The organism is Streptomyces sp. NPDC058985, assembly GCF_042740985.1.
GTDB lineage: Bacteria > Actinomycetota > Actinomycetes > Streptomycetales > Streptomycetaceae > Streptomyces.
This window is the reverse complement of the sequence record NZ_JBHYJX010000002.1, coordinates 206,179-263,849: the sequence shown is the minus strand read 5'-3', so window position 1 is coordinate 263,849 and position 57,671 is coordinate 206,179. Positions and strand designations below refer to the sequence as shown.

Genomic DNA, 57,671 nt, shown 5'->3' with positions numbered 1-57,671 from the left:
GGACCGCCGCTCCGCCGGCGCGGAGGAGCGCTTCTTCTCCTTCGCCGGTGTGCCCTCGGGCACGATGGGCGGGATGACCTGGGTGCCGGGGACGGCGACCATGCTCAGGTAGGTGTTGAGGTAGTCGCCCTTCACGCCGCGCAGCACCTCGTCGGTGAACGGGTAGGTGAGCAGCACCTGGAGCGAGTCGGGCAGGTCCGTGCCCGCGTCGGCGAGCGCCTTCAGCGTCGGCGCGACGGCCTTGAGGTCGGCGATCATGTCGTCCTTGCTCGCGTTGATCGTGGAGACGGCGACGCCGGAGAGCGTGTCGAGGGAGCGCAGCATGGTCAGCAGGGAGCCGCGCTGCTTCTCCAGCGTCTTCAGGCCGGGCGAGAGGCCGGTGAGGACGGTGCCGACGTCCTCCTTGCGGGTGGCGAGGGTGGAGGAGAGCCGGTTGACGGCGTCGAGGGCGTCGGTGATGTCGCCCCGGTGGTCGTCGAGGTCGCCGACCAGGGTGTTGACCCGCTTGAGCATGGAGCGGACCTCGGGTTCGCGGCCGCCGAGCGCCGCGCCCAGTTCCCGGGTGATGGTCTTGAGCTGGCTGACGCCGCCGCCGTTGAGCAGCAGGGACAGCGCGCCGAACACCTCCTCGACCTCGGTGTTGCGCCCGGTGCGGGCCAGCGGGATGACGCTTCCGTCCTTGAGCGGGCCGGCTCCGGTCTCCTTGGCGGGTGCGACGAGCTGGATGTACTTCTCTCCCAGCAGGCTGGACTGTTCGAGCCGCGCGGTGCTGTCGGCGGGCAGCCGCACCTCGCCGTTAATCTCCATGGTGACGCGGGCCGACCAGTCGTCCTCGCCGAGTTCGATGCCGGTGACCCGGCCGACGGCGACGTCGTTGACGCGCACCGCGGAGTGCGGGACCAGGCTGAGCACGTCCTGGAGTTCCGCGGTGACGGTGCGGGGGTGGTCGCCGAGGTCGGCGCCGCCGGGCAGCGGCAGGTCGTCGAGGCCGCCGAAGCCGCGGGGGACGACCGTGATCCCGCCGACCGCCAGGGCGAAGCCGAGGCCGAGGGCGATCAGGCCGCCCGCGGTCAGTCCGGCGGCCCGGCCGGCGGTGAGGGTGCCGCGCTTCATCGGCCGTCTCCCTTCGTCCCGTCGCTCTCCGGCTCACCGGTCGCGCCCGTCACGGGAAGCGGCAGCAGGGGGCCGCCGATGCTGATCTCGTTGAGGTTGGCGCGGCCGTCGAGGGTGCGGGTGTCGGGGTTGTAGGCGTTCACGACGTTGCCCGCGGCCAGGGGGGCCACGTCCAGCGCCTCGGCCAGCGAGGCCCGTTGCTCGACCAGGGTCCGGGTGAGGGGGACGAGCCGGTCGACGTTCTTCTTCAGCTCGCCCCGGTTGTCCTCGATGAAGGTCTTGACCTGGCCGAGGGCCTTGCCGAGTTCCTCCAGCGCGCCGGTGAGGTCGTCCTTGTTGTCGGCGAAGAAGCCGACGACCTCGTCCAGGCGTTCCTGGGCGGTGCGCACGTCGGTGTCCTTGTCCTTCAGCATGGTGGTGAAGGTCTGGAGACTGCTGAGCGTCTTGAACAGGTCGCCGCTGCTGCCGTCGAGGGTCTTGGCCGCCTTGCCGAACTCCTCGACGCCGGTGCCGATGGCCTCGCCGTTGCCGTCGAGGTTGGCGGCGCCGGTGCGCAGCAGGTCGGACAGGGCTCCCTCGGAGTTGGCGCCGTCCGGGCCGAGGGCGTCGCCGAGTTCGGTGATGGAGTCGTAGATCTGGTCGATCTCGACGGGGACGTGGTTGCGGGAGGCGGGCAGGACGGCGCCGTCGGCGAGGGCGGGGCCCGTGGCGTAGGCGGGGGTGAGCTGGACGTAGCGGTCGGAGACGACGCTCGGTGCGACGACGACGGCCCGCGCGCCCTTGGGGACCCGCACCCCCTCGTCCAGGCGGAGGCCGACACGGACCGTGGTGCCCTGCGGCCGCACCGACTCCACCTCGCCGACCCGGACGCCGAGGACGCGCAGGTCGGATCCGGCGTAGACGCCGATGGCGCGGTCGAAGTAGGCGGTGAGGCGGGTGCCGCCGGCTTCGAGGGCGCGGGCGGTGACCAGTCCGGCGGCCGCGAGCACCGCGAGGGCGAGCAGACCGGTGAGGATCTTCCGGCGTCGGTTCATCACTCACCGCTCCCCTGGGCCGCGGCCGGCTGTTTCGGCGGCAGGCATCCGGTCTCGGGCTGGGAGGTCTCGGGCAGGTAGGCGCGGGGCACCACGCCGCACAGGTAGCTGTCGAACCAGCGGCCGTTGCCGAGGGTGTTGCCGACCAGGCGGTAGTACGGACCGACCAGTGCGAGGGTCTTGCCGAGCTGGGTGTTGTTCTTCTCCAGGACAGCTGTGACGCGGCCGAGCGCCTTGAGGGTCGGGCCGAGCTGCTTCTCGTTGTCCTTGACGAGGCCGCCGAGTTCGATGCCGAGGTCCTGGCTGCCCTTGAGCAGGGCGCTGATGGCGGCGCGCCGGTCCCGCAGTTCGCCGAGGAGCGGGCCGCCGTCCTCGATGAGGGTCTCGAAGCTGGACTTCTTGTTCTCCAGGGTCTTGGTGAACTCGGCGCTGCCCTTGAGGAGTTCGGACAGTTCCGAGTCGCGCTTGGAGACGGAGCGGGACAGGTCGGACAGGCCGGTGGCGGCCTTGCGGACGTGGGGCGGGGAGTCGGCGAAGGTGTCGGAGATGGTCTCGAAGCTCTCCGCGAGCTTGCGGGTGTCGATGTCGTCGACGGTGCCGCTGAGGTCCTGGAACGCCTGGGTCACGTCGTACGGGGAGGTGGTGCGGGTCAGCGGGATGCGGCTGCCGGGGTCCTGGCGGGCGGCGCCGAGCGGGTCGAGCGCCAGGTACTTGTCGCCGAGGACGGTCTTGATGGCGATGGCGGCCGTGGTCCGGTCACCGAGCCAGGCGTCCTCGACGTCGAAGGTGACCTTCACCTTGGGCCCGTCGAGGGCGACGCCGGTGACCTTGCCGACCTTGACGCCGGCGATGCGCACCTCGTCGCCCTCGTCCAGGCCCGCGGCCTCGGAGAAGTCGGCGCTGTAGGAGGTGGAGCCGCCGAGCGGCAGCCGGTCCACGTGGTAGACGAGGACGGCGATCACGGCGAGGACGAGCAGTCCGACGATGCCGACGCCGACGGGGTCGCGTTCCTTGACGGGCTTGAGGTGCGGGCGTCTCATCCGCGGCACCTCGATTCGGTGATCGCGATACCGGTCGGCGGTTCGGAGCCGTCGGAGGTGGTCACTCCGCTCACGCGGGCCTCGCAGAGGTAGAGGTTGAACCACGATCCGTAGGAGGACAGGCGCGTCAGGGCGGTCATCTTGGCGGGGGTCCGTTCGAGGAAGTCCTCGATCTGCGGGGTGTGCTCGCCGAGGTTGGCCGAGAGCCGGCCGAGTTCGCGGATGTCCTTCTTGAGGGGTTCCCGGCCGTCCTCGAGGAGGCCGGCGGTGACCGTGGTGAGTTCGCCCATGGCCGTGACGGCCTTGCCCAGGGGTTTGCGGTCCTCGTTGAAGCCGGTGACGAGTTGCTGGAGGGTGACGACGAGGTCGTCGAAGCTGTCCTCGCGGTCGTTGAGGGTGTCCAGGACGGTGGTGAGGTTCGTGACGACCTGGCCGATCACCTTGTCCTTGGCGGCGACGGTCGTCCCGAGGGAGCCGATGTGGCGGATCAGGCTGTCGACGGTGGCGCCTTCGCCCTGGAGCACCTGCACGATCGACCCGGCGAGTTCGTTGACGTCCTTCGGGGAGAGCCCCTCGAACAGCGGCTTGAAGCCGTTGAAGAGCAGGGTCAGGTCGAGCGCGGGCGTGGTGCGGTCGAGCGGGACCGTGCCGCCCTCCGGGAGGGTGCCGGTGAGGTCGCCGCTGCCGCGGCCGAGGGCGACGTAGCGCTGGCCGACCATGTTGAGGTACTTCACGGCGGCGGTGGTCGAGCGGGGCAGCGCGCGGTCCTCGCGGACGGTGAAGGTGACCTGCGCGGTGCGCCGCTGCACGACGCGTACGTCGGTCACCTCGCCGACCGGCACGCCGGAGATACGCACGCTGTCGCCGTCCATGAGCCCGGTGACGTCGGTGAACAGGGCCTGGTAGGTCCGGGCGCCGGAGTCGGAGCCGGCCCCGCCGCCGGCGACGCCGAGGCCGAGCACGGTCGTGGCGAGGGCGGTGACCACCACGAAGACGAGGGACTTGAGCAGCGGCCCGGTCAGCGGGCGGCGCCGGGTGTGCGCGCTGTCGGCACCGGTCATCGGAGCGTCACCTCCGTACCGCGGTAGACGGGGCCGACGAGCAGGCTGCTCCAGTCGGGCAGGTCTTCGGGGCTCTCGCCGGCGGCGGGGGCGAGGAGTTCGTTGACGAGGTCGTTCTCGGACGGGGAGTTGGCGGGCCCGAGGTCCTGGTCCGCCGCGGTGGACGCGGTCCGCGCGGTGGGCCGGGGCAGTGCGCCGACGTACGGCACGGAGGGGCAGCGGGGGCCGCCGCCGGAGTCGTACACCGGGGTGTCGCGGCCGGGGCGGTAGGCGCCGCGCGAGGGGACGGTGGTGACGTCGACGTGGATGCCGGGCCGGTCCGTGCCCTTGCCGAGCGCCTTGTCCATGGCCGGGACGAACTCCGCGAGGGTGCGCAGGGTGCAGGGGAACGCCGAGGAGTACTCGGCGAGCAGTTCCAGGGTCGGCCTGCTCGTGGCGCTCAGCCGGATGATGTTGTCCTGGTTCTTGCGCAGGAAGGCGGTCACGTCCTCGGAGGTCCGGGTGGTGGCGCCGAGGGTGGCGGCGAGTTCGGCCTCCTGCTCGGCGAGGGTGCCGCTGGTGGTGGTGAAGTCGGTGAGCGCGGTGATGATGTCGGGCGCGGCGTCCGCGTAGACGTGGCTGACCTTCACGAGTTCCTTGAGGTCGCGGTTGAGCGCGGGCAGGTTGGGGTTGAACTCCGCCAGGTGGTCGTCCAGCAGGCTCAGCGTCTCGCCGAGCCGCTCGCCACGCCCTTCCAGGGCCTGGGAGACGGCCGACAGGGTGGCGGCGAGCTTCTGCGGCTGCACGGCGGTGAGCATCGGCAGGACGTCGTCGAGCACCTGCTGGAGCTCGATGGCGTTGGCGGAGCGGTCCTGGGGGACGACGGCTCCGGCGGCCAGTGGTTCGGGAGAGGGGTTCTGTGGCGGGACGAGGGCCACGAACCGCTCGCCGAACAGGGTGGTCGGCAGCATCTGCGCGCGCACGTCGGACGGTACGCGGTCCAGCGAGCCGGGTTTCATGGCGAGGGTGAGCCGGGCCCCGGCACCGTCGGCGTCGATGTCGCGGACCTCGCCGACGACGACGCCGCGCAGTTTCACCTCGGCGCCCGGGTGCATCTGGTTGCCCGCGCTGCCGGTCTCCACGACCACCGGGTCGGACTCGGTGAACTCCTTGTCGTAGACGGCGACGGCCAGCCAGATCAGCAGGGCGGGCACCAGCAGGAACACCACCCCGGCGAACCGGTGGCCCAGCGTCTTTCCCCGCGGTCCGCTCATCTCACCCCGCCACCTTCACGGTCGTGGTCGCGCCCCACAGGGCCAGCGACAGGAAGAAGTCGGTGACGCTGATCAGCACGATGGCGTTGCGCACGGACCGGCCGACGGCGACGCCGACGCCGGCCGGGCCGCCCGACGCGCGGTAGCCGTAGTAGCAGTGGGCGACGATCACCATCACGCTGAAGATCAGCACCTTCAGTACGGAGAGCAGCACGTCCGTCGGGGAGAGGAAGAGGTTGAAGTAGTGGTCGTACGTCCCGCGCGACTGCCCGTTGAAGAGGACGGTCACGTAGCGGGAGGCGAGGTAGGAGGAGAGCAGCCCGATCGCGTAGAGCGGGACGATGGCGACCACGCCGGCGATGATGCGGGTGGTGACCAGGTAGGGCATGGAGCGGATGCCCATGCCCTCCAGGGCGTCGACCTCCTCGTTGATGCGCATCGCGCCGAGCTGGGCGGTGAAGCCGGCCCCGACGGTCGCGGAGAGGGCGAGTCCGGCGACGAGGGGGGCGATCTCGCGGGTGTTGAAGTAGGCGGAGACGAAGCCGGTGAACGCGGCGGTGCCGATCTGGTCGAGGGCCGCGTAGCCCTGGAGTCCGACGACGGTCCCGGTGAAGAGCGTCATCGCGATCATCACGCCGATGGTGCCGCCGATGACGCCGAGGCCGCCGGAGCCGAAGGCCACCTCGGCGAGGAGGCGCTGCACCTCCTTGAGGTAGCGGCGCAGGGTCCGCGGTATCCACAGCAGGGCCCGTACGTAGAAGAGCAGTTGGTCGCCGGACCGGTCGAGCCAGACGAGCGGGGAGGCCATCGGTCAGCCTCCCTTCGGCGGGACGATCTGGAGGTAGACGGCCGTCATCACCATGTTGACGAAGAAGAGCAGGAGGAAGGTGATGACGACGGACTGGTTGACGGCGTCGCCGACGCCCTTGGGGCCGCCGCGCGGGTTGAGGCCGCGGTAGGCGGCGACGATGCCCGCGATGAACCCGAAGACCAGCGCCTTGAGTTCGCTGACGTACAGGTCGGGCAGCTGGGCGAGGGCGGAGAAGCTGGAGAGGTAGGCGCCGGGGGTGCCGCCCTGCATGACGACGTTGAAGAAGTAGCCGCCGAGGATGCCGACCACGGAGACCAGGCCGTTGAGCAGGACCGCCACGCCCATGGCGGCCAGGACCCGGGGCACCACGAGTCGCTGCACCGGCGAGACGCCCATGACCTCCATGGCGTCGAGTTCCTCGCGGATCTTGCGGGAGCCGAGGTCGGCGCAGATGGCCGAGCCGCCGGCGCCGGCGATCAGCAGGGCCACGATGAGCGGGCTCGCCTGCTGGACGACGGCGAGGACGCTGGCGCCCCCGGTGAACGACTGGGCTCCCAGCTGCTCGGTCAGTGAGCCGACCTGGAGGGCGATGACGGCGCCGAAGGGGATCGACACGAGGGCGGCGGGCAGGATGGTCACGCTCGCGACGAACCAGAACTGTTCGACGAACTCACGGAACTGGAAGGGCCGTCGGAAGACGGCCCGGACGACCTCGGCGGCGAGCGCGAAGAGCCGGCCGGTCTGCCGCAGCGCGCCGGTGATCACGCGCCGCTCCCGGCGGCGGGCATCGGCAGGGTGGCCGCCTCGGAGTCCTTCGCGTAGGTCTCCCGGATGGCGGACCGCGCGGCGGGCGGCAGCGTGTCGATCATGCCCATGACACGCTGACGTCGTCGGGCGACGGCCTTGCGCGGCGGCAGGCCGGGCGACGGTTCCAGCTGCGGGACGATCACCCGGGGCGCGGCGGGGACGGCGGAGGCGGCACCCGCCTCGGCGGCGAGCGTGGCCGCGTCCTTCTCCTCGGACATCCCGATGGGGCCCTCGCGCCGGCCGCCGAGGAACTGGGACACGACCGGCTCGTCGCTGGTGAGCAGCACCTCGCGCGGGCCGAAGGTGACCAGCTCGCGCAGGAAGAGCATCCCCATGTTGTCGGGGACGGTGGCGGCGATGTCGAGGTTGTGGGTGACGATCAGCATCGTCGCGTCGAGCTGCGCGTTCAGGTCGATCAGCAGCTGGGAGACGTAGGCGGTGCGGACCGGGTCGAGCCCGGAGTCCGGTTCGTCGCACAGGATGATCTGCGGGTCGAGGACGAGCGCGCGGGCCAGCCCGGCCCGCTTGCGCATGCCGCCGCTGATCTCGCCTGGGAGCTTTCCCTCCGCGCCCAGCAGCCCGACGACCTCGATCCGCTCCATGACGATGCGGCGGATCTCGGACTCCTTCTTCCGGGTGTGTTCCCGCAGCGGGAAGGCGATGTTGTCGAAAAGGGACATGGACCCGAAGAGGGCGCCGTCCTGGAACATGAGACCGAAGAGTTTCCGGGTCTCGTAGACGTCTCTTTCAGGACTGTTCACCATGTCCACTCCGTTGATGAGGACACGGCCCTTCTCGGGTTTGAGCAGCCCTATGAGCGACTTCAGGAAAACGGTCTTACCAGTTCCGGACGGGCCCAGCATCACACTGACCTCGCCGGCCGGAAGAGTGAGTGATACGTCCCGCCAGATGCTCTGCTTACCGAAGGACTTGGTCAGACCCTCGACCACTACTTCGATTCCCATATCACCTCCAGCGGACGTCAATCGGATACGCGCTGCGGGCGCACGTTAATTCGGCACGGAGCGCACTGACAACGGGTCGGCACCGGATCTCCGGCCGCCGGGGCGAACTTGTCACCGCGCAGACAACACGGCGGCCCCGCACTTGTCTCCGGGGAGACAGGGCAGGGTCGCGCGGTTCCGGGGGGTGTGGCCCCGCGGGACCCTGCCGACGGACACCCGGACCCGATGGAGGGAGGGCCGAAAAGAGTCCGTCATGGCTCCGGCCGACGGGGGCCACCGACCTGGAACCGAGCACCACACCGGCACGTTACGGCCGAGTAACCTCGGCGGGCAACACCGGAATCGGAGTTTTCCGGGATGCCGACTTCGGCCATCCGGAACCTGTCAGGCAGGACACAAAAACCGCTCGGAAACTTGTCGGCCGGTGAGCATCGGGGCCCGATGGGAGCGACACCGCTGTGAACAGTCCGGACGCCGTTCACATTTCCCCGACTTGGCGCCACGTGAGCATCGAGAAGCGCGGATCACTCACCCCCGAAACAGGTGGTCCCACTTTTAAAAGAATCATGGACTACCGCATTGTTCGGCTAAGTTTCCCGCGAGTAACGTCAGGCCCGTCTTCGCCGGTCAACCCTCAAGGAGAGTCCCGAGCCATGAAGAAGAACACGAGAAGGTCGGCCATCGTGGTCTGCGCGGCCGCGTCGGCGCTGGGCCTCGCCGTCGGCCCGTCCTCGGCGGTGCCCTCCACGGTGTGGACCGTCACCCCCTCGCCGGCCGCGTTCAAGGCCACGAACGTCGGCAACATCGTGCTGACCGCCACGATCCCGATGACCTGCACGGTCTCGGGGGCGGAGGGCTCGATGAACAGCACCACCGGCAACCCCGGGGACGTCGCCGACATCACCACCATGACCTTCGGCTCGTCCGGTGCGCCGTGTACCAGTGTCCTGGGCAACGTCACCACCACCTCGGTCACCCCGTGGGACGTCGTCGCGGTGGACTACAACGCCTCGACGGGCGTCACCAAGGGCCACGTCGGCAACGTCAAGGCACAGGTGACCGCCGGTGCCTGCAAGTTCACGGTGGTGGGCAAGGCCTCGGCCACCTACACCAACTCCACCGGCGTGCTCGCGGTCAACAGCGCCGTGGGCGACCTGTCGGTCAGCAGCAGCCCTGCGCCGGTCAACTGCGGCTCCGTGGTCACCACGGCCACCAAGCCGACCTTCAAGGGCAACTACGCCGTCAAGGTCAAGAGCACCAACGCCATCCCGACGATCGTCGGTTCCAACCCGTAGGCCGGCGCCGCCCCTCACGTCCGCCCGGCCGGCACCCCGGCCGGGCGTTCGCGGGCCCGAGCCATCCGCCACCGCCCGACCACGCCCGACCGCCCACGCTGCCCGAGCCATCCGAGCGGAGTCGCATGAAAGCCCAACGAGCCGCCGTACCCCGGCCGCCCCGGTTCCGTGCCCGGACCACGTCGATCGCCGCGTTCGTCGTGCTCGCCGCCCTGATCCCGACCACGGCCTCCGCCTCGGGCACCCAGGAGATCGAGGTCGCACTCCCCTATGTCTGCACCCTCCCGTCGGGGCAACTGCCCACGACCGTGCGGATCTCGGCGGAATTCCCGGAACGGGCCGACGCGGGCGAGACCTTCTCGCCGTCCGGCGTCACCACCACCGTCGAACTCCCGGCGGAGGCCGTCGCGGACCTCACCGGGCAGGGCGCGGCGCAGGTGCGGGCGGCGACCCGGCTCGAGGTGCGCGTGGCCCAGAACGAGGCGACGGCGAAGGCGACCTGGCGGGGCGGCGCCGAGCCCGTCGCGCTGCCCGGGTCGGGGCCGCTGACGCTGGTCTCGAAGGGCGACGTCCCCTCGGTGGCCGGCCGGGGCGACGGAGATCTGACGTTCACGGCGGGCACCCTCGCCGTCGACCTGGCCCTCGACGCGGCGGCGGGCGCGGCCTCCACCGACCCGGCCGCTGCGGACCCGACCGCCCCACGGTCCGCTGCCACCGGCCCCGACTCCGACTCCGGCTCCGACTCCGGACCCGACTCGCTCACCGTCGGCTGCGCCCTCGCGGAGGACGCGCCCGACCAGGGACTGCTGGCCACCGTGCGGGTCGGCGCGGACGGTTCTCCGAGCCCGGGCAGTTCACCGTCCGGGCCGGACGGGGCCTCCCGCAGCCCGGACCGGGAGGCGCAGGGGCACGGACGGGAGGAGCGGCAGGGGGACCGGTCGCCCGAGGTGCTTCAGACCCCGCCCGGCGCCGCCCCGGACCGCGACGACGTACCGCCGTGCCGCTACGACGAGCAGCACCCGCCCACGGACGTGTCGCTCAACGCCTACGTCACCGGCTACGCCAACGTGAACAAGATGAAGGGCGCCGCCTACCTCCCGCCCTCCTGCCTGCTGATCGAGCAGGGCATCCCCGTGGACGGTCCGCCCGACCCGGAGCACATCATCTTCGACACGGTGTCGTGGGCGAACTTCCACTACCAGGGGCGCAAGGAGACACCGCCGTTCCCGAGCACCTTCCTGTCCTTCGACTTCGCGCCGGTCAAGGCCACGATGGTGCTGAAACAGACCGGGCCCATCCGGATCGACTCGCGGATCAAGCTGCGACTGTCCGACTTCACCACGGTCACGGACACCTACGTCCGGGCGCCGCTCGTCGCGCACGTGACCGACCTGGAGGTCAACGGGACGCCCCTGGACGTCGGCCCCGACTGCCGGACCGAGACGTCCCTGACCTCCGCCGACCCGGATCCGGCCAACCACCCCGGTGACCACTTGGTGCTCTACGGCCGCGGCGAGCAGCTCATCGGCCAGGAGGCCACCGGCTACCTGCTGCTCAGCGGCGGCACGCTGTCCGGCGAGACGAGCATCCCGGCCTTCACCGGCTGCGGCACGGCGGACGGCGAGGACCTCGACCGTCTGCTGACCGCCTCCGTCTCCGGCCCCGGCAACCACATCAAGCAGGTCCAGGGCCAGACGTGCGCGATCGCCGCCCCCGTCTTCCCGACCCCCGAGACCCCCGGCCAGTGCACGGAGGACCTCCAGCCCTACGAGATCCCCGTCGCCGAGCGCTGAGCCCTCCCGCCCCGCCCACCTGCCCACTTCCAAGGAAGGCCACCACCATGCGTCCGACCTCCACCCGCACCCGGCTCGCCATCGTCTCCGCGCTGACCGCCCTCGGCGCCTTCGCCTCCCTGGGCACGGCGACGGCCGCCGACCCCTCGCTGAACGGCGAGTGGGCCCCCTTCACCCGCTGCCCCGTCGACGCCCCGGCGATGCTGACCGCCGACGGCGTCGAGAAGACCCCGCAGTGTGTGGTCTCCACCTCCGCCAGCGGCTCCATCAAACTGGGCAACACCACGGTGGTCACCGGCCGGACCAACCTGCAGATCGGCGTCGTGCAGAACGCGGACGGCACCAGCGCGGTCGTCGCCCCGGCCTCCGGCGCGCTCGTCGCCGAGCCCGCCTCCGTGCCCGGCGGGCTGCTCGGCCTGATGTGTCCGAGCGACATCTTCGTGATCACGGGCATCTGCGAGTCGCTGGAGAACTCCAGCCTCAACAAGATCACCGCGACCATGGAGTCCGTCGGCGCGCCCTACGCCTTCGACCAGACCGCGGGCGTCCTCACCGACATGCCGATCGTCGCCCTGCCGGTCCGCATCCACCTGGAGAACCCGCTCCTCGGCGACAAGTGCTACATCGGATCCGCCGCCAAGCCGATCGTCCTGCGGCCGGAGAACCGCAACTTCCCGGACTTCGGGATGTCCTTCTTCCAGGGTGACGGCACCCCGGACGAGGCCGGCGAGATGAGCCGGATCAACCTCACCGGCGCCACCCAGAACGACAGCACCTTCGCGGTGCCCGGCGCCACCGGCTGCGGCCTGAACGTCGGCCTGATCAACGCGGCGGTCAACGCGAAGACCGGCCTGCCCTCCGCCGCCGGGAACAACAGCCTGACCCTCGACAACACGCAGACCCACCTCACCGGCCTCAACGCGCCCGGAACCGTCGTCCCCGACGCCGGCCGGGTACTGGCCGAGAACTGGCACTCCGCCGTCAGGTAACGGCCAAAGTCGCACACAACAAGCGCACGATTGCTCCCCAAGAGATGTACATCACAATGAAGTTGATTTACCGTCGGCTAGCCAAGCCGGTGAACGCCTGGTGGACCGGCCAGGTTCCACCCCACGCGCAACGGAGCCCGGCCGGCCACCCCACCGGACATGTCGCAGAGCAAGGGAATACTCATGCCCTCCATCGCGCGTCCTTCGGTGCTCGGTGAACCGCTCGACCCCCTGCCCAAGAAGTTCGCGGCCTTCATGCGGCCGCTGCTCCCGGGGCTGCTGAACGAGATACGCATCGAGGTCACCCGCAGCTACCCGGTGTACGGCAGGCTGCTCAACGGCCCGGACGGGGACGCGATCCGGCAGGGGGTCGAGCAGGCCCTGACCGCCTTCGTGGACCGGATCGACAACCCCGGCAGCAGCTCGGAGACGCGCAACGAACTGCTGCGCAGATTCGGCAGGGTGGAGGCCTACGAGGGCCGCGACCTGGAGGTCCTGCAGGGCGCCTACCGGCTCGGCGCCCGCATCGCACTGCGCCGGGCCAAGACCCTGGGACGGCAGTACAGCCTCTCCCCCGCCCTGATTCTTGCCTTCGCCGACGCCCTCTTCGCCTACGTCGAGGAGCTGGAGGCGATCACCCGCGAGGGGTACGCGGAGGTGCGGGAGCGGGCGGCCTCGGAGGAGTCCGCGTTACGAAGACAATTACTCCACTTCCTGCTGACCGCCTCGCCGCTGCCCCGGACGACCATCTCGGAACTGTGCAAGGCCGCCGCCTGGGAGCTGCCCCGGTCGTGCTTCCTCGTCGCCCTGCACCATCCGGCGCCGGAACACCTCCAGGCGGCACTCGACCGGGACGTCCTCACCGACCTGGACATCCCGCAGCCGCATCTGCTCGTCCCCGGGGACCTCACCCCCGCCCGCCTCGACATGCTCCGTACGGCGCTGGCCGGCACCCGCGCCGCGCTCGGCCTGACCGTACCGGTCGCGCAGGCCGCCGACTCCGTCCGCTGGGCCCGCCGGGTGCTGCAGCTCGTTGACGACGATGTCATCCCCGACACTCCGCTGATCCGCTGCGAGGACCACCTGACGACGCTGTGGCTGCTGTCCGACGCCGCCCTCGTCGACCGGATCGCGGCGCGTGAACTGGCCCCGCTCGACGAGCTGCCCGCCAGACGGCGCGACCGGCTCGTCGAGACCCTCCGCGTCCACGTCTCCACCCGGGCGCCGGCCGAGCAGGTCGGTGAGGTGCTGGGTGTGCACGCCCAGACCGTCCGCTACCGCCTGCGGACCCTGGACGCCTACCTCGGCGACCGGCTCGCCGACCCCGACCACCGGTTCGCCATCGAGGTCGCCCTCCGCTCGCTGCACCTGCGCGGCCACGACGGCACGGACTGATCCCGCGCCGGGCGAACACCGGGTGTCGCAGATGACCTCCGGATGAATTCGAACGGCAGACTCATGGAATCCGCGGGCCCCTTCCGCTCTCCGCCGCCACCATGGCCTCCCATGTCACCGTCCTGAGGGGGAGGCGGACGTGAGTCTGTCGTGGGAGTCCGTGGCCGCCGTCCTGGGTCTGACGGTGCCCGTCGTGGCCGCCCTGTGGGAGTTCGTGCTGGCGGGCCGCAAGAGGCTCGGCTACCGCGTCCAGTTGGACACCACCATCCGGGACTCGGCCGCCTCGGGGCCGGACACGACGGTGCTCCAGCGCATGCAGTGGGACGGGACGAACCTGCGCGACCCCTCGGTCGTCCTGCTGCGGATCGAGAACGCCGGCTGGAGCCCCGTGGTCGCCGGGGACTACGTCGCTCCCGCCAACGACCCCGTGGGCATCAGCATCGCCTTCCCCGGCCGCCGGGTGGTCGGCATGACGGTGACGGAGCGCAGTCCCCAGGTGCCGCCCACCTTCTTCGTCCCGGGAGCCGAGGGGTTCGAGACCACGGGCCGGGTCGTCAAGCTGCCCAAGGTGATACTGAACCGCAGGGCGCACTACAAGGTCCTGGCGGTCCTGGACCGTGAAGAGGGCTTCACCGAGCCCGAGTTCCCCGAGCCGGAGGTCACCGCGGGGGTCGTCGGCGGGGTGCGCGGCGGGAACATCAAGAAGACCGCGTACTACCCGTTCGCCTCCCGGCAGGTCCGCTGGCTGCTCGCCTCGCTCATCCTGGTGAGCGCCACCCAGTCGGCGCTCACCTTCGCCGGGGGCGACGACACGGCCGCGCCGCTGGACTGCGCCGCCGGGACGCTTCACCTGTCGGGTTCCACGGCCTTCGCGCCGGTGCTGCGGGAGGCCGCGGAGCAGTACGAGCGGACCTGCCCGGACGCCCGTATCCCGCTGACCGCCAACTCCTTCAAGGGCAGCGTCGACGGTCTCGACACCCTCGCCGCCGCGGGCGCCGACGCCGCGCTCACCGACGGCCGGGGCCTGGGGAACAGGCTGTCGTTCAGCGACGGGCCGAAGTCCGACGGCCGTCCGCAGCTGCTCCCCCGGCCCGTCGCCCTGTCGCTGTTCACGCTGGTCGTGCACGAGGACGCCGGGGTCCGGGACCTGTCCCTGAAGCAGGTCCGGGACATCTACGCCGGGCGCGTCACCGACTGGAGCCAGGTCGGGGGCAACGACGTACCCGTCCGCCTGGTCAGCCGGAACCCCGGCTCGGGCACCCGGACCACGCTCGAACGGCAGGTCCTCGACGGCCGAGCCCTCCCGGCGGTCACCACGGCCGACTGCGCGGGGCTGGCCCCGGACCGGCCGGGCCGCTGCGAGGTGGGCGGCACCGCGACCCTGCTCGACACGGTGTCCTCCACCCCGGGCGCCCTCGGCCACAGCGAGGTCGGCGCCGCCTCGGCGCGCGACGACGTCCGGCAGGTCCGCGTCGACGGCTACCCGGCCACCCTGGAGGGCGCCGACGAGGGGGCGTACCCGTACTGGCAGACGGAGATCGCCTACACCTACGGCGAACCGCCGGCCGACTCGATCGCCGCGGGCTTCCTGCGCTACCTCGCCGACGAGGTCGGCAAGGACGTCATCCGCTCCAAGGGCCACCGCCCCTGCTCCGAACTGGACAAGCCCCTGCTCTGCCGCCCGGACGGGGCGTGAGGCGGGGTGGCACAGTGGAGAGTCCCGGTCCCGGCTCAAGGAAGACTGATCCGTCGATGCGACTGCTGCTCATTCGGCACGGCCAGACCCCGTCCAACCTCAAGCACCTGCTGGACACGGCCGCACCCGGCCCGGCGCTGACCCCGCTGGGGCAGGAGCAGGCGGACGCGCTGCCTCAGGCGCTGGCGGCGGAGCGGATCGACGCCCTCTACGCGTCGACGCTGCTGCGCACCCGGCTCACCGCGGCGCCGCTGGCGGCCCGGACGGGTCTGGAGATCGTGGTGCGGGACGGCATCCGGGAGCTGTCCGCCGGTGATCTGGAGATGCGGGGCGACCGGGAGGCCGTCGAGACGTACCTGACCACCGCGCTCGCCTGGTCGGCGGGGGACACCGCGCGCCGTGTGCCGGGCGGGGAGAACGGCGTGGAGGCGCTGGCCCGTTTCGACGCCGTGGTCGAGGAGGCCGCGGCCACCGGGGCCGGGACCGTGGCCATGGTCAGTCACGGCGCCGTGATCCGTACGTGGACGGCGGCCCGGGCGAAGAACGTCGACGCCGGCTTCGCCGCCGCCCACGGGCTGGGGAACACCGGTGTCGTCGTCCTGTCCGGCGCCCCGGACGCGGGGTGGCGCGTCCTGCACTGGGAGGGCCGGCCCGTCGGCCCCGAGGACGGCGGCCCGCGCGAGGGCGGTCCCGCCGGGGAGAGCGTCCAGGACGCCGCCGGCTGACCGCCGGGGGCCCGCGGGCCGGCCGCCGGTCAGGACTCCGGGCACTCCTTCCACGCCAGGTGGTACACGGTGCTGATGTCGCCGTCCGTCGAGTCCATCGTCATGAAGCTCACCTTGGCGGGGTCGGACGTGCCCGTGCTCACCCGCAGCTCCGTGTTGATGTTGAAGTTGCGCTGCACCCCGCAGGGCGCCCAGACCAGCTGGGCCCAGTCGGTGGTGTCGGTGGCCTGCCAGTTGTCGTTGAGCGGGCCGCCGAAGGGGTGGGTGCGGAACTCCGTGTTCGGGGAGCCCTGGAAGTAGTACGAGGCCCGCTGGGTGCCCCTGGCGCCGGGCTGGAGGGCGGCGAAGCCGCGGTAGTCCGCGCTGGCGACGGCGTAGGTGAAGCCCTGCGGGACGTGGACGAGCAGGTTGAGCTGGCAGTTCTTGCGGAAGTCGGTGGGCGCGGAGTCGCCGCCCGCCTGGGCGAGGTAGTCGCTGTAGGTGACGGTGAACGCGGTGTTGTCCTCGGAGACGGCGACGGCCGCCGTGCCCTGCGGACAGCCGGAGCCGTTCACCGTGGCGACCTTGATGACGATCTTGTCCGGCGGCGGGTCCTCGAACCCGCCGGACGGCTGGTGCTGCGCGGGCAGCGCGGAGGTGAGCAGTGCGGCGATGGTGCCGCTCAGGAGCAGGCCCGTGGCCATGGGTCTCCCATCCCGGTCAGTGGGGGGGTGGATGTTGTTTAATGCGTTGGCCATCTACACGTGTTCTGCACATGACATTCACGCAACGCCCGCATCGTAGGGACCCCCGCCCGGGTGCGGACAGATGCCTCCCCGGCCATTCACACCGGCCGGTTCCCACCCCGTGCGGCCTGGCCGGCGCCTCGCGCGCCGACCGGTACCCGCCGGAGACCGCCGAGGATCCCCTCCAGACATGTGTGCGGAATGTCCCGGCCGGCGGCCACGTCCGCCGCCTGGACCGGCCGGTCGTCCTGCTGGACGGCCGGTTCCGGTACTGCCCGCACCGGGTGGTCCGCACGCGCCGGGATCCACATACCGGCCATCGCGGGGTCCGCTGGAAGAATGGCCGGGCACAGGAGAGGTCCCGCTCACGCGGCAGCACCAGAAGCACGGCAACAGGAGAGGCTCCCTTGGAGCTCAGCAGTCTCAGCAGACGAGCGTTCAGCGCCCTCGCGGGCACCACCGTCCTCGGGCTCTCGCTCGGCGGCAGCGTGAGCGGCGCGGCGACGGCCGGTCCCCCCGGCCCCGTGCCCACCGGCCCGCCGCCCGGGCCGCCCGGCGCCGACGGGCTGCGCCACCGGGTCGCCCTGGACCGGTACTCCCTGCTGGTGGACGGCAGACGGCTGTCGCTGTGGTCCGGTGAGCTGCACCCCTTCCGGCTGCCCAGCCCGTCCCTGTGGCGGGACGTGCTCCAGAAGATGCGGGCGTACGGCCACAACGCGGTCAGCGTCCGCCTCGCCTGGAACCAGCACTCCCCCGCCCCGGGCGCGTACGACTTCACCGGCGTCCGCGATCTCGACCTGTTCCTGCGGACGGCCGCGGAGAGCAGTCTGTACGTCGTCGTCCACCCCGGCCCGTACATCGGCGCCGACGTGGACGCGGGCGGCCTGCCCGGCTGGCTGGCGGCCACCGGGGCCCGGCCCAGGACCACCGACCCCGCGTACCTGCGCCACGCCGACGAGTGGCTGAGCCGGGTCAACGCGGTCGTCGCCCGGCACCAGTTCACCCGGGGCACCGGCACCGTCCTGCTCTACCGGGCCGACGCCCCCGAGCGCGCCGACCTGACCCACCTGCACGAGCGGATCCGCGCCGACGGCATCGACGTACCCCTGCTGCACGCCGGGACCACCCTCGCCTGGGACGAGGCGGAGCGGACCCGGGACGCCGCCGAGGCGCGGCGGGTGCACCTCGACGGCCTGGCACGCGGGACCACGCTGCACAACGTCCACATGGCGTACGGCGGCACCTCGTGGGGCTGGCTGCCCGCGCCGTCGGCGCCCACCCCCACCTACGACCCGGCCGCCGCCATCGACGAGGCACGCCGGCCCACCGCCGAACTCGCCCCGCTCCACCAGCTCGGGCACCTGCTGCGCCACGTCCCCGACTTCACCCGGCTCGACGAGGCGGCCGAGGTCCGGGCCGCGGACGCCCGCGTCCAGGTGCGGCACCTGGCCAACCCGGACACCGGCGCCCACGCCTACGTGCTGCGCAACGACTCCGCCGCCGCCGTCACCTCCACCGTCCCGATGGACGGGACCGACGTCGAGGTCACCGTCCCCGCCCGCGACGCCAAGCTGCTCGCCACCGGCCTCCACCTGGGCGCGGGACGGAAACTGGCGTACGCCACCGTGCAGCCCATGCTGTCCCTGAGCGTGGGGCGGGTGGACATCGCCGCCTTCGTGGGGCGGGCCGGGGAGATGGCGCACCTGGTCCTCGACTGCCCCTCGGAGCCCTGGCCGACCCGGCTGGACGAGGAGGCCGCCTGGGCGTTCGACCACGGGAAGCTGCATGTGACGGTGCCGCTCAAGGAGGACCGGCTGACCCGGGTGCGGGTGCGCGGCGCCGATTCCGACCGCGCCCTGCTGCTGCTCCTCGCCGACGACGCCGCCTCACTGCGGCTGTGGCCGTACGAGACGCCGTCGGGCCGGGTCCTGGTCCGCGGCCCGGAGCTGCTGCGCGAGGCAGTGCTGGACGGGGACACGATCCGGCTGACCGGTGACACAGCCGACGAGCGCGAGCTGGAGGTGTGGGCGCCGCGCGGCATCGGCCGGGTCACCTGGAACGGCACGGCGGTGCAGGCGTCCTTCGGCCGCGCCCAGAGCCTGATGACGGTGTGGCCGCTGCCCGGCGTGCCCGAGGTGGCGCTGCCCGAACTCGACGGCTGGCGGCGGCGGACCGAGAACCCCGAGTCCGCGCCGGAGTACGGCGACTCGGGGTGGACGGTCGCCGACCGGCGGACCTCGCACAGCACCACCCCGGTGCCCGGCGGACAGCCCGTGCTCTTCGCCGACGACTACGGCTACCACTACGGCGACGTCTGGTACCGCGCCCGCCTCACCGGGGCCGCCGGCCTGAAGTCGGTGGCCCTGTCCTACGCCACCGGCGCGCGCGGCCTGCTGATGGCGTGGCTGGACGGCGAACCGCTGGGCGTCCACCGTCCGGACGACGGCGACGGGCCGGACACCTGGACCGGCACGGCCGGACTGGGCGTGCCGGCGGGTCTGCGCGCGACCCGGCGGGAGCGTGCCGACGGCGGCGACTCGGCCGTCCTGTCCGTCCTGGTGCGGCGCACCCAGCACGGCCAGGACGACCCGCGGGCGGCCCGCGGACTGACGTCGGCCGCCTTCGAGGGGGCCGCGCCGGACGTGCGCTGGCGGATCCGGGGCGCGGTCGCACCCGACCCCGTGCGCGGGCCGCTCAACCACGGCGGGCTGTACGGGGAACGGCACGGCTGGTATCTGCCGGGGTACGACGACGGCGACTGGGAGAAGGCGTCCCCGGCGGACCTCCCGCGCGAGGACCGGCGCCAGGGCGTGACCTGGTACCGGACCACGTTCCGGCTGGACGTGCCGCCGGAGGTGGACGCCTCGGTCGGCCTCGTCCTCGACGACGCCCCGGAAGGCGACCACCGCGTCCAGGTCTTCCTGAACGGCTGGAACATGGGCGAGTACGCGTCCGGCCGCACCGGCGCGGCCCACACCTTCGTCCTGCCGAACGGCATCCTGCGCACCCGGGCCGCCGCCAACACCCTGGCCCTGGCGGTACTGGCCGACGGCGAGTCGGCGCCGGGGCCCGGGACGGTACGGCTGGAGCTGCTGGGCAGCGCGGCCGGAGGGGTACCGGTGAAGCCGGTCGCCTCCCCCGGCCGGCGCCGCGACTGACCGGGCCGGGGCTCAGCGCAGCCGGATCACGTTCCAGGACAGCGGCTCCAGTACGGCGGTCAGGGTGCCGTCCCGCAGCGCGGTGCCGTCCACCGGGTGCGGGACGACCCGTTCGGGTTCGGCGAGCGTGTTGCGGGCGTCCGGGTCGGCGTCCGCGAGGGCGCTGTGCTCGACGACGTCCGTCAGCTCCAGGGCGCCGAGGGCGACGTCCAGTGGCAGCGGCTCGGTGCGGGAGCGGTTGACGGCGAAGACGGTGACCGAGCCGTCCTCGGCGCGCACGGCCGTCGCGTGCAGCAGATCGGCCTCGCCGTACTTCGCCGTCCCGTACGTCGGTGAGTCCACCCGCACGTCGAGGACCTCGCCGCGGCCGTACCGCGAGGCCTGCGCGAACGGGAAGAACGTGGTCTGGCGCCAGGCCGGGCCGCCCGGCTCGGTCATGATCGGGGCGATGACGTTGACGAGCTGGGCGAGGCAGGCGACGGCGACGCGGTCGGCGTGCCGGAGCAGGGCGATGAGGAGCGAGCCGAAGACGACCGCGTCCATGACGCTGTAGTTGTCCTCCAGCAGGCGGGGCGCCTCGGGCCAGTCGAGGGCGCTCACCTCGGCCTGCGACTTCGACATGTACCAGACGTTCCACTCGTCGAAGGAGAGGTTGATGCGCTTCTTCGACTTCAGCCGGGCACCGACGTGGTCGCAGGTGGCGACGACGTTCTCGATGAACGACTCCATGTCCACGGCGGAGGCGAGGAAGGAGTCGACGTCACCGTCGAGCGGCTCGTAGTAGGCGTGCAGGGAGATGTGGTCGACGAGTTCGTACGTCTCCTCGAGGACCGTCGCCTCCCACGCGGCGAAGGTCTCCATGGACTGGCCGGACGAACCGCAGGCGACGAGTTCGACGTCCGGGTCGATCTGGCGCATGGCCCGCGCGGTCTCGGCGGCGAGCCGCCCGTACTCCTCCGCGGTCTTGTGGCCGGTCTGCCAGGGGCCGTCCATCTCGTTGCCGAGGCACCAGAGCCGGATGCCGAAGGGGTCCTTGTCCCCGTGTTCGGCCCGCAGGTCCGACAGCGTGGTGCCGGCGGGGTGGTTGGCGTACTCCTGGAGTTCGAGCGCCTCGGCCACGCCCCGGGTGCCGAGGTTGACCGCCATCATGGGCTCGGCCTGCGGGCCGACCTTCCGCAGGAAGGCGATGTACTCGGACAGGCCGAAGCGGTTGGTCTCCGTGGAGCGCCAGGCCAGGTCGAGGCGGCGGGGGCGGTCCTCGGCCGGGCCGACCGAGTCCTCCCACTTGTACCCGGAGACGAAGTTGCCGCCGGGGTAGCGGACGGCGGTGACGCCGAGTTCCCGGACGAGGTCCAGTACGTCCTGGCGCAGCCCGTCGGCGTCCGCGGCGGGGTGTCCGGGTTCGAAGACGCCGGTGTACACGCAGCGGCCGAGGTGCTCGACGAAGGAGCCGAAGAGGCGGGGGTCGACCTCACCGATGGTGAAGGCGGGGTCGAGGGTGAAGCGGGCGGTTCGCATGGTGTCCTTTCGAAGGAGGCTCCGGCTACTGGCCGGCGAGGCCCGTGTGGGCCACGCCCGCGACGATCTGGCGCTGGAAGAAGACGAAGACGACGATCAGGGGGAGGCCCGCCATCAGGCCGCCGGCCATGAGCTGGGCCCACTGGATGCCGTAGGAGTTCATGACGGTCGCGATGCCGTTGGGCATGGTCATCAGGTCGGGGTTGTTGGTGACCATGTACGGCCACAGGAAGTTGTTCCACGAGCTGATGAAGGTGAAGATGCCGACCGCCGCCAGCGAGGGGCGGGACAGCGGCACGATGACGGTGAAGAAGACCCGCCAGCGGCCCGCGCCGTCGATGAAGGCGGCCTCCTCCAGTTCGCGCGGGACGCCCTGGAAGAACTTGTAGAGGATGTAGACCATCGCGGCGGGCGCGCACTGCGGCAGGATCATCCCCCAGTAGGTGTCGACCATGCCCATCTGCTGGACGCTGGTGAACAGCGGGACGCCGAGGACGGCCGGGGAGATCATGAGGCCGGCCATCACCGTCCCCATCAGGACGCCCTTGCCCCGGAACTCGGTGCGGGCGAAGCCGTAGCCGGCGAGTGCGGAGACCAGCAGCACGACGGTCGTCACGCACACCGACACCACCAGGGAGTTGACGAACCAGTCGGTGATGTTGCCGGTCTCGAAGAGGGCCTGCCACGCCTGGCCCGTCCAGTCCTCGGGCAGCCAGTGGGCCGGCACCTGGACGGCCTCGGTCTCCGACTTGAGCGAGGTGAACAGGGCCCACGCGAGCGGGGCGAGGAACACCGCGGAGACGGCGGTGCCGAGCAGGGTGAGCGCGATCTGGCCGGGCGTCCAGGGCCTGCGGGGTCCGGTCGGGGTCTGCGTCGCCGCGGTGGTCATCGGCCGCCCTCCTCACGGTTGCGCAGCAGCCACATCCGGGCGAGGGCGACGGCCGCGATGAGCACGAAGAAGATGATGGAGATCGCGGAGGCGTAGCCCACGCGGTAGCTGGTGAAGCCCTGTTCGAGGGTGTACTGCACGAAGGTGCGGGTCGATTCCTCGGGGCCCGGTCCGAAGTCCTGCATCACGACGGCCTGGTCGAAGACCTGGAGCGAGGCGAGGATCTGGAGGGCGACGACGAGGCCGGTGATGTTGCGCAGCATCGGCAGGGTGATGTGGACCGTGCGGTGCCAGGCGTTGGCGCCGTCCAGCCTGGCGGCCTCGTAGAGGTGCGCGGGGATGCCCTGGAGGGCGGCGAGGTAGAGCAGGAAGCTGAAGCCGACGGTCCACCACAGGGTGGTGATGACGACGGCGAGCATCGCGTACGACTTGTCGGTCAGCCAGGGCGTCTCGAGGCCGAAGACGTGGTTGACCATGCCGGTGCCGGGGTTGAACAGCCACTGCCAGAGGTTGGCGGCGACGGTGGACGGCAGCAGGAACGGCAGGAAGAAGCAGAGCCGCCACAGCCACTTGCCGCGCTCGATGTGGTGGGCGAGCATCGCGAGGAGGAAGGCGAGGACGGTGATGCAGGGCACGACGAGCAGCGTGAAGTACGCGCTGTGGCCGAGCGCGTCCCACATCAGCGGGTCCTGGAGGGCCTCGCGGTAGTTGTCCAGGCCGACGAAGCGCGCCTCGTCGCCGGAGATGTTGGCGTCGGTGAAGCTGAGGTAGAGACCGCGCAGCAGCGGCCAGACGACGAAGAGCGCGAAGAGCGCGAGGAACGGGGCGACGAACCAGCCGCCGTGCTGGAAGCCCTGGCGGCGGCGGAGCGTGGCGCCGGCGACGGCGGTCCTCGCGCGCGCCGGGCGGACGATCGTCTCGGCGCCGGCGGCGGTCATGCGGCACCTCCCCGCGCGGCGGTGCCGTCCATGGGGTTCTTCATGGCGAGCAGTTCGGCGAGTGTGCTCCGCATCCGGCGGGCGGCGGTCTCGGGCTTGGCCGAGCCCGTGGTGGAGGAGACGACGACCGGGCCGACGCGCTGGGCGAGGATGCCGGTGGACCCGGCGAACCACACCTTCGGCTCGGTGGCCTGGTGGTCCATCGCCGAGACGTACTCGTTCTGCGGACGCAGCGCGCGGTAGGCGGCCGTGGACAGGGTCGGGGTGTACGCGGGGATGTGGCCGCCGGCCGCCCACTGCCGGGCGTGCCGGACGACGTAGGCGGCGAGGCGGTGCGCGCCCTCGTTGGCGGCGCCCCCGCGGTCCGACTGGTGGGGCAGGACGAAGGCGTGGGACTCGGCGTGGGTGGCCCGCCTGCCGAAGACGGGCGGCAACGGGGCCGCCCCGTAGTCGAGTTCCGCGGCGTCGAAGACCGGCACGGACCAGTTGCCCTCCCAGGCGAACGGGGACCCGTTGACGAACTGCTCGGCGCCCGCGGTGCCGCCGAAGCCGGGGTTGGCGTAGCCGTCGGCGACGTGCCGGCGCAGGAACTCCAGGACCCGGGTGGCCTTGTCGGTGTCGAAGGTGACCTCGGTGCGGGCGTCGTCGAACCAGGTGCCGCCGAGCTGGGTGTAGAAGGCGACGAAGAACCACCACTGGAAGTTCTGGTCGCTGTGCCACAGGCCGATGGTCTGCAGGCCCTTCGCGGTGGCCTTCCTGGCCTCCTTCAGCACGTCGAACCACGCCTCGGTGGAGGTGACGGGCACCATCCGGCCGTCCTCGCCGAGCAGGCCCGCCTTCTTCAGCACGTCCCTGCGGTAGAAGCAGAGCTGGACGTGGATGTCGAGCGGCAGGGCGTAGAGCCTGCCGTCGATGACGGCGCGCTTCCACAGCTCGGGGTTGAAGTCCTCCTCCCGCACCCCGTACTTGGCGAGCAGTGCGGGGTCCCAGGGGTCCAGGAGGCGGCCGGGCGAGAAGCCGGTGACGCGGCCCAGGTGCATGACGCCGAGGTCCGGCGCGCGGTTGCCGGCCGCCGCCATGGCGAGCTTGGTGTAGAAGGGGCTGCCCCACTGGAGGGTCGAGTCCTTCACGTCGATGCCCGGGTTGTCCCTGCGGAACGCGTCCAGCATGGCGATCATGTTGTAGCCGTCGCCGCCGCTGAAGAGGTTCCAGTAGCGCACGCGGGTGTCCGCTCCGGAGGCGAGTGCGTCGGCCCCGGTGCCGAGCGCCGCGAAGCCGAAGCTGGCCGCGACCGTGAGGCCGCCCGCCGCGGCCAGGAAGTGCCTGCGATCCAGGCCAGGTCGTCCCATGCCCTGCCCTATCTGTTCGACGTCTGTCCGACATCTGCCCGACAGTGGACTGTTCGAGATTTCGAATATCGCTCGTAACTTCGAACGGGACCGTAGGTGTGAAGCGCTTTCACGTCAATGGTTCGGGCAGGAACTCGGGCCGGCCCTCCGGAATCCGGCCCTCCGGACAACGGAACTCGCCTGACGCGGACACGTCCGGCCGCGTAGGCTCGTACGGCCTTGGATGCGGCTGCGAGCGAGAGCGGAGGGACGCGATGGAGTCCGCGGGCGCGGCCACGGGTCCGGCCTCGTTCCTCAGCGCCTTCTACACGTCCTACTGGTGGATCCCCGCCGCGGTCCTGGCCACCGCCCTGGCGATCAAACTGCCGACGATCATCCGGCTCTGGAAGGACCCGCTGCTGCGCGCGGTCGGCGGTCTGCTGCTGCTGGCCTGCGCGGTGTTCGTGTTCGTCGCCCCCTCGACCATCGTCTGGGTCAACCGCGTCACCGGCGTGCCGAACATCTCGGCGCCCTGGGTGTACTCGCTGCTCACCGCGTTCTGCGGATCCTGCCTGGTGCTGATCATCGCCTGGCGCGACGGACTGTCCGAAGGCTCGGCCCCGACCCGCCGGGCCACCCGCTGGGTCGTCTCCGTCTACGGCGGCGTGATCGTCGCGCTCTGGGTGCTGTTCGCCCTCGCCGACGTGCCCGTGGAGCGCACCCGGGACCTGGACACCTACTACGCCAACACGCCCTTCATGCGCGAGGAGATCCTGCTCTACCTCCTCGCGCACACCACCGCCGTCCTCATCACCTCACGGCTGATCTGGAACTGGATCCGCACCGGCGGATTCGACGCCTGGCTGCGCCGGGGCCTGCGCTTCCTGGGGATCGGCTACGCACTCAACCTGGCCTTCGACGCCGCCAAGCTCACCGCCGTCGTGGCCCGCTGGACCGGCAACGACCTGGACTGGCTCAGCCTGGACGTGGCCCCGGCCCTGGCCTGTCTGTCCGCGGTGTCGATCGCGGTCGGCTTCATCCTGCCGCACGCCGGCCAGTACCTGCGCGAGCGGCGGCGGATCCGGCTGGCCCACCGCGAACTGCGGCCGCTGTACCGGCTGATGCGCTCCGTACACGGCTCCGGGGTGCCGTTCGTCCTGCGGGCCAGCCCCGAACTGCGCCTGACCCGCCGCGAGACCTTCATCCGCGACGTCCTGCTCCCGCTGGCCCGCCGCTCCGACGAACGGCTGGGCGCGCGCTCGTACCGCGCCGCCCTCGGTCTCGGGTACGCCCCGGAGCGGGCGAAGGCGCTAGCCGCGGCCGTGGTGGTCCTCGACACGGTCGAGGCCCGTCCCGGCACGGACGACGGCGGCGGGGGCGGGGGCGGCGAGGACAGCCGTGGCGAACCCGACACCACGGACCTCCTGAGCGGAATCGGGGCCGTATCCCGCGCCCTCGGCCACCCCGAGGCGCTCCGTGAGGTCCGGGCACGCGCGATGGCACCCGGGGACACCATGGCGGTCACCGAGTGACCGGGACGGACCTGGAACTGGCCCGGACGGCCCCCGTCTTGGCATATTGCACTGGTGACCGAGCGGCAGCCGGGGAAACGGGGAGACAGCGGTGCGTACCAGGAAGGAGATGCGTCGCCTCGCTGACGCCCTCATCGACCCCATCCGGGTCCCCGTGCCGGCCGATCCCGAGGTGCTGTTCGAGGCGCTCGTCGCGTCCGTGAGCGCGTGGCGGGGCCGCGAGGTGGTCGTGCACCGGGCGGCGTTCCCGCCGCACACTGCGAGCGGGCTCTGGCTGGAGCGGGAGCACCACGACGACATCGTGGTGGACGAACGCGCCGCGGTGTGGCACCAGATCGTCATCCTCTGCCACGAGGTGTGGCACATGAGCCGGCGGCGGGCGGAGGCGGACGGCGCCCCGGGCGGCCTGCCCCGGCCGGTGGCCGCGCGCACCGACTTCTCCCTGGCCGAGGAGCAGGAGGCGGACCGCTTCGGCATGCTGATGGGCGGCCGGCTGCGCACCTGGCTGGAGGCCTCCACCGACTCGGTGTTCGCGGCGGAGGGCGACGGACCGGAGGACCCGCCCGACCTCGCCGGACGCATCGGCGCCGCGCTCAACTACCGCGGGACGACCAGATGAACGGGCTGATCAACTACGTCAGCTGCGGAGTGCTGTGGCTCTGCCTGGTGGTCAAGGCGCCCGACCTGCTGCGGCACCGGCGCGATCCGTACCTGGGCGCCATCTGCGCGGTACTGGGGCTCGCCGGGCTCTGCTTCCTGCTCGGTGCGCCGCCTACGGTCGGCGCCGTCAACCGGCTCAGCGGAGTACCCAACCTCGCGGCGCCGCTCACCTACGCGGCCATCACCGGGTACTGCGCCGCCTCCCAGGTCCTCATCGTGCGCTGGCGGGGCGGGCCCCGGGTGGACAGGACGGTGCGCCGGTGGACGCTCGCCTACGCCGCCGTGGTCCTCGGCGTCGGGGTGCTGTTCGCGCTGGGCGACGCGCCCGTGGAGCGCCGTACCGACCTGGACACCTACTACGCGACGACCCCGTTCATCGCCCAGATGATCGTGCTGTACCTGGTCGCGCACCTCACCGCGGTCACCGTCACGACCTTCTCGGCGCTGCGCTGGGCGCGGCGGGTGCGGGGCGGGCTGCGCGCGGGCCTGACCCTCCTCGGCGCCGGTGCGCTGTGCGGCGCCGGGTACAGCACGGCCAAGCTCGTCGCGGTGGGGGCGCGCTGGTCCGGGCGGGACTGGTCGGCGCTGGGCACCGCTGTCTCCCCGGCCGCCGCCGGGCTCGGCGCCCTGCTGACGGTCGTCGGCGTGCTCGTCCCGCTGGTGGCGCCCCGGGTGACCGAGTGGCGGCGGGCGGGGCGGGCCTACGCCCGGCTCGGGCCGCTGGAGCGGGTCCTCGACGACCTGCTCACCCGGCGGGCGCTGCGGCTGCCCCGGCCCCGGTTCGCCTCGCCCGCCACCCGCCTGATGTGGCGCCGGACCAGCATCCACAACGCGCTCGGCCATCTGGACGCCTATCTCGACCGGGACCTGTACGACCGGACCCGCGCCGGGGTACTGGCGGCGACGGGCGACCCGGAACGGGCCGAGGCCGCCGCCTGGGCCGCGGCGATCACCGAGGCGGTACGGCGCGAGGCGGATCCGGCACGGGCCGTCGCGGCGGCCGCGGGCGGCGGCTCTCCTCCCGGCGCGTCCCCCGGCTCCCCCGTCGGCCCTCGCCTCGGTCCGGCGCCGGGCCCGGCCGCCCTCGGCCGGATCGCCGACGTGCTGGCCACCGCCCCGCCGGCGCCGGCCCTCGCCGCCGTGCCGAGCGGTACGACCACGGCGGGAACCGCGTGAACGAAACCCCGCAGCAGAGGAGTTGTCCGGCATGAGTCTCGTCGTGTACCTGGCGGCGCTGGTGTTCGGCATGACCTCCGTGCTGCTGTTCCGGCGGCCGCGCACGGCCATGCGCAACCCGCTGACGCTCTCCACCTGTGTGGCGATCGTCCTCGGCGCCCTGGTCTTCGTGTGCGCCGCGCCGGCCACCCTCGCCACCGTCAACGAACTGACCGGCGTCCCCAACTTCGGGGCCCCGCTGACCTACGGGATGCTCTCCGCGTACAGCTGCGCCGTGCTGGTGCTGCTGATCAACTGGCGGGGCGGGCCCCGGGCACGGGTGCGGCGGATGGTGCTGCGCAGCATGGCCGCCTACGGGCTGCTGGTGGTCGCCATCGTCGTGCTGTTCCTGCTCGCCGACGCGGACACCGAGCGGCTGACCGACCTCGACACGTACTACGCGGGTACGCCCTTCATGCGGGAGATGATCCTGCTGTACCTGCTGGGGCACAGCGCGGCGATGCTGGTGATGTGCGCGGTCTGCGTCAAGTGGGGCCGCGAGGTCGGCGGCCTGCTTCAAGTAGGGCTGCGGCTGATCCTGCTGGGCGCGGCGCTGGACGTGGTGGGGTTCCAGCTGACCAAGTACACGGCGGTGGTGGCCCGGTGGACGGGTCACGATCTCGACTTCCTGTCCACCTCGGTGGCCCCGCCGATGGCCTCGCTGGCCGCGCTGCTGTGCTCGGCCGGGTTCGTGCTGCCCCGGCTGCTGCCGCCCGTGGTCGCCCACTGGCGGGGTCTGGACGACTACCGGCGGCTGGATCCGCTGTGGTCGCTGGTGCGTTCGGTGTCCACCGCCCCCAAGCCCCCGGCGACCTGGTGGCAGCTCCCGCGGGCCCGGCTCCAGTGGCGCGAGGTGTCCATCCACGACGCGCTGCTCACGCTGGCGCCGTACTTCGACCACAGGGTCCGTGAGCGGGTGCGGGACACCGCCCTGCGCGCGGGCCGCTCCCCCCACCAGGCCCGGCTGGCGGCGGAGGCCGCCATGCTCACCGACGCGGCGCGCCGGGCCGCCGCGCGCGAGGAACCGCCGCAGGGCGCGGCCAACTACCGGCTGCACGCCACCGAAGTGCCCGGCCCGAGCGGGCTGGTGGAGCTGGCGCAGGCACTTCCCCACCCGCCCGGGCGGGCCACCGCGCCCGACGGCGCGGCACCGTCCGCCACGACCCGAACCCTGACCGAACCCGAGGAGCCCCATGTCGCGTAGAGCTGTCGTCGTCGGTGCCGGTCTGGCCGGCATGCTGGCCGCGGCCGTGCTGTCCGCCACCGGCGTGTACGAGGTGATCGTGCTGGACCGCGACGAGCTGCCGGAGGGGCCGCACCAGCGCCGGGGGCTGCCGCAGGGGCGGCACGCGCATCTGCTGATGACCGGCGGGCTCGCGGCCATGGAGGAGATCGTGCCGGGGGTGAGCCTGCGCAAGCGGCTGCTGGCCGCCGGGGCCCACGAGATATCCCTCAGCTCGGGCATGCTGGCCCTCACCCCGGAGGGCTGGCTGCGCCGGTGGCGGCGCGAGGGGCCGGTCATGCTCACCTGCACCCGGGCGCTGGTGGACTGGACGGTGCGGGGCGCGGTGCTGGAGCAGGCGCGGGTCGAGGTCCGCAGGGCCGCGGTGGTCGGGCTGACCGGGTCCGCGGAGCGGGTGCGCGGCGTGCGGATCGCCGCGCCCGGCGGGGACACGGACCTCGACGCCGACCTGGTCGTCGACGCGAGCGGACGCGGCACCCGGGTGCTCGGCTGGCTGGAGGGCCTCGGGCTGTCCGGCGTCCGGACGCGGACCGTGGACTCGGGGCTGGTCAACGCCTCGCGCGAGTACCGGGTACCGGCCGGGGCGGAGCGGTTCCCGCTGACCATCGTGCAGGCCAACCCGTACACGGGCCGGCCGGCCCGGAGCGCGATGGTCATGCCGGTGGAGGGCGACCGCTGGCTGGTGAGCTGCGGCGGCTCGCGCGGCGGTGAACCGCCGGCCGACCCGGAGGGGTTCCTGCGGTACACGCTCGATCTGCCGGATCCCATCGTGGGGCGGCTGATCTCCGGCGCGGAACCGCTCACGGACATCCAGCTGAGCCGGTCCACCAGCAATGTGCGCCGCTACCTGGAGAAGGCACCGGTCTGGCCCGAGGGCTTCGTGGTCCTCGGTGACGCGCTCGGCACCTTCAACCCGGCCTACGGGCAGGGCATGTCGGTGGCCGCGTTCGGCGCCCGCGTCCTCGGCCGCGAGCTGGACCGGACCGGCGGCGTCGACGCGCCCGGACTCGCCCGGCGGGTGCTGCGGGGCGCGGCCCGCTCGGTGGACGCGGCGTGGTCGATGGCCGTCGGCCAGGACGTCCTCTATCCCGGGGTGCGCGGCGGGCGGCCCGGCGCCACCGACCGGGTGGTGACGGCGTACACCCGGCGGATGACGAGGGCGGCCACCGGTTCCTTCGCGGCTGCCTCGGCGATCTGGGACGTCACGAGCATGCGCACCCCTCCGACCCGCATGTTCCGCCCCGACGCCGCCCTGGCCGCCCTCACGGGCTCACCCCTGCCCCCGCTGTCCGGACCGCCCCTGACTCCGGAGGAACGCGGGGTACTGGGCACGCTGGACCGCACGGGCGCCTGACGGCCCCTCACGCGGAAGCCCGGTTCAGCCCGCGAACGCCGGCTGCGGCAGACCCCGGCCCGCGTCCGGGACCACCAGGAGCGAACCCGCGAGCGGGGGCGGCGCCGGCAGGCCCACGCGGGCCGTGGTGATGTACAGGTCGGTCAGGCCGGGGCCGCCGAAGGCGCAGGCGGTGACGCGCGGCACGGGCAGCGGGAGCACGCGGTCGAGGGCACCGGAGGGGGTGTAGCGGCGTACCGCGCCGCCGTCCCACAGGGCGACCCAGACGCCGCCGTCGGCGTCGACGCACAGGCCGTCGGGGAAGCCCGCGCCGTCCTCGATCACGGCCAGCGGACGGCGGCCCGTGATCCGGCCGTCGGCGGGGTCGGTGTCGAAGACGTCGATGCGCCGGGTCGGGGTGTCGACGTAGTACATCAGCCGGCCGTCGGGGCTCCAGCCGGTGCCGTTGCTCACCGTCACGTCGTCGAGGACGACCTCGGCCGTGCCGTCCCCGGCGAACCGGGTCAGCGTGCCGCCGCCGGCCGCCTCGTCGTAGCGCATGGTGCCCGCCCAGAGGCTGCCGTCGGGGGCGACGGCGGCGTCGTTGGCGCGGCGGCCGGGAACGGCCTCGCGGTGCAGCCAGCGGAAGGCGCCGTCGGGATCGAGGAGCCCGATCCCGTCGCGCAGGTTGAGGACGAGCCCGCCGCCCGCGCGCGGTTTGACGGCGCCCACGTGCTGGTCGGTGCGGCGCACCGTGCGCCGCCCGGTGGCCGGGTCATGGGTGTGGACGCGGGAGTTCAGGATGTCGATCCACAGGAGCCGGCCGGTCGCCGGGTCCCAGGTGGGCCCCTCGCCGAGGGCCGCCTCCGCCCGGACCGCCACCTCGTACGCCGTGCCGCCCGCCATCACGCCGCCCCCCGGTGGCCGAGCCGCTCGGACAGCTCGGCGGCGCCCTTGACGGCCAGCTCCTCCAGCTCGCCGAGGCGCTCCTCGCTCCAGCGGATCATGGGCACGGAGATCGACAGCGCGGCGACGACCCGGCCCGTGCGGTCGCGCACCGGGGCGGCCACGCAGGAGACGTCCGGGTTGGACTCGCGGCTCTCCACCGCCGTGCCGCGCTCGCGGACACCGGCCAGGGCCTCGCGCAGGGCGGCCGGGTCGGTGATGCTGTTCGGGGTCATCGCGGTCAGCTCGGTGCCGTCGGGGAAGCGCGCGGCGACCTCCGGCTCCGGCAGCGAGGCCAGCAGCATCTTGCCGACGGACGTGCAGTGGGCGGGCAGCCGGCGTCCGGCCGCGGACACCATGCGCACCGCGTGCGTGGAGTCGACCTTGGCGATGTAGATGACGTCGGTGTCCTCCAGGATCGCCACGTGCACGGTCTCGTCGCAGGTCTCGGCGACGCTCCGGGCGACCTGCTGGCCCTCGGCGGCGAGGTCGAGGTGCTCGGCGTAGCGGGCGCCGAGCTGGTACGGGCGCACGCCCAGCCGGTACCGTCCGGGCTGCCCGGCGACCGGGACGATGTACTTGCGGGCGGCGAGCGTGGTGACCAGCTCGTGCACGGTGGTCCGGGGCAGCTGGAGCCGGCGCACGATGTCGGGGGCGGAGAGCGTGCCGTCCCCGTCGAGGAAGAGCTCCAGAATGTCGAGAGCCCGGGTCACGGCGGGTACGAGACGTCCCATGTCCGGCCCCCTCCCTGAGTAAGTTCACGTACGTTCGAGATTTCAACAAGCGATCGGAATCGCGAACACAGGCTACTCATATCGCGTTTGCCGGGGCAATGGCCCTGCGGCGCCGCGCATGATCCACGATGAGGTCCGCCCATCGTCCACGATGGACCCCATGCCCACCGGAAAGCAGCCCGCCGGCCCCTTCACCCCGCGCGACTTCACGCTGGTGCTGCTGCGCCGCATGGCCGACCACAATCCCGGCCCGGTGGAGGACGCCCGGCGCGAGCTGGGTGCCTCGCTCGCCGAGATGCGGGAGGCCAACAAGCGCTGGCAGGCGATGCTCCGCTCGCCGCGTTCCCGCTCGGCCGCCTCGCGCTACCGCTCGGTCCTGGGCGCACCCGAGTCGACGGCTCCCCGCCGGATCGGCGACCTGGAGTGCGAGGCCCGGCAGTGGGCACTGCCCCTCTGGCCCGGCCTGCGCTTCGAGGTACTCGCCACGGACACGGGCGTGGTCTGGAACGAGTGGCTGGTGCGCGCCCCCGGCGCCGGCCCACCCGGGCTGCGCACCCTGGACGACCTGACCCCGTGGTCCTGCACGGTCGACGAGGCGGCCCGCGCCTTCGCCCCCGCCCGCCCGCTCCAGGGCTCGGCGCCCACCCGCTGGGGCCTCGCCTTCACCGCCCCGGACCGGGACGGCGTACGCCACGAGGTGGTCGCGGAGTTCACGTGGGGGCTGCTCCAGCGCACGGCGGTGGGCGGCCGGACACCGCTCGGCTAGCGACGGTCCGGGGCCGCGGTCAGCGCTCGTCCTCCGGGTCCCAGTCCAGCAGGCGGACCTTGGCGACGGTGCGGACGTGGCGGCGCATCGCGGTGGCCGCGGGCCGGGGCTCCCCGGCGGCGATCGCGTCGAGGATGGCCTGGTGCTGGGCCAGCGAGCGGCCGGGCCGGCCGGGCTGGCGCAGCGACTCGGTGCGGCTCTCGGCGATCTGGTGGGCGATGGAGCGCATGAACTCCGCGAGCAGGCTGCTGTGGGCCGCCGCCGTCACCGCCGCGTGGAACAGGCGGTCCCCCTCGACCCCGTCCTCGCCCCGCTCGATCTCCTCGGCCATCACGGTCAGCGCGGCCCGCATCGCGGCCACGTCGTCCTCCGTGCGGCGCTCCGCGGCCAGTTCGGCGAGTTTCGTCTCCAGCGCCTCCCGGGCCTCCAGGACGTCCGGCAGGCGCCGTCGGCGCTCGACCATCTTCTCGACGGGTTCCACGTCGAGGCTGTCCCGGACCAGGTACGTCCCGCCGCCGTGCCGCGCCTCCACCAGGCCCTGGACCTCCAGGACCACGATGGCCTGCTTCACGGAGGCCCGGCTGACGCCGAGGCGCTGGGCGAGGTCCCGTTCGGGCGGAAGCCGGTCGCCGGCCCGCAGGCCGCCGTCGGTGACGTACTGGCGCAGCCGCTCCAGCACCTGCTCGTAGAGGCGCTGCTTGGTCATCGGGCGCAGGGCGTCGGTCACGGAGATCCCCCTCTCGCCGGGAGCCTAGCACCGGGTCCCCGGCGGCCGAGTGGCTGAGCCAATTCATGCGCGACCCCTTGACGGCGCTCCGGCGGGGGCCCACGCTGACCTGCCAACCGCACCTTCCAAGTGGCTCAGCCACTCAGCCAGTCAGGTTTCCAGCAGGACAGCACCCGGGAGCCCCCGCATGTCCCCCGAACTCGTCTCGATCCTCGTCCTGGTCGTGGTGTTCGTCATCGCCACCACCCGCTCCGTCAACATGGGCGCCCTCGCCTTCGCCGCCGCCTTCGGGGTGGGCACGCTCGTCGCCGACCTCGACGCGGACGGCATCTTCGCCGGTTTCCCCGGCGACCTCTTCGTCGTCCTCGTCGGCGTCACCTACCTGTTCGCGATCGCCCGCGCCAACGGCACCACGGACTGGCTGGTGCACGCGGCCGTCCGGCTGGTCAGGGGGCGGGTCGCGCTGATCCCCTGGGTGATGTTCGCGCTCACCGGGGCGCTCACGGCGATCGGCGCGGTCAGCCCGGCCGCGGTGGCCATCGTCGCGCCGGTCGCGCTGAGCTTCGCCACCCGGTACGCGATCAGCCCGCTGCTCATGGGCACCATGGTGGTGCACGGCGCGCAGGCCGGCGGGTTCTCGCCGATCAGCATCTACGGCTCGATCGTCAACGGCATCGTCGAGCGCGAGGATCTGCCGGGCAGCGAGGTCGGTCTCTTCCTCGCCTCCCTGATCGCCAACCTCCTCATCGCGTCCGTGCTCTTCGCGGTGCTGGGCGGGCGGAAGCTGTGGGCGCGGGGGTCGGTGCCGGTGGACGGCGCGGCCGGCCCGACCGGTACGACCGGCCCGACCGAGGCGACCGGCACGGGTGCCGGGGGGCCCGGCGGGGGCGCGGAGAAGGGCCCCGGCAAGAGCACCGGCACCGGAACCACCGGAACCGCCCCCACCGCCGTCGCCGTGCGCCCCGACCAGGACACCGACGGCACCGGCGGCGCCACCCGCCTCACCCCCGCCCGGATCGCCACCCTGGTCGCCCTGGTCGCCCTGGTGGTGGCCGTCCTCGGGTTCGATCTGGACGCCGGTCTGACCGCGGTCAGCCTCGCCGTGGTGCTGAGCACCGCCTGGCCGGACGACAGCCGCCGCGCGGTCGGTGAGATCGCCTGGTCCACCGTCCTGCTGATCTGCGGTGTCCTCACCTACGTCGGCGTGCTGGAGGAGATGGGCACCATCACCTGGGCCGGTGAGGGCGTCGGCGGCATCGGCGTCCCGCTGCTGGCCGCGGTGCTGCTCTGCTACATCGGCGCGATCGTGTCGGCCTTCGCCTCCTCCGTGGGCATCATGGGCGCGCTGATCCCGCTGGCGGTGCCGTTCCTCGCGCAGGGCGAGATCGGCGCGGTCGGCATGGTGGCGGCGCTCGCGGTGTCGGCGACGGTCGTGGACGTCAGCCCCTTCTCGACCAACGGCGCGCTGGTGCTGGCCGCGGCGCCGGACGTCGACCGGGACCGCTTCTTCCGGCAGTTGATGGTGTACGGCGGGATCGTGGTGGCGGCCGTGCCCGCGCTGGCGTGGCTCGTACTGGTCGTGCCCGGCTTCGGGTAGGCCCCTCGGAAGACCGGCAATCGTGAGCAACAGCTAAGGAGTACGACGCGTGTCCTCTCTCTTCCCGGCCCTCTCCCCGACCCCGGCCGACGGGCCCGCCCTGCGGTTCGGCGAGCGCTCACTGACGTACGCGGAACTCGCCGCCGCCGCGGGCGCCACGGCAGGGCGGATCGGGGCCGCCGGCCGGGTCGCCGTCTGGGCCACGCCGTCGATGGAGACGGCGGTCGCCGTGGTGGCGGCGCTGCTGGCCGGGGTCCCCGCCGTACCGCTCAACCCGAAGTCGGGTGACGGGGAACTGGCGCACATCCTCTCCGACAGCGAGCCGTCGCTGGTCCTGGCCGCCCCGGACGCCGGACTCCCGTCGGCCCTGGACGCCCTGGAGCGCGTCGACGTCGACGTGCACGCCACCGGGCCGGTGCCCGAGGACCGCTCCGCCGACGGGGACCCCGCGCTCGTCGTCTACACCTCCGGCACCACCGGCCCGCCCAAGGGCGCCGTCATCCCCCGGCGCGCGCTCTCGACGACCCTGGACGCGCTCGCCGACGCGTGGCAGTGGACCGGCGACGACGTGCTGGTGCACGGGCTGCCCCTGTTCCACGTGCACGGCCTCGTGCTGGGCGTCCTCGGGCCGCTGCGGCGCGGCGGCAGCGTACGGCACCTGGGCAGGTTCTCCGCCGAGGGCGCGGCGCGGGAGCTGAACGACGGCGCGACCATGCTGTTCGGGGTGCCGACGATGTACCACCGGATCGCCGAGTCGCTGCCCGGCGACCCGGAGCTGGCGAAGGCCCTGTCCGGGGCCCGGCTGCTGGTCTCGGGGTCGGCCGCGCTGCCCGTGCACGACCACGAGCGGATCGCCGCCGCGACCGGCCGGCGGGTGATCGAGCGGTACGGCATGACGGAGACCCTGATGAACACGAGCGTCCGGGCGGACGGCGAGCCGCGCGCGGGGACCGTGGGCGTGCCGCTGCCCGGGGTCGAGCTGCGGCTGGTGGAGGAGGACGGCACACCGATCGCGGAGCCGGACGGGGAGAGCGTCGGCGAGATCCAGGTGCGCGGCCCGAACCTGTTCACCGAGTACCTCAACCGCCCCGACGCCACCGCCGCCGCCTTCACCGGCGACGGTTTCTTCCGCACCGGCGACATGGCGGTGCGCGACCCCGACGGCTACGTGCGGATCGTCGGCCGCAAGGCCACCGACCTGATCAAGAGCGGCGGGTACAAGATCGGGGCCGGCGAGATCGAGAACGCGCTCCTCGAACACCCGGCGGTGCGGGAGGCGGCCGTCACCGGCGAGCCCGATCCCGACCTCGGCGAGCGGATCGTGGCGTGGATCGTGCCCGCCGACCCCGGGGCGCCGCCCGCCCTGGAGACGCTGGCCGACCACGTGGCCGCCCGGCTCGCCCCGCACAAGCGCCCCCGCGTGGTCCGCCACCTCGACGCGCTGCCCCGCAACGACATGGGGAAGATCATGAAGCGGGCGCTGAACCGTGACTGACCGCCGGTCCGCGCGGGAGTTCCTCGCCCTCGTCACCGACGACTTCGCCGAACTCCCCCGCCCCGAGGACCGGTCCGCGCCCGACGGCCCGCTGGGCTGGCCCGGCTACGACGCCGCCCGCGCCCGCGCCGCCGAGCGCACCGGTGAGGAGGAGTCGGTGGTCTGCGGCACCGGGCACGTGGCGGGCGTGCGGGCCGTGCTCGTCGCGTTCGAGTTCGGGTTCCTCGGCGGTTCGCTGGGCCGGCGCACCGGCGACCGGCTGGAGGCCGCGTACAGGTACGCCCGTGCGCACCGGCTGCCGGTCGTGCCGCTGGTCGCGACCGGCGGCAGCCGGATGCAGGAGGGGATGCTCGCGCTGACCCAGCTCCAGCGGGTGGCGCGGGAGTCGGCGCTCACCCGGGAGGCGGGGCTGGCGCAGATCGCGGTGGTGCGGGACCCGGCCACCGGCGGCGGCTGGGCGACCCTGGGCGCGGGCGCCGACGTGGTCCTCGCGCTGCCCGGCGCCCAGGTCGGCTTCGCCGGTTCCCGGGTCCGGCCGCCGGACGCCGATCCGGCGGCGTACACGGCCGAGGCCCAGGTGGCGGCGGGCAGCGCGGACGCGGTCGTGCCGGCCGACGAACTGCGCGCCACGCTGGGCCGGTGGCTGCGGCTGCTGACGGCGCCGTCCGGCGATCCGGCGCCGGTGCCGGTGCCGCTGGGGGCGCGGGACCTCCCGGCCTCCGGCTGGGACGCGGTCCGCCGGGCCCGGGCGCCCGGCCGTCCGCGCGCCGGGGCCTACCTGGACGCCTACTTCACCCACCGCGTCGCCCTCTCCGGCGACCGCTGCGGCGGCACCGACCCGGACGGGATGCTGTGCGGCTTCGGCGAGCACGCGGGGCGGACGGTCGCGTACGCCGCCCAGACGGGGACGGCGACCGGGCCCGCCGGGTACCGCACCGCCACCCGGCTGATCCGTCTCGCGGAGCGGCTCGGCATCCCGGTGCTGACCCTGGTGGACACGCCGGGCGCGGCCAACGACGCGGCGGCGGAACGGCAGGGTGCGGGCGCGGCGATCGCCGAGCTGTTCGGGGTGATGGCCGCGGTGCGCACACCGGTGACCACGCTGGTGATCGGCGAGGGCGGCTCGGGAGGGGCGCTGGCGCTCGCGGCGCCCGGCCGCACCTGGGCCACCCCGGACAGCTACTTCTCCGTGATCGCGCCGGAGCTCGCGGCGGCGATCCTGAAGCGAGGGCCCGGGGAGGTGGAGGCGACGGCGGACCAACTGCGGCTGCGTCCACAGGACTTGGCCGAACTGGGCGTGATCCGAACAGGCGATCAGTTGTTCCCTGGAACAGGTGATCGTCGCTCTGACGAGCGCATGTGACTGCAGGGACCAACGATACTTACGGTGCGCAAGCAACGGGCTGCAGACCGTAGTTGACGCACTGTCCCAATCAGGTCCCACACATGCACAGCGCAAGGAGCTGCACGATCATGAACCTTCTCACCGACATCCTCGCCGGCCTCGTCCACTTCGTCGGCTGGCTGGTCTGACGGTCCGGGAAACCGACGGCGCCGCCTCCCCGTCCCAGGGAGGCGGCGCCGTCCGCGTGTCACCGCACGGCCACGGCCCGCACGATCTCCTGCGTGACCGAGCCGCCCCGGTCGTCGCGGGCCGAGGCCCGCAGCGAGACGCGCTCGGCGTCGCGCGGCACGTCCAGCGTCCCGCGCCAGGAGGCCGCCCCGTCACCGTCGCGCAGCCGCACCTGCCGCCAGGACTTCCCGTCGTCGTACGACACCTCGAGACGGCCGTCGCCGATCCGGCCGGTGCCGGCGGCGCCCGCCACGTACTCCGCGCCGAGCCCGATCCGCAGCCTCTTGCCGCCGCGCACCTCGCCCGCGAGGTCGGTGTCGACGTCGAAGGAGAGGTTGATCAGGGGCAGGAAGGTCCACCGGTCGTCCGGGGTCGCGGCCGAGCGGAAGGTCCACTCCGCGTGCCCCTCGGTGGCCAGCGGCCAGCGTTCCGCGTCGAGCGCGGTGTCGGTGACGAGCCGGTACGTGTGCTCGTCGGCCGGCGCCTCCCACACGTAGGCGGCGGAACTCGGCCCCTCGTCTACCAGTTCGCCGTCGAGGTACACCGACGTGGTCTGCGTCATCCCGCTCCCGTCGCTCCACACGTCGCCGAAGCCGGTGTGGTCGGGACCGGAGTCGCCCCACCCGGGGGCGTTGAACTGGAGCATGTCGCCCGAGCGCTGCTGCCCCCAGCCGAGCCCGGTGCCGAGGTACGGGTGCCAGACGGGCTTGAACCAGTTCAGCTCCGTGCGCTCACCGCCCCGGTACCGGACCAGACCGCTCCGCTCCTCCAGCGCCTCCCCGGCGCTCGTCACGGACTCGTGCCACAGCTGGCCGGGACCGGTGGACACGTACTCGGTGCGCTCGGCCGGGTAGGCGATCCGCTCCTTGAAGCCGAGGCCGACCGGGAACGTGTCGGTGATCGAGTACCGGAACTCGCCGCCGCTCGCGGGCTCGGGGGCGTGGTACTTGGTCCGCAGCTCGGCGAGGTCGCGCCGCCCGGGCTCGTAGGTGAGGTCCCGGTCGGGCACGGCACCGGGGTGCCCCTCGGACAGGTCGTACACGTAGGGCGTGTCGCGGGTGCCGGTCATGTCGACCCGCCCGGCCTTCCGCAGCCGCTGGGCGTCGTCCGCGTCGACCGTGGCGATCTGCAGCGGCCGGTCGGCGTTGTCGTCCGTGCCCCACCAGGCCATCAGACGGCCGGGCGCGTCGTCGGTGACGAACAGCGCCTTCACGCCCGCGTCCTGTGCGGCCTGCGCGAGGGCGGCCGGTTCGGTGCCCCCGGTGAGCCGCGCGAGGACCGCCTTGCCCCGGACCCCCGCCGGGAAGGGGCCGTCCCCGACGTCGGCCAGCGGCAGCCGGCCACGGCCCTCGGTCAGGGTGCCGCCCGGCTGGACGACAGCCTCGCCGAGCCCCTTGACCTCCAACTGCGGCTTGCCGAGCCGCCACACGGTCCGGTACTCGAAGCCGCCCTCGGTGACCTTCTTCGTCGGCGCGGCGAAGACGCTGTCGTACGTGAGCGGCACCTGGACCGCGCCGAACAGGTCGGCGCCCCCGGCGCTGCGGTCGTACTCCATGAGCAGCTGCCGGGTCTCGGTGCGCTTCGGGACGTCCGCGCTGATCTCCCGCAGCTCCGTGCCGTCCAGGGTGATCTCGCGGTCCCGGTCGAGGACGACCTCCGGCGCGGCGAGGAAGCCGAGTCCGAGCGAGTCGGCGCCGTGGCTGCCGCGCACGTCGAGGAACGAGGTCAGGCTGTACGTCCCCGGCGCGAGACGCAGCTCCAGGGTGCCGGAGTCGCCGACGTGCACGGGGACGGGGTCGACGCCCTCGGCGAGGCGCTGGACGACCAGGTCGGCCGGGGAGGCGGCACCGGAACGGTCCTTCACGCGCACCGTCAGCGTGTACCGCTCGTCCTCCTTGACCAGCCCGAACGCCGTGTGCGCGACGGGCTTTCCGTCCGCGCCGGACGCCACGATCCGGCCGCTCGTCGTCCCGGCCGGGGCCTTGGACGCGTCGCCGGTGACGGTGGTGGAGGCGGTGCCGTGCGCGGGCACCGTGAGGGCGGTGTCGGCGAGCGCGACGACGCCCTCGGGGGCGCCCTGCGTGGACAGCTTCAACTCGACAGCGTTGTCGGAGGAGTTGCTGTACGTCACGGTCCGCGTGACCGGCGCGTCGTCGTCGTGCGGCCAGGCGTGGAAGCCGAGGTCGGCGCTGCCCGTGGCGGCGACGTCGGCCGCGATGGCGTCCGGCACGCTCACCCGGCCCGCACCCAACTGGTACGCGGAAGCGTCGAGCCCCTTCGACGTGGACATCAGCGCGTCCTTGAGCCGCGCGCCGGTCCAGTCCGGGTGCTGCTCGGCGAGCAGGGCGGCCACGCCCGAGACGTGCGGCGCCGCCATCGACGTACCGTCCATGGCGGTGTAGTCGCCACTGCCCTCGGCGAGCCGGGACCGGGCCGCGAGGATGCCGACGCCCGGCGCGGACAGGTCGGGCTTGAGCGCCTGGTCGCCGTGGCGGGGCCCGGCGCTGGTGAACCAGGCCGCCTCGTCCGCCGAGTCGACGGCCCCGACGGTCAGCGCGGCGTCGGCCGCGCCGGGCGAGCCGATGGAGGACGGGGCGCCGGTGTTGCCGGCCGCGATGACGAACAGGGCTCCGGTCTCGCGGGACAGGCTGTTGACGGCCTCGGCCATCGGGTCGGTGCCGTCGCTGGGCTCGGTCGAGCCGAGGCTCATGGAGACGATGTCGGCGTCCACGTCCCGGGCGGCCCACTCCATGCCGGCGATGATCTGCGACTCGCTGCCCGAACCGGAGTCGTTCAGAACCTTGCCGATCGCGAGCGCGGCACCGGGCGCGACACCCTTCTCCCTGCCGTCGGAGGCCGCGCCGCTGCCGCCGACGGTGGAGGCGACGTGCGTGCCGTGCCCGTTGCGGTCGGCGACCTCCTCCCCCGCGATGAAGCTCCGGCTCTGAGCGACCCGTCCGGCCAGGTCGGGGTGGCCCGCGTCCACACCGCTGTCCAGCACGGCGACGGTGACGCCCTTGCCGGTCAGCCCGGCCTGCCAGGCCTGAGGGGTGCCGATCTGCGCGTTGGACTCGGCCATGGCCGCGGTGACGCGGCCGTCGAGCCACACCCCGTCGATGCCGGCGCCACGGGTGAATTCCCGCCAGAAATCACGTCCCTTGCCGGCCTCGACCGCGGCCCCGCGCACGCTGGGCAGCGCCCGGGTCCGCTCGGTGCCCTTCGGGGTGGCGGACCGGGCGCCCTTCTCGTAGGTCACGATCAGCGGCAGCGTGCCGGTCTCGGTGTCGGCGAGGCCCTGCTCCAGCAACTCGCCGACGTCGAAGAGCCGTTCGTCGAGGCTGCCGTCGCGCAGGTACGGCAGGGCCTCGTCGGGTACGACGGTGGTCCGGCCGCCCGAACTGCGGGTGTGCACGGCGCCGTCGGCGCCCTCGGGCCGCTCGACCGTGACGGTCTTCCGTCCGCCGCCGAGTTCGGTGACGGTCACCTGGTCGCCGGTGACGAGGGTGACGGTGCGGGCCGCGGTGTCCCGGGCCACGGCGGCCGGGGGGTGCGCCGGCTCCGGGGTCGGATCCTGGGCCGCCGCCGTCCCGGACGGCAGCAACGCGATCACGAGCCCCGCCGACAGGAGGGTCGCCCCACGACCGATTGGTCCTCTGCTCATCCACGCCTCACTTCGCGTCGTCGTATGGTGCCGTGCAGAGTGCTGGGAGCAGTCTCAGGGGGCTTGTGGTGCACGGCAGTTGACGGAGGGTGGCGGATTGGCGCCCTGGCGGGTTTCCGCCAGTGGTCCGGCGGACCGGCCCCTCGGGCCGCGACACGGCCGAGTACCGTCCGTCACAATGGTGCCGCGCACGGTGCTGCGCACGGACACGTACGGCACACGGGGAGCGAGCGGCTGCATGGACGGGTTGGTCGAGTTCAAGACCGGGGACGGCGTGCGGGTGGTCGTCGAGGGCGTCGAGGACGAGGACGGCGCGCGGCTGGTCTCGCGCGGCGACGGACCCGCCCGGGCGGCCCGCACCTTCGAGGAGTCCCTGGAGGGCGTCCGGGCGGCGGCCGCGTCCGCGCTGCGGGTCTTCAGGGACGGCACGCTCAGACCCGACGCGGTGGAGCTGGAGTTCGGGGTCAAGCTGAGCGCGGAAGCGGGCGCGGTCATCGCCAAGGGCACGGCGGAAGGCCATCTGGTGGTGAAGCTGAGCTGGGCTCCGGAGCCCGGCCCCGCGCGCCCCGAGGGCCCGGACGCCGCCGCACGGTCATGAGCGGTGCCGCGTGGCACGCCCGCGTCGAGTGCGGTCCCGAGGTCGGCGCCGGATTCCTGGTCTCCGCCCGCCGGTTGCTCACCTGCGCCCATGTCGTCAGGTGGGCCGACCGCGCACCCGTCACGGTGAGCTTCCCGGGCCGCCGGGACCTCGGCGGGCTGCCGGCCGCGGTCGCCGTGCACGGCGGCTGGCAGGGCGGCGCCGCCGACCCCGGCGACCTGGCCGTACTGGAACTGGACCGCGACGTGCCGCTCACCCCGGCCGCCTTCGCCCCGCCCCGCGCCGAACGGGCCGCGCCCGCCCCCGAACTGATCGCCTACGGCTTCCCCAAGGGGTACGACGAGGGCATGCTCGCCTCCTACCGCGCCCTGCCCGGACCGCTCATCTCGGGCGAGTGGGTCCAGTTGGAGGCGGTCACGGCGCACGGGCAGCCGCTGGCGGCCGGGTTCAGCGGGGCGGCGCTGGCCCTGGCCGACGGCACCGTCGTCGGCATGGTCACCGCGGTCGCCGGCGCCAAGGAGGTACGCGTGGGCCGGATGCTGCCCGTCGAGGTCATGGCCCGCCACTGGCCCGACCTGGGCGAGCTGGTGCCCACCCCGGGGCACCGTCCGGACGCGCGCAGACGGCTGTACGCGCTGCTGCGCCGCGCCGAGCAGACCGGGCTGGACTGCGATCCGAAGCGGCTGTACATCTCCGCCACGGACGGCTTCGACCCACCGCCCCCGGACGAGGGCTTCACCTCCCTGCGGGACGCCGCCGCCTACGTCCAGTGGGAGGTGCCGGAACCGGACGTGGTGACCCGCTTCGCCGACCGGCTGGAGGAGCTGCTGCACGCACCGCCGTCCCGGCCCACGGCCTGGTCGCCGATCGTCGTGGAGATCGACCACAGCGGCGCCGGCGCCGACCAGGTCACCGTCGAGGTGTCCGCCTACCGGGACGGGCAGCGCCGCCCGGTGGGCTCGCGCCGGCTGCCCAGGAGCGCGGTGCGCGCCTTCGTGCAGGAGCACGTCGACGAGGCGTGCTCCCAGCTCGATCCGGGCGCCGACGAACTGCTCACCTTCGTGCTGCCGCGCGAGTGGCTCAACGAACCGGTGGCGCACTGGGAGTGCGGCGAGGACGACTCCACGCCCCTCGGCTGCGCCTACCCGCTGGTCGTCACCGACCGCCACCGCCACCGCAGCGGACGCCTCCGCCACCAGCTGCGCAAGAAGTGGGGCAAGCTCGGGGCCAGTCAGGGCGTACCGCTGCGACGCGTCGACTGCGGCACCCCGGAGCGGCCGGCCGGCCTGCGCAAGCGGCTGCGGGACGAAGCGGAACTGGCCGGTTTCGGCACCCCGCCGACGACGGCGCGGGAGCATTTCGAGGTGGGCCTCACCGTCCCCGTGCCCGTGCTGCTGTGGCCGCGCCGGGGGTGCTCCGGCGACGGACACGACGACCCCTGTCCGGGGACGGCGTTCCTCGACGAGCTGGCGGAGTCGGTGGCGGACGTGCCGCCGTCCCAACTCCCCCGCCTGGTCATGGAACTGCGCGAGACGGCGGAGGCGGCCGACGACCCCGACGGTCACTGGGCGCGCGACGTCCAGCTCCTGTGGGACGACCCCCGCTGCTTCAGCGAGCCCGCGGCCCTGCTGCACTCCCCCGTCGGCTGACGGTGCGACGCCGCCGATGAGTTGCCCCGCGCGGATGCCAGCCCGCCATACCGACGACCACCCGCCGGCCCCATGACCACCCGCCGCTCCCCATGACAGCCCGCCGTACGCACGACCACACCCCGTACCGATGAACCACTCGCCCCCCCCGACCACCCGCCGTACCCGACAGCCAGGCTCCACCCGGCGCACAGCCGTCCACCCGCACACCCGACGAACAGGGCGCCCCCACCCGCACGTATGGCCGCCGCCCCCACGACCACCCGCCACCCCGATCGCCCGGAGAGAAGAACCCATGCCCCTGTGGCCCGTCTACACCGGTGCCCCGGCCCCCCACGACGGCATCGCCGAGCTGCCCCCGCCGCCGCCCTGGCGGGCCTTCGCCGGCGGGCCGGTGCTCGACGCGCCCGTCGAGGCCGGCGACGACCCGGCCGCCTCGCCGGACCGCGCGCACCGTGCCGTGACGTACCAGGCCACGGAGCAGACGGTGCAACTGGTCAACGCGGCGCTGTACCTGCGGCGCCCGCTGCTGGTCACCGGCCCGCCCGGCACCGGCAAGTCGTCCCTCGCCTACGCGGTCGCCCGCGAACTGCGGCTCGGCCCGGTCCTGCGGTGGAACATCACCAGCCGCAGCACGCTGCACGACGGCCTCTACACGTACGACCCGCTCTCCCGGCTGTACGCGGCGCGCCACGCCACGCCGGGCCCCGACGCCCCGGCGGCGGCCACGGGTGTCGAGGACCACCTGCGCCTGGGGCCGCTCGGCACCGCCCTGCTCCCCTACGCCCGCCCCCGCGCCCTGCTGATCGACGAGATCGACAAGAGCGACCTCGACCTGCCCAACGACCTGCTGCACGTCCTGGAGGAGGGCCAGTACGAGATCCCCGAACTGGTGCGGGCCTCGCGGGACACCCCGGACGGACGGGCCGAGGTGCTGATCGACGGCACCGACCGGCGGGTGCCGGTGGCGCGCGGCCGGGTCCGCTGCAAGGCGTTCCCCTTCGTCGTCCTCACCAGCAACGGCGAGCGCGAGTTCCCGCCCGCGTTCCTGCGCCGCTGCGTCTCGCTGCGCCTGCGGCAGCCGGACGACGACCACCTCGCCGAGATCGTCCGCGCCCACCTGGGCGAGCCCGACGGGTACGCGCAGCAGCTCATCCACCGGTTCCTGTCCCGGGTGGGCGGCGGCGAACTGGCCACGGACCAGCTGCTCAACGCCATCTACCTGGCCCGTTCCTCCGGTCTCGGCGCCGACTCCCTGGACGAGCTGGCCGAGCAGCTGATGCCCTACCTGGGCAGGTCCCCGCAGCCCGACGCCTTCTGATGCCGGCCGACCGCCCCGGCCCACCGGAGCCCCTGCCCCGCCTGGCCGACCTCCTCGGCCGGGTCTCCTCGGGTGTCCGCCCGTCCCCGCTGGAGCTGGCCGAACTGCTCTGGCTGGCCGGGCACATGGACCCGGCGCCCGCCGGGCCGACGGACGAGGGAGCGACCGGCCCGGCGGCCGGGGAGCCCGCACCGCCCGCTCCCGCGCCGCAGCCGGAGACGGTGCGCGGCCCGCGGAGCCGACCGGGACGGAAGCCCGCCGGTGCTCCGCCCGAGGCGCGGCCCGACACCTCCGACACCTCCCGCACCCCGCTGCGCCTGCCCTCCCCCGCCCCCGCGCCGGGGACGTCGACGGCCGAACCGCACAGCGCCCTGCTCGCGCCCGCACCGCCGATGCTGCGCCACACGCTGGCACTGCAGCGTGCCCTGCGCCCGCTGAAGCGCCGGACCGACGCGCCCGTGGGCCACGAGGTGGACGAGGCCGCCACCGCCGACCGCATCGCCCGGCTGGGCGGCGGGCCCGACGGCTGGCTGCCGGTGCTGCGCCCGGTGCGCGAGCGCTGGCTGCGGCTGAACCTGGTGCACGACGCGGGCCCGACGATGCCCGTCTGGCAGCCGCTGGTACGCGAACTGCACGCCACGCTCGCCCAGTCGGGCGTCTTCCGCACGATCGTCCTGCACCGCGCGGAGGCCGACGGCACCGTCCGCGGCGAGGGAGCCGAGGCACCCCCCGACGGCCGTACGGTCACCCTGCTGATCAGCGACTGCATGGGACCGCAGTGGCGGGAGGGCCCGGCCGGCACCCGCTGGTTCGACACGCTGCGCCGCTGGGCGCACCGCACCCCGCTGGCCGTTCTCCAGCCGCTCCCCGAGCAGTTGTGGCGGGATACCGCGCTGCCGCCGCTCCCGGGCCGGCTGTCGGCCCCGCACCGGGCCGCGCCCAGCGCCTCGCTCGCCTTCACCCCGTACGACGACACCGCGCCCCCGCCCCCCGGCGGTGCCGTGCACCTCCCCGTGCTGGAACCGGGGCCCCAGTGGCTGGCGAACTGGGCCTTGCTGATGGCGAGTCCGGGCGGCACCCGCCACCCGGGCGCGGCCGCCGTGCTGCACCGCCCGCTGCCCGCCGACGCCGACGACCGCGCCGACGTCACGCGCCTGTCCGCCGAGGAACTGGTGCTGCGCTTTCGCGCGAGCGCGTCCCCCCAGGCCTTCCGGCTGGCCGGGCACCTCGCGCTCGGGCGCCCGGATCTGCCGGTGATGCGGCTGGTGCAGGCCGCGGTCGAGCCGGAACCCCGGCCCCAGCACCTGGCCGAGATCATCCTCAGCGGCATGCTCACCACGGTCGCCGGGCCGCCCGGCTCGTACGCCTTCCGCCCCGGCGTACGCGACCTCCTGCTGCGCGGGCTGCCCCGCACCGCCCGCAACCGCACCCACGAGCTGCTGCTGCGCACCGGCGGCCTGATCGACGAGCGGGCGGGGCGGTCGCCGGGCGAGTTCCGCGCGCTGCTCCCCTCCCGGGACGGCACCGAACGGGCCGACGGCGGGGAGACGTTCGCGGCGATCAGCCAGGAGAGCGCCAGACAGCTGGCCCCACCGGTGCGGACCGAGGGCCCCTCGCCCTTCCCGCCCGCGCTGGGCGCCCGCTACCGGCCGGCCCGGCGGCTGGCGCCGACCGGGAGGATGTGGCTGGCGGAGGACACCGAGACGAACCGGACCGTGGCGGTCCGGCTGCACGACCCGGACCGCGACCCCGCCTCGCGCCGCGCGTTCCTGCGGGACGCGCGCCGCCTGACGGAGATCGCCCACCCGAACCTGGTGGCCGTTCTCGACGCCGGCATCGAGGCCGACGTCCCCTACGTCGTCATGGAGCACCTGGACGGTGTCGCCCTGCACACGCTGGCCCGGTCGAGCGGCCGACGGCTGCCCGCGCCCCTGGTGGTGTCGGTCGGGGCGCAGCTGGCGCGCGCCCTCACCGCCCTGCACCGGGCGGGCGTCACGCACGGCGGCCTGGAGGCGTCCCGGGTGGTCGTGCTGCCGGACGGCACGGTCCGGCTCAGCCTCTTCGAACCGGGCAGGACCTCGGGGCCGTCCGGACGCGCCGAGGACCTCCGGGCCCTGTGCGACATCCTGTTGCCGCTCACTTCGGGCACCTCACGGCTGACCGTCCCGATCGACTCCCGCCACCTGGACCGGCTGCCCGCCGCCCTGCGCATCCACTACGCGCACGCCTTCGACCAGTTGATGTCGGCCTCGTCGGCGACGCAGGCCCAGGGCGTGGACCTGCTCACGGACCCCCGGTCGCTCGCCCGGGCCCGCGAGGCGTACGAGCCGCGCCGCTACCGCGCCCTGGGCGCACTGCGGGTCACCTTGCCGGACGGGTCCCCGTCCCTCGCACCGGGGGTGCGCGCGCTGCTCGCGATGCTGCTGCTCAAGCACGGCCGCACGGTGACGCACGAGGAGCTGCGGTGGGGGCTGTGGGAGGCGGGCGAGGAACCGCGCAACCCGCGGGGCGACGTGAGCGGGCTGGCGACGCAACTGGCGGAGGCCCTCGGCGGCCCGGGTGCCCTGGTGACGTCCGCCCACGGCCTCGCCCTGCACACCAGCGCCGACGACGTGGACCTGGTGCGCTTGGACGAGCTGGTGCGGCAGGCCGACGCGGCCCGGCTGGCGGGGGCGCCCACCGAGGCCCGCGCCCTGGTCACCGAGGCGCTGTCGCTCTGGCACGGCGACGAGTCCCTCGCGCACGTGCCCGGTCCCGCCGCCCGTACCGCCCGCGCCCGGCTGCTGCGGCTCCGACTCGCCCTGCACACCAAGCGCGCCGAACTCGACCTGGCCCTCGGCGACTACGACCGGGCCTCGGCCGAACTGTCCCGCCTGCTCCGCGCCCACCCGCACCGGGAGGACTTCCGCCGCCTCTGCCTGATCGCGCTGCGCCGCCAGGGCCGGGGCGCGGAGGCCCTGGAGCTGTACGAGGAGTACGAGCTGTCGGGCGGGCGGAGTCCGGCCCTGGCGGCGCTGGGCCGGGAACTGCGCGAGGAGCACGCCGAGCCGGTGGACGACGCTCCGTGGCCGGAGTACGAGGGCACCTCGTCGGACCGGGACGACGGGCCGCACCGGGCGCTGTCCGCACCGGACGAACTGCCGGAGGGGCCGTTCCCCACGGAGGAGGACTCCTGGGAGCCGCGGCTGGAGGAAGCGGCGGAGTCCGCGGAGAGAGCGGAAGAGCCGGAAGTGCCCCAGGCACCGGAGGAACCCGAGGAGTCCCGGGAGCCCGGCCGGCCGTCCGAGGCGGACGAACACGCGCGGGACGACTTCGACACCGACTTCCGCGACTGCGCCCGCTTCTCGTTCGCCGACGGCCCTCCGGGCGAGGAGGAGGCCCGAGCGGGGCTGCGCACCGTGGTCACGAACCTGCTGGCGGACAGCGGACTCGACGGCACCGCGTACGAACTCGTGGACGACGGGGAGGGCCTGCTCCTCCTGGTGCAGCCACGGGTGGAGGCCGCCCCCCTGCTGCGGGCGGCCGTGGACGGCCTGTCGGACCAGCTGGCGCACCTCGGCCAGGAGAGGCTGCTCGTCGAGTTCTGGCAGGTGGAGTTCCGGCTGGACGGAACCGAGGAGCAGTCCTTCCGCGCCGGCGCCGGGTCGGTCGGCGCGGTCCTGGACGCGTCCGACGCGCAGGCGCTCGTCGTCCTCTCCGACTCCCTCTACCACGACCAGGTGTACGAGGCACCGGAGGACGGCCCCGCCCTCGCCGCGGACCTGTTCCGGCCGCTGGACGACGACACCGGCTGGTACCGCCCGGTGGAGGGTGCCGGGGGCCCGAGGGTGGAGGCGTCGGACGGCCGGGCGGTGAGCGGACCGTACCCCATGCCGCCCGGTGGCAGGCTCCCCGTGCCCCCGCGCGACGGTTCCGTGGCCTTCGTCCTGCGGCTGCCCGACGGCACGCTCGCCCTCCCGGACTCCGACGCGTACCGGTCGGCGCCTTCGGCCCGCCGAGCGGCCGGGCAGTACTTCGAGGTCGAGCTGACGCAACACCCCGTCGGCACGGGCGTGCCCACCGTGGACGCGAAGTGGCAGGTCGAGGACCCGGTCGAGGCGGTGCGCAACCGGGCCACCGACCTGCGCGAGGTGGTCGCCGAGCTGATCGGGCAGTTCCTCACCGCGCTCCGGGAGGGCGGCGAGTTCGACCTCTCGAGTGCCGAGGTGCCCGGCTACCGGCTCATCTGGACCTTCCGGCCGGCCGGCCGCACCGGCACCCCGCGCGGCAGGGCGCCACGCTCGCCCGGGGACCTGATCGCGGGCGCGGACTGCGTCCTCCTCGGCTTCGACGACGTGCTGGCCCGGCTGTACCGGCCGGCCGCCGAGCGGGAGGTGCTGCTGGACATCGCCCGGCTCTTCGTCGAGGAGCGCCACCCCGAGGACGCGCTGGCCGGCGTACCGCTGCCCCGGGTCTCGTCGGACGGATACGCCGGGACGCTCGACTTCGTCCGGGCCCTGGCCGGGCACCGGCTCGCCCCCGACGTACGGCTCCGCCTCGACCGGCACGAGGCGCGGGCGGCCCGCACCGCACGGCCGGTGCCCCTGGCCGACCGGCTGGTCCAGGCGCTGGACGCCCGGCGGGTACGGACCGCCGTGGTCACCGACCGGGACCCCGCCCCGGTCACCGCCTACCTGCGGCGGCGTGGCCTGCTGGACGCCCTGGCCGGGGACGTGCACGGCAGGGGCGCCGACCTCACCCGTCTGATGCCCGACCCGGACGTCCTCCTGCGGGCCCTGGAGCGGCTCGACGCGACCGCCGGCACGTGCGTGATGATCGGTTCGTCCGTCGCCGAGCAGTCCGCCGCCCGTGCGCTCGGCCTGCCGTTCATCGGACACTGCGGCGGCGAACGGGTCCGGTGGGAGATGAGAGAGGCGGACGAGGACGCGCTCCTCGTACCGGACCTGCGTCCGCTGCTCACGGCGGCCGAGAACGGCTGACCGGCTGCGGCGTTCGGCTCCCGCCGGAGACCGCCCGTTCGGCGGCCCCCCGCCCGGCCCCCTCCAAAGGGCGCACGCCCCCGCCCCCGCGCACGATGCCAGCAAGGCCGCCCACCGGGCTGCCGCACGGTCGCGCTCTCGGGAGGATCCGCCATGACCGCCAGTACCGCCAGTCTGGAGCAGCTGCGCCGCTGCCACTTCGCCGTCGACCTGGGCGCGGCACGGACCCGCGTGTACGTGAAGGGTGCCGGGCTCGTCGTCGACCAGCCCTCCGCCGCCGCGGTCAACACCCGCACCGGCGCGCTCATCGCGGTCGGCGAGTTCGCGGAGAAGATGACCGGCCGCACCCCCGGCTACATCCGGGTCGTGCGGCCCGTGTCCGGCGGCACGGTCGTCGACATCGAGATGGCCCAGCGCATGCTGCGGCACCTGCTCGGCGACAAGATCCGCCGCGCCCTGCGCCGCAAGCCCCGGCTGCGCGCGGCCGCCTGCACCCCGCACGACGCGGATCCGCTGGCGCAGCGGGCGGCGATCGAGACACTGGTGGGACTCGGCGCGCGCCGCGTGGAGCTGGTCGACACGCTGATCGCCGCGGCCGTCGGGTGCGGTCTGCCCGTGGAGCAGCCCGAGGCGACCATGATCATGGTGTGCGGGGCGCACGCCACCCAGGTCGCGGTGCTCTCCCTCGGCTCGATCGTGACCGCCGCCCGCATCCCGGTCGGCGGCGAGGCCGTGGACCACGCGATCGTGCAGCTCCTGCGCCACCAGCACGAGCTGGTGCTGCCCAGCCAGTCGGTACGCCCGCTGCAACTGACCCTGTCCGGCAACGGGCTGACCCCGCAGGGGCCGGCGTCCACCGAGATCCACGGCCGGGACGTGGCGACCGGCCTCGCGCGCTCGGTGCAGGTCGACACCGCGGCGGTGCGCAACGCCATCCAGACGCCGCTGACGGCGGTGCTCGACGGGATCGGACGGGTGCTGCGGGACTGCCCGCCGGACCTGGTCGCGGACCTCGCCGACCGGGGGATCATGATGGTCGGCGGCAGCGCGCTGCTGCCCGGCTTCGACCAGATGCTGCGTCAGGCCACGGGCATGCCGGTGCACATCGCGGAGCGGCCCGACGTGTGCGCGGTCCAGGGGCTCGGCAGCATGCTGGAGGGCCGGGTGGAGCCGATCTCGCTCCAGCCGGCCGCGTCCGACTGACCCGCCGCCGAGGGAGCCGAGCACACCGAGGGACCCGGACGGTATGACCGCGCGGCCCGCGCCCCGGCTGACCCGCCTCCTCGAAGCCGTCCTGGAGGTCGGCACCGATCTCGACCTGCGCAGCACCCTCCAGCACCTCGTGGACGGCGCCGCCGAACTGACCGGCGCCGACCGCGCGGCCCTGGTGATGCTCGACCCCGGCCGGGACGGTCTGGCCGAGATCCGCACCCCGGGCCCGGAACCCGTGGCGGCGACCGCGCCCCGGCTGCGGGTGCCGGTCCACGTGCGCGACGAGGAGTTCGGCGAGCTGCGGCTGGCCGGCCGGCCGGGCGCCGGACCCTTCACGGCCGAGGACGAGCAGCTGGTGCGGGTGCTGGCGACACAGGCCGGCATCTCGATCGGCAACGCCCGGCTGTACGAGACGGCGCGGCAGCGCGAGCGCTGGATCGAGGGCGCGGCGGCCGTCACCACCGCGCTGCTCACCGAGGAGGGCGCCGACGACGCGCTGACGACGGTCGCCGAGCGGGCCCGGCTGCTCGCCGACGCCTCCGCGGGCGTCATCCTCCACCCGACCGCCGAGGGCGGCATGGAGATCGTGACCGCGTCGACGCCGGACGACCCGGGCGGCATCGTCGGCGCCACCATCGCACCGGGCAGCCCCGTCCTGGAGCAACTGCTCGGTGGCGAACCGGTCTTCCTCACCGACTCGGCGACCGATCCGCGGATGACGACGCGCGTACGGCACCGGTTCGGGCCGAGCATGATGCTGCCGCTGCAGGCGAACGGCCGGCTGATCGGCACCCTCGCCCTGCCCCGCCGGCGCGGCGCACGCCAGTACACGGACCTGGAGCGGCGGCTCGCCATCCAGTTCGCCTCGCAGGCCGCGCTCGCCCTGGTGCTGGCCGACGCACGGCGCGGGCGGGAGCGGCTGGCGGTCTTCGAGGACCGCGACCGGATCGCGCGGGACCTGCACGACCTGGTGGTGCAGCGGCTGTTCGCCACCGGGATGATGCTGGAGTCGACGCAGCGCCGGGGTGGCGCGGAGGACGTCGGGGACATCCTCGCGCGGGCGGCGGACGAGCTGCGGTCCACGGTCCAGGAGGTCCGCACGGCGATCTTCGCGCTCCAGCAGCCGCCGGCCGAGCCGCCGACGGGGCTGCGCGGCCGGGTCCTGCGCGAGACCGCGTCCGCCGCCGCCCGGCTCGGCTTCGCCCCGTCCACCCACTTCAGGGGCGCCGTCGACACCCGCGTACCCGAGCGGGTGGCCGGAGACCTGCTCACCGCCCTGCGCCGCGCACTGACCGACGCGACGGCCCGCGCGGCCGTCTCCCGGGTCGAGGTCACCGTGGACGCGACCGGCGCGGCGGCGGACGGGGGACGGGACGGCGTACGGCTGACGGTCTTCGACGACGGCGAGCGCGAGGAGGGTGCCGGGCGACCGGCGGACGGCACGACGGTGACCTGGTGGTCACCGCTGTGACCGCGTGGCCCCGGGGCGCGCCGGCACTGCCTTTACCCTCTCTTCGGCCGCTCATTCCCCGGCATTGGGTGTAGTCGGCCGTACGGCGGGCAGGCGCCACGGCGAAGGGGACTGAGCGACGTCGCGAGCGTCCGCCAGGACTGTCGGGGACCGACACGGACGGACAAGGCGGTGACATGACCTCAACGGCACCAACGCGTCTGGCGGGGCAGCCGGCCTTCCTGGTCATCGACGGCAGGGTGACCGCCGGGCGGGCGCTGCTCGTCGTCCGCGGCCGACTGGTCCACGGGTGCACGGACATCCTGGCCGAGTCCCTGGCCGCGCTGCCGGCCGGTGTCTCCCGGCTCGACCTGGACATGAGCGACGTGGAGTTCATGGACCCGGACGGGCTGCGCTTCCTCGACCTGCTGGGCGGCTACAGCCACCGGGAGGCGGTGCCGGCGACGACGGCGAACTGGCGGGGCCAGCCGCTGCGGGTCCTGGAGCTGGCCGGTCTGGACACCACCGACCCCCTGCGCACCCTCACCGCCGCCGAGCGGCTGCACGTCCTGGAGGAGGAGGTCGACCAGCTGCGCCGGGCGATCGCCTCCCGTCCGGTCATCGACCAGGCGCGGGGCGTACTGATGGCCCTGCACGCCTGTACGTCGGACGAGGCCTGGGACATTCTGCGGGAGGCCTCCCAGCTCTCCAACACCAAGCTGCGCGACGTCGCCGCCGCGGTGACGGCGGGCACCGAGAACGACGGCCCGCCGCCACCCCCGGAGGTACGCGCGGCCCTGCGCACGGCCCTGACCCGGCTCGGCCGCTGACAGGGCGCCGACACGCTCGCACTCCGGCAGCGTCCCCGGCATCAGCAGGCGGCCTCTCGATATGGCCGAGTTCGATACCCCCTCATCGGGCCGACGTCGAATCCCACCGTCGATAGTTGCCCAGTTTCGGCCAAATCCGAAGAGTTCTTACCACGGCGAGTATCGAACACTTATCGTAGCTGCGGCATGCGGGTCTCGGTGCGCTCAACCGAGGTCGGCCGAATCGCTCACGGGGGAGCAGTAGAAGGTATGTACAGACGGGGTCGCCACCAAGGTCTTCACCACTACTTGCTCGCCATGCCGGCCTGAACACCTCGCGCCCGATGGGCGGGCATTACGGGAACTCCCGGACCCGCCCTGACCGCAAAAGCGATCTCCGCAGTCCGCAGCCCTGGGACTCGACGGTGAGCCGCAGCGACTCAGACATCTCAGTCATCCCGCCGCGCCCTCGCACGTCCGCGTTCACAGGGGTGAGCTGGGGCACGGACCTGCCCACCTTGAGCAGGCAGGCAATCCACACGCACCGTTCACCCGGAACCAAGGTCCACGTCGCCGAGACGTGCGACACCTGGGGTTCCGAGCATGTCGACTGCCCAGTGAGCAACACTCGCGTGCCGGACGACGCCGCGAGCAGCCGCACCAGAGGGGGAAACGCACAATGCCCAGGGTAGGCCGCGCACAAACCCGGTGCCGGAAATCGGGTAAAGGGAACGCCGGTCGGCGGCAGCCCACGGGGATGGGATCCGCGGAATGAATTGGATCTCCCGTCGCAGCAGTCCCACAGCAGGAATAATCTCAAGGTTCTACCGCCGTTTACGCACCGACCGACTGCACGTTCAGGCCACACGGGAAAGTGAGCGCCTAATCGCCTCCATGCCCCTCCCGGACCCCTTCAACCTCGACCAGCTGGTCGGGAACATCGCGGAGGTCAGCGGCCGGCAGATCGTCATGAAGCCGATCCCGGACCACCTGAGGGGACTCGACGGCATGTGCGGCCTCCTCATCAAGCACGACACCCGTCCGGTCGACCTGATCCTCTACCCCAGGAGCTACTCGCCGCCCGACGAACTCGCCCTGAAGGTGCACCAGTTGGTGCATCTCTGGGCCGGGGACAACACCGGCACGGTCGGATCGCCCGACCTCCTGCGGGCACTCGAGGTGACGCCGGACCGCGGACCCTCGGCCAACCGGCCCCCGGACCACGACGCGCTCATCGAACTGCGCGCCGACCATGCGGCTCGACTCATCAGCCAGAGGAGCACGCACCGGGCCGTCGGCGGGGGCAGACCACGCCGCGACGTCCCGCACTCCGGCGGAGCCCCGCCGCCCGGCCCTGACGCCGGCAGCCGAACCGACTACGCCGAGCGCCCGCTCTCGTCATCGGTCAGTATCTCTCGCATCGTCTCGCCGATGAAGTCGCGGAGATGGTCCCAGGATTCCTTGGACATGTCCCGGTCCGCGCCGCGCGCGACCATCACGGTGAACCTGTTGCGCACGGCACGGGTCGACAGGATCAGGGCGTCGACCTCCGGGTCGTCCTGGCGGAAGTAGACCGGCGGCACGTCGAAGGCGAGCGCCAGGGCGTCAAGGGCCTCGTCCTCCGGCTCGGCGGCCTCGCCGGCCCGCAGTGCCCGGACCATCGCCTCGGTGAGCACCGTCGAGCCGCTCTTCCGGTTCCCCTCGGACGCGAGGTGCGCGTCCGAGGGCGCCTCCCCTCCGTAGACCTCGGTGCGCAGCGACTCCAACTTGCGGGCCACACGGACACCGGCGGCCGATGGCTCCCCCGCCGGCTCTTCGGGCAGCCCGAAGGAACGCCGCTGCGCGGCGAGCAGTTCGGCGGGGGTCACGTTGTAGGCGGCGGCCAGCGCGGTCACCGCCCGGTCGGACAGCGGCCGCTTGCCCTGTTCGGCGGCTCGCACCGGCATGGGGGACGAGGTGTTGGTGTAGTGGGCCGTGTCCGCCTGGGTCATGCCGGCGTCGCACCGCAGATCGGCGAGATTCGGTGATCCGGTGCGCGGAAAGAGTTCATTCAGGTCGGCATCCAGGAATACGGCGATCGCCGACAACCGCTCCGGCGGGGGGGCCGCCAAGCCGTTCTCCCAGCGATAGACCGCGTTCACCTTCACGTGAAGCCCCTGGGCGAGAGTGGCCTGCGACAGGCGTTTGATGACACGGCGGTCACGCAACTTACCGCCATCGAACACACGGTCAGGCATGAGCATGCTCCACAAGTAAGGGTTCCGTGGATTCTAGCGCCCCCACCAGGGGCGGACCTCGGCGTACGGGATATCGACGTGAGCTCGTAATCATCGCGGGAGTCACGCCCGCCCTCGAGAGCGTCACCCGCACCACCTCCGAGCGATCCAGGGACACTTGACTGAATCACTGGAAGTAGATAGATTCTCCTTCAGGTGATCGGGGACCGGTCGTCACCTGGGACTACACCTGCGCCTCGGCCATCGAGGGGGAGGTGCGGACTCGGGGGACGACCCGCGTCGCCGAGTTCCCGTGCGTCCACATCCGGTGGAACACGGCGGTCCGAGTCCACTCGAACCCGGCGGAGCCGGCGAAATTCGCATGCCCTCCCCCATTCCAGTTCCTCGAATTCCCGCATTCGCACTTTCACGCATTCCTTCACCATTTCGTCACAGGAGGCGATCTGTCATGCCCACGATTTCCGTTGGTAACTCGCGTGTCCACTACACCGTGACCGGCGAAGGCCCGGCCCTGATGCTGGTGCACGGCGTGGGCAAGGGCGGTCAGGTCACCTTCGGTCACCTCGTCGAGGAGTTCGCCCGCCGCAACACCGTCATCCTTCCCGAGCTGTCCGGCAGCGAGACCGCCGAGGACGACGGCACGCCGCTGACCGTCGAGCAGCTGGCCGGCGAGGTCGCCGCCGTGATCGAGCACGCCGGCCTCGGCCCCGTGGACCTGGTGGGCTTCTCGCTCGGAGGAGCCGTCGTCGCCGCCACCGCCGCGCTCCACCCCGAGCTGGTGCGTCGCCTGGTCCCGGTCGGCGGCCTGGTCAAGTCGGACCTCTACATCGAGAACCTGATCGGTCTGACCCTGAGCCAGAAGCACGACGCGAAGGCCTTCGGCCGGGTGCTCAGCTCCACGGCCTTCAGCCCGCGCTTCATCCGCAGCCAGCCCAGCCTGAGCGACGTCGAGAACCTCGGCTCCGAGCTGAGCCCTTCCGAAGGCCGCATCCGCCAGCTCGAACTGCTCGTCCAGGTGGACATCCGCGACCTGGTCGGGAAGGTCCGGGCCGAGACCCACGTCCTGGCCCCGTACCCCGACGCCGCGGTGCCCGCCGAGCACTCCCGTGAGCTGGCCGCCGCCATTCCCGGCTCCTCCTACACCGAGATCGACAGCGGCCACATGGTGATCTTCGAGAAGCCGGTCGAGTTCGTGAAGCTGGTCCAGGACTTCATCCACAAGCTCTGAGGCCCTCCGAGCACGAGCGAACCCGCCGTTCACCCACCATCCCGGGCGCGGCCCCGCCGGACCCGGCGGTCGCGTGGCGACGCCCGACCACCCGCGGAGCACACTCCGCAGCGATTCCAGGAGGAACCATGGCCAAGATCCTGCTTGCCGTCAGCAGCCACGAGACCTTGGGGG

General features: G+C 73.2%; 43 protein-coding genes (2 of these 43 only partly in view). 25 read left to right on the top strand and 18 right to left on the bottom strand.

Translation table 11 applies throughout. From position 1 onward, the window contains the following. The 8 genes in view from ACFW01_RS02820 to ACFW01_RS02785 are tightly spaced (at most 3 nt apart) and all read right to left on the bottom strand, a layout consistent with a single transcriptional unit that may run on beyond the window. Window positions 1-1,113, bottom strand: the 5' portion of a protein-coding gene (locus ACFW01_RS02820; RefSeq protein WP_384502223.1) for an MCE family protein. The gene continues 54 nt to the left of window position 1, outside the view; 1,113 of the gene's 1,167 nt are visible here — the first part of the coding sequence; it begins with the start codon at window positions 1,111-1,113; the stop codon falls past the left edge of the window. Beyond that, the gene (locus ACFW01_RS02815; protein ID WP_384502222.1) at window positions 1,110-2,147 is read right to left on the bottom strand and encodes an MCE family protein; all 1,038 of its coding nucleotides are present in this window, start codon (window positions 2,145-2,147) and stop codon (window positions 1,110-1,112) included. Before ACFW01_RS02815 ends, ACFW01_RS02820 begins: the two co-directional genes overlap by 4 nt. Further along, the gene (locus tag ACFW01_RS02810) at window positions 2,147-3,187 is read right to left on the bottom strand and encodes an MCE family protein (protein ID WP_384502221.1); all 1,041 of its coding nucleotides are present in this window, start codon (window positions 3,185-3,187) and stop codon (window positions 2,147-2,149) included. The genes ACFW01_RS02815 and ACFW01_RS02810 overlap by 1 nt, the downstream gene beginning before the upstream one ends. Continuing rightward, window positions 3,184-4,248 carry an MCE family protein gene (locus ACFW01_RS02805; protein ID WP_384502220.1) on the bottom strand — a complete coding sequence of 355 codons (1,065 nt, stop codon included), beginning with the start codon at window positions 4,246-4,248 and terminating at the stop codon, window positions 3,184-3,186. Before ACFW01_RS02805 ends, ACFW01_RS02810 begins: the two co-directional genes overlap by 4 nt. Beyond that, window positions 4,245-5,501 (bottom strand): MCE family protein, encoded by a 1,257-nt coding sequence (locus ACFW01_RS02800; RefSeq protein WP_384502219.1) that lies wholly within the window; start codon window positions 5,499-5,501, stop codon window positions 4,245-4,247. The genes ACFW01_RS02805 and ACFW01_RS02800 overlap by 4 nt, the downstream gene beginning before the upstream one ends. 1 nt (window position 5,502) lies before the next feature. Continuing rightward, window positions 5,503-6,309 carry an ABC transporter permease gene (locus tag ACFW01_RS02795; protein WP_122620285.1) on the bottom strand — a complete coding sequence of 269 codons (807 nt, stop codon included), beginning with the start codon at window positions 6,307-6,309 and terminating at the stop codon, window positions 5,503-5,505. Window positions 6,310-6,312: 3 nt separating this feature from the next. Then, a complete protein-coding gene (locus tag ACFW01_RS02790; protein WP_064727728.1) occupies window positions 6,313-7,077 on the bottom strand; it encodes an ABC transporter permease in 765 nt (254 codons plus the stop codon). Further along, window positions 7,074-8,084: an ABC transporter ATP-binding protein gene (locus ACFW01_RS02785; RefSeq protein WP_161332337.1), complete on the bottom strand. Its 1,011-nt coding sequence runs from the start codon at window positions 8,082-8,084 to the stop codon at window positions 7,074-7,076. Before ACFW01_RS02785 ends, ACFW01_RS02790 begins: the two co-directional genes overlap by 4 nt. A 653-nt stretch (window positions 8,085-8,737) precedes the next feature. Here ACFW01_RS02785 and ACFW01_RS02780 point away from each other — a divergent pair. The 6 genes from ACFW01_RS02780 to ACFW01_RS02755 all read left to right on the top strand — a co-directional run bounded on the left by ACFW01_RS02780 (window position 8,738) and on the right by ACFW01_RS02755 (window position 15,977). Then, entirely contained in the window at window positions 8,738-9,379 is a 642-nt protein-coding gene (locus tag ACFW01_RS02780) for a hypothetical protein (protein ID WP_234954381.1), read from the top strand. 125 nt (window positions 9,380-9,504) lie between these two features. After that, complete coding sequence (locus ACFW01_RS02775) at window positions 9,505-11,172, top strand: DUF6801 domain-containing protein (RefSeq protein WP_384502218.1); 1,668 nt, start codon at window positions 9,505-9,507, stop codon at window positions 11,170-11,172. A gap of 47 nt (window positions 11,173-11,219) precedes the next feature. Beyond that, window positions 11,220-12,161: a hypothetical protein gene (locus tag ACFW01_RS02770; RefSeq protein WP_234954385.1), complete on the top strand. Its 942-nt coding sequence runs from the start codon at window positions 11,220-11,222 to the stop codon at window positions 12,159-12,161. A 183-nt stretch (window positions 12,162-12,344) separates the two neighbouring features. Further along, window positions 12,345-13,556: a helix-turn-helix domain-containing protein gene (locus tag ACFW01_RS02765; protein WP_234954387.1), complete on the top strand. Its 1,212-nt coding sequence runs from the start codon at window positions 12,345-12,347 to the stop codon at window positions 13,554-13,556. 139 nt (window positions 13,557-13,695) lie between these two features. Then, on the top strand, window positions 13,696-15,252 hold the full coding sequence (locus tag ACFW01_RS02760; RefSeq protein ID WP_234954389.1) for a substrate-binding domain-containing protein: 1,557 nt from the start codon (window positions 13,696-13,698) through the stop codon (window positions 15,250-15,252). A gap of 56 nt (window positions 15,253-15,308) precedes the next feature. Next, window positions 15,309-15,977, top strand: coding sequence for a histidine phosphatase family protein (locus tag ACFW01_RS02755; protein ID WP_234954391.1), 669 nt, complete (start codon window positions 15,309-15,311; stop codon window positions 15,975-15,977). Between the two features lie 29 nt (window positions 15,978-16,006). Here the strand turns inward: ACFW01_RS02755 and ACFW01_RS02750 are convergent, their stop codons facing one another. Then, window positions 16,007-16,660, bottom strand: coding sequence for a DUF4360 domain-containing protein (locus ACFW01_RS02750; protein ID WP_234954393.1), 654 nt, complete (start codon window positions 16,658-16,660; stop codon window positions 16,007-16,009). Between the two features lie 449 nt (window positions 16,661-17,109). On the opposite strand from ACFW01_RS02750, the gene ACFW01_RS02745 reads away from it, so the two are divergent. Beyond that, window positions 17,110-19,860, top strand: coding sequence for a beta-galactosidase (locus tag ACFW01_RS02745; protein WP_234954397.1), 2,751 nt, complete (start codon window positions 17,110-17,112; stop codon window positions 19,858-19,860). Window positions 19,861-19,872: 12 nt separating this feature from the next. Here ACFW01_RS02745 and ACFW01_RS02740 read toward each other — a convergent pair whose 3' ends face one another. The 4 genes from ACFW01_RS02740 to ACFW01_RS02725 are packed head-to-tail and all read right to left on the bottom strand — an operon-like array spanning window position 19,873 to window position 24,554. After that, window positions 19,873-21,378, bottom strand: a complete 1,506-nt coding sequence (locus ACFW01_RS02740; protein ID WP_234954399.1) for an alpha-N-arabinofuranosidase — start codon at window positions 21,376-21,378, stop codon at window positions 19,873-19,875. 25 nt (window positions 21,379-21,403) lie between these two features. Then, complete coding sequence (locus ACFW01_RS02735) at window positions 21,404-22,267, bottom strand: carbohydrate ABC transporter permease (RefSeq protein ID WP_234954401.1); 864 nt, start codon at window positions 22,265-22,267, stop codon at window positions 21,404-21,406. Then, window positions 22,264-23,205: a carbohydrate ABC transporter permease gene (locus tag ACFW01_RS02730; protein WP_234954403.1), complete on the bottom strand. Its 942-nt coding sequence runs from the start codon at window positions 23,203-23,205 to the stop codon at window positions 22,264-22,266. The genes ACFW01_RS02735 and ACFW01_RS02730 overlap by 4 nt, the downstream gene beginning before the upstream one ends. Continuing rightward, window positions 23,202-24,554, bottom strand: coding sequence for an extracellular solute-binding protein (locus ACFW01_RS02725; protein WP_234954405.1), 1,353 nt, complete (start codon window positions 24,552-24,554; stop codon window positions 23,202-23,204). Before ACFW01_RS02725 ends, ACFW01_RS02730 begins: the two co-directional genes overlap by 4 nt. A 254-nt stretch (window positions 24,555-24,808) precedes the next feature. On the opposite strand from ACFW01_RS02725, the gene ACFW01_RS02720 reads away from it, so the two are divergent. From ACFW01_RS02720 to ACFW01_RS02700, 5 genes are all read left to right on the top strand, one after another. Beyond that, a complete protein-coding gene (locus ACFW01_RS02720; RefSeq protein ID WP_234954407.1) occupies window positions 24,809-26,065 on the top strand; it encodes an MAB_1171c family putative transporter in 1,257 nt (418 codons plus the stop codon). Window positions 26,066-26,156: 91 nt separating this feature from the next. Continuing rightward, entirely contained in the window at window positions 26,157-26,684 is a 528-nt protein-coding gene (locus ACFW01_RS02715) for a toxin (RefSeq protein WP_234954409.1), read from the top strand. Continuing rightward, window positions 26,681-27,901: an MAB_1171c family putative transporter gene (locus ACFW01_RS02710; protein ID WP_234954411.1), complete on the top strand. Its 1,221-nt coding sequence runs from the start codon at window positions 26,681-26,683 to the stop codon at window positions 27,899-27,901. The genes ACFW01_RS02715 and ACFW01_RS02710 overlap by 4 nt, the downstream gene beginning before the upstream one ends. A gap of 31 nt (window positions 27,902-27,932) precedes the next feature. Beyond that, a complete protein-coding gene (locus ACFW01_RS02705) occupies window positions 27,933-29,144 on the top strand; it encodes an MAB_1171c family putative transporter (protein WP_384502217.1) in 1,212 nt (403 codons plus the stop codon). Beyond that, on the top strand, window positions 29,134-30,537 hold the full coding sequence (locus ACFW01_RS02700; RefSeq protein ID WP_234954415.1) for an FAD-dependent monooxygenase: 1,404 nt from the start codon (window positions 29,134-29,136) through the stop codon (window positions 30,535-30,537). Before ACFW01_RS02705 ends, ACFW01_RS02700 begins: the two co-directional genes overlap by 11 nt. Before the next feature lie 24 nt (window positions 30,538-30,561). On the opposite strand, the gene ACFW01_RS02695 is transcribed toward ACFW01_RS02700, so the two are convergent. Both ACFW01_RS02695 and ACFW01_RS02690 read right to left on the bottom strand, forming a co-directional pair. Beyond that, window positions 30,562-31,422: an SMP-30/gluconolactonase/LRE family protein gene (locus ACFW01_RS02695; RefSeq protein WP_234954417.1), complete on the bottom strand. Its 861-nt coding sequence runs from the start codon at window positions 31,420-31,422 to the stop codon at window positions 30,562-30,564. After that, on the bottom strand, window positions 31,422-32,195 hold the full coding sequence (locus ACFW01_RS02690) for an IclR family transcriptional regulator (protein ID WP_234954419.1): 774 nt from the start codon (window positions 32,193-32,195) through the stop codon (window positions 31,422-31,424). The genes ACFW01_RS02695 and ACFW01_RS02690 overlap by 1 nt, the downstream gene beginning before the upstream one ends. Before the next feature lie 160 nt (window positions 32,196-32,355). On the opposite strand from ACFW01_RS02690, the gene ACFW01_RS02685 reads away from it, so the two are divergent. After that, window positions 32,356-32,961: a hypothetical protein gene (locus ACFW01_RS02685; RefSeq protein WP_234954421.1), complete on the top strand. Its 606-nt coding sequence runs from the start codon at window positions 32,356-32,358 to the stop codon at window positions 32,959-32,961. A gap of 19 nt (window positions 32,962-32,980) precedes the next feature. On the opposite strand, the gene ACFW01_RS02680 is transcribed toward ACFW01_RS02685, so the two are convergent. Further along, window positions 32,981-33,688 (bottom strand): FadR/GntR family transcriptional regulator, encoded by a 708-nt coding sequence (locus ACFW01_RS02680; protein ID WP_234954422.1) that lies wholly within the window; start codon window positions 33,686-33,688, stop codon window positions 32,981-32,983. Between the two features lie 187 nt (window positions 33,689-33,875). Here ACFW01_RS02680 and ACFW01_RS02675 point away from each other — a divergent pair, with 187 nt between their 5' ends. Genes ACFW01_RS02675 through ACFW01_RS02665 form a run of 3 tightly spaced genes read left to right on the top strand, consistent with a single transcriptional unit; the run spans window position 33,876 to window position 38,143 of the window. Beyond that, window positions 33,876-35,285 (top strand): SLC13 family permease, encoded by a 1,410-nt coding sequence (locus tag ACFW01_RS02675; protein WP_234954424.1) that lies wholly within the window; start codon window positions 33,876-33,878, stop codon window positions 35,283-35,285. A 49-nt stretch (window positions 35,286-35,334) separates the two neighbouring features. Beyond that, entirely contained in the window at window positions 35,335-36,780 is a 1,446-nt protein-coding gene (locus ACFW01_RS02670) for an acyl-CoA synthetase (RefSeq protein ID WP_234954426.1), read from the top strand. Continuing rightward, complete coding sequence (locus tag ACFW01_RS02665) at window positions 36,773-38,143, top strand: carboxyl transferase domain-containing protein (protein ID WP_234954428.1); 1,371 nt, start codon at window positions 36,773-36,775, stop codon at window positions 38,141-38,143. The genes ACFW01_RS02670 and ACFW01_RS02665 overlap by 8 nt, the downstream gene beginning before the upstream one ends. 229 nt (window positions 38,144-38,372) lie before the next feature. Here ACFW01_RS02665 and ACFW01_RS02660 read toward each other — a convergent pair whose 3' ends face one another. Then, window positions 38,373-42,014 carry a S8 family serine peptidase gene (locus ACFW01_RS02660; protein ID WP_384502216.1) on the bottom strand — a complete coding sequence of 1,214 codons (3,642 nt, stop codon included), beginning with the start codon at window positions 42,012-42,014 and terminating at the stop codon, window positions 38,373-38,375. A 238-nt stretch (window positions 42,015-42,252) separates the two neighbouring features. On the opposite strand from ACFW01_RS02660, the gene ACFW01_RS02655 reads away from it, so the two are divergent. The 7 genes from ACFW01_RS02655 (at window position 42,253) to ACFW01_RS02625 (ending at window position 54,053) form a co-directional block, all read left to right on the top strand. Beyond that, window positions 42,253-42,612, top strand: coding sequence for a CU044_2847 family protein (locus tag ACFW01_RS02655; RefSeq protein ID WP_185832736.1), 360 nt, complete (start codon window positions 42,253-42,255; stop codon window positions 42,610-42,612). Then, on the top strand, window positions 42,609-44,261 hold the full coding sequence (locus ACFW01_RS02650) for a trypsin-like peptidase domain-containing protein (protein WP_234954432.1): 1,653 nt from the start codon (window positions 42,609-42,611) through the stop codon (window positions 44,259-44,261). Before ACFW01_RS02655 ends, ACFW01_RS02650 begins: the two co-directional genes overlap by 4 nt. A gap of 295 nt (window positions 44,262-44,556) precedes the next feature. Then, window positions 44,557-45,582, top strand: a complete 1,026-nt coding sequence (locus tag ACFW01_RS02645; protein WP_234954434.1) for a MoxR family ATPase — start codon at window positions 44,557-44,559, stop codon at window positions 45,580-45,582. Next, window positions 45,582-50,561 carry an SAV_2336 N-terminal domain-related protein gene (locus tag ACFW01_RS02640; RefSeq protein ID WP_384502215.1) on the top strand — a complete coding sequence of 1,660 codons (4,980 nt, stop codon included), beginning with the start codon at window positions 45,582-45,584 and terminating at the stop codon, window positions 50,559-50,561. The genes ACFW01_RS02645 and ACFW01_RS02640 overlap by 1 nt, the downstream gene beginning before the upstream one ends. 153 nt (window positions 50,562-50,714) lie before the next feature. Continuing rightward, the gene (locus tag ACFW01_RS02635) at window positions 50,715-51,764 is read left to right on the top strand and encodes a rod shape-determining protein (protein WP_234954438.1); all 1,050 of its coding nucleotides are present in this window, start codon (window positions 50,715-50,717) and stop codon (window positions 51,762-51,764) included. 43 nt (window positions 51,765-51,807) lie between these two features. After that, window positions 51,808-53,244: a GAF domain-containing sensor histidine kinase gene (locus ACFW01_RS02630; RefSeq protein ID WP_384502214.1), complete on the top strand. Its 1,437-nt coding sequence runs from the start codon at window positions 51,808-51,810 to the stop codon at window positions 53,242-53,244. Window positions 53,245-53,420: 176 nt separating this feature from the next. Further along, window positions 53,421-54,053: an ANTAR domain-containing protein gene (locus ACFW01_RS02625; RefSeq protein WP_234954442.1), complete on the top strand. Its 633-nt coding sequence runs from the start codon at window positions 53,421-53,423 to the stop codon at window positions 54,051-54,053. A gap of 1,355 nt (window positions 54,054-55,408) precedes the next feature. Here ACFW01_RS02625 and ACFW01_RS02620 read toward each other — a convergent pair. Next, window positions 55,409-56,269, bottom strand: coding sequence for a helix-turn-helix transcriptional regulator (locus ACFW01_RS02620; protein WP_234954444.1), 861 nt, complete (start codon window positions 56,267-56,269; stop codon window positions 55,409-55,411). A 448-nt stretch (window positions 56,270-56,717) separates the two neighbouring features. Here ACFW01_RS02620 and ACFW01_RS02615 point away from each other — a divergent pair, with 448 nt between their 5' ends. Beyond that, window positions 56,718-57,497, top strand: a complete 780-nt coding sequence (locus tag ACFW01_RS02615; protein WP_234954446.1) for an alpha/beta fold hydrolase — start codon at window positions 56,718-56,720, stop codon at window positions 57,495-57,497. A 128-nt stretch (window positions 57,498-57,625) separates the two neighbouring features. Further along, window positions 57,626-57,671, top strand: partial view of a type 1 glutamine amidotransferase domain-containing protein gene (locus ACFW01_RS02610; protein WP_234954447.1) — the 5' end (the start) only. 647 nt of this gene lie beyond the right edge of the window; the window shows 46 of its 693 coding nt (coding positions 1-46); it begins with the start codon at window positions 57,626-57,628; its stop codon lies off the right edge, out of view.

What these genes read in the sequence shown, in the direction of transcription:
- ACFW01_RS02815 (WP_384502222.1), bottom strand. Translation starts at nt 2,147, where the DNA reads ATGAACCGACGCCGGAAGATCCTCACCGGTCTGCTCGCCCTCGCGGTG.
- ACFW01_RS02810 (WP_384502221.1), bottom strand. Translation starts at nt 3,187, where the DNA reads ATGAGACGCCCGCACCTCAAGCCCGTCAAGGAACGCGACCCCGTCGGC.
- ACFW01_RS02805 (WP_384502220.1), bottom strand. Translation starts at nt 4,248, where the DNA reads ATGACCGGTGCCGACAGCGCGCACACCCGGCGCCGCCCGCTGACCGGG.
- ACFW01_RS02800 (WP_384502219.1), bottom strand. Translation starts at nt 5,501, where the DNA reads ATGAGCGGACCGCGGGGAAAGACGCTGGGCCACCGGTTCGCCGGGGTG.
- ACFW01_RS02795 (WP_122620285.1), bottom strand. Translation starts at nt 6,309, where the DNA reads ATGGCCTCCCCGCTCGTCTGGCTCGACCGGTCCGGCGACCAACTGCTC.
- ACFW01_RS02785 (WP_161332337.1), bottom strand. Translation starts at nt 8,084, where the DNA reads ATGGGAATCGAAGTAGTGGTCGAGGGTCTGACCAAGTCCTTCGGTAAG.
- ACFW01_RS02780 (WP_234954381.1), top strand. Translation starts at nt 8,738, where the DNA reads ATGAAGAAGAACACGAGAAGGTCGGCCATCGTGGTCTGCGCGGCCGCG.
- ACFW01_RS02775 (WP_384502218.1), top strand. Translation starts at nt 9,505, where the DNA reads ATGAAAGCCCAACGAGCCGCCGTACCCCGGCCGCCCCGGTTCCGTGCC.
- ACFW01_RS02770 (WP_234954385.1), top strand. Translation starts at nt 11,220, where the DNA reads ATGCGTCCGACCTCCACCCGCACCCGGCTCGCCATCGTCTCCGCGCTG.
- ACFW01_RS02765 (WP_234954387.1), top strand. Translation starts at nt 12,345, where the DNA reads ATGCCCTCCATCGCGCGTCCTTCGGTGCTCGGTGAACCGCTCGACCCC.
- ACFW01_RS02755 (WP_234954391.1), top strand. Translation starts at nt 15,309, where the DNA reads ATGCGACTGCTGCTCATTCGGCACGGCCAGACCCCGTCCAACCTCAAG.
- ACFW01_RS02750 (WP_234954393.1), bottom strand. Translation starts at nt 16,660, where the DNA reads ATGGCCACGGGCCTGCTCCTGAGCGGCACCATCGCCGCACTGCTCACC.
- ACFW01_RS02740 (WP_234954399.1), bottom strand. Translation starts at nt 21,378, where the DNA reads ATGCGAACCGCCCGCTTCACCCTCGACCCCGCCTTCACCATCGGTGAG.
- ACFW01_RS02735 (WP_234954401.1), bottom strand. Translation starts at nt 22,267, where the DNA reads ATGACCACCGCGGCGACGCAGACCCCGACCGGACCCCGCAGGCCCTGG.
- ACFW01_RS02730 (WP_234954403.1), bottom strand. Translation starts at nt 23,205, where the DNA reads ATGACCGCCGCCGGCGCCGAGACGATCGTCCGCCCGGCGCGCGCGAGG.
- ACFW01_RS02725 (WP_234954405.1), bottom strand. Translation starts at nt 24,554, where the DNA reads ATGGGACGACCTGGCCTGGATCGCAGGCACTTCCTGGCCGCGGCGGGC.
- ACFW01_RS02720 (WP_234954407.1), top strand. Translation starts at nt 24,809, where the DNA reads ATGGAGTCCGCGGGCGCGGCCACGGGTCCGGCCTCGTTCCTCAGCGCC.
- ACFW01_RS02710 (WP_234954411.1), top strand. Translation starts at nt 26,681, where the DNA reads ATGAACGGGCTGATCAACTACGTCAGCTGCGGAGTGCTGTGGCTCTGC.
- ACFW01_RS02705 (WP_384502217.1), top strand. Translation starts at nt 27,933, where the DNA reads ATGAGTCTCGTCGTGTACCTGGCGGCGCTGGTGTTCGGCATGACCTCC.
- ACFW01_RS02700 (WP_234954415.1), top strand. Translation starts at nt 29,134, where the DNA reads ATGTCGCGTAGAGCTGTCGTCGTCGGTGCCGGTCTGGCCGGCATGCTG.
- ACFW01_RS02695 (WP_234954417.1), bottom strand. Translation starts at nt 31,422, where the DNA reads ATGGCGGGCGGCACGGCGTACGAGGTGGCGGTCCGGGCGGAGGCGGCC.
- ACFW01_RS02690 (WP_234954419.1), bottom strand. Translation starts at nt 32,195, where the DNA reads ATGGGACGTCTCGTACCCGCCGTGACCCGGGCTCTCGACATTCTGGAG.
- ACFW01_RS02685 (WP_234954421.1), top strand. Translation starts at nt 32,356, where the DNA reads ATGCCCACCGGAAAGCAGCCCGCCGGCCCCTTCACCCCGCGCGACTTC.
- ACFW01_RS02675 (WP_234954424.1), top strand. Translation starts at nt 33,876, where the DNA reads ATGTCCCCCGAACTCGTCTCGATCCTCGTCCTGGTCGTGGTGTTCGTC.
- ACFW01_RS02660 (WP_384502216.1), bottom strand. Translation starts at nt 42,014, where the DNA reads ATGAGCAGAGGACCAATCGGTCGTGGGGCGACCCTCCTGTCGGCGGGG.
- ACFW01_RS02655 (WP_185832736.1), top strand. Translation starts at nt 42,253, where the DNA reads ATGGACGGGTTGGTCGAGTTCAAGACCGGGGACGGCGTGCGGGTGGTC.
- ACFW01_RS02650 (WP_234954432.1), top strand. Translation starts at nt 42,609, where the DNA reads ATGAGCGGTGCCGCGTGGCACGCCCGCGTCGAGTGCGGTCCCGAGGTC.
- ACFW01_RS02645 (WP_234954434.1), top strand. Translation starts at nt 44,557, where the DNA reads ATGCCCCTGTGGCCCGTCTACACCGGTGCCCCGGCCCCCCACGACGGC.
- ACFW01_RS02640 (WP_384502215.1), top strand. Translation starts at nt 45,582, where the DNA reads ATGCCGGCCGACCGCCCCGGCCCACCGGAGCCCCTGCCCCGCCTGGCC.
- ACFW01_RS02635 (WP_234954438.1), top strand. Translation starts at nt 50,715, where the DNA reads ATGACCGCCAGTACCGCCAGTCTGGAGCAGCTGCGCCGCTGCCACTTC.
- ACFW01_RS02630 (WP_384502214.1), top strand. Translation starts at nt 51,808, where the DNA reads ATGACCGCGCGGCCCGCGCCCCGGCTGACCCGCCTCCTCGAAGCCGTC.
- ACFW01_RS02625 (WP_234954442.1), top strand. Translation starts at nt 53,421, where the DNA reads ATGACCTCAACGGCACCAACGCGTCTGGCGGGGCAGCCGGCCTTCCTG.
- ACFW01_RS02620 (WP_234954444.1), bottom strand. Translation starts at nt 56,269, where the DNA reads ATGCCTGACCGTGTGTTCGATGGCGGTAAGTTGCGTGACCGCCGTGTC.
- ACFW01_RS02615 (WP_234954446.1), top strand. Translation starts at nt 56,718, where the DNA reads ATGCCCACGATTTCCGTTGGTAACTCGCGTGTCCACTACACCGTGACC.